The sequence below is a fragment of the Jeotgalibaca sp. PTS2502 genome, from assembly GCF_001975685.1.
In the GTDB taxonomy this organism is placed as follows: Bacteria; Bacillota; Bacilli; order Lactobacillales; family Aerococcaceae; genus Jeotgalibaca; species Jeotgalibaca arthritidis.
Genome location: NZ_CP019433.1, coordinates 173,014 through 230,684 on the forward strand (window position 1 = coordinate 173,014; position 57,671 = coordinate 230,684).

Annotated in this window: 56 protein-coding genes, 1 pseudogene and 1 riboswitch (2 of these 58 only partly in view); of the genes and pseudogenes, 29 read left to right on the plus strand and 28 right to left on the minus strand. The window is 38.0% G+C overall.

All coding sequences use genetic code 11. The annotated features are described in order from the left end of the window. A protein-coding gene (locus tag BW721_RS00805; RefSeq protein ID WP_076765263.1) for an SDR family oxidoreductase crosses the window boundary here: on the plus strand, positions 1-25 show its 3' end. 767 nt of this gene lie to the left of the window's left edge; the window shows 25 of its 792 coding nt (coding positions 768-792); its start codon lies off the left edge, out of view; it ends in the stop codon at positions 23-25. Positions 26-93: 68 nt separating this feature from the next. Further along, positions 94-169: riboswitch (Fluoride riboswitch) on the plus strand. A 57-nt stretch (positions 170-226) separates the two neighbouring features. Continuing rightward, positions 227-1,402 (plus strand): cation:proton antiporter, encoded by a 1,176-nt coding sequence (locus tag BW721_RS00810; protein WP_076765265.1) that lies wholly within the window; start codon positions 227-229, stop codon positions 1,400-1,402. Positions 1,403-1,756: 354 nt separating this feature from the next. On the opposite strand, the gene BW721_RS00815 is transcribed toward BW721_RS00810, so the two are convergent. Together BW721_RS00815 and BW721_RS00820 are read right to left on the minus strand one after the other, a co-directional pair. Continuing rightward, the gene (locus BW721_RS00815; protein ID WP_076765267.1) at positions 1,757-3,382 is read right to left on the minus strand and encodes an ABC-F family ATP-binding cassette domain-containing protein; all 1,626 of its coding nucleotides are present in this window, start codon (positions 3,380-3,382) and stop codon (positions 1,757-1,759) included. A gap of 80 nt (positions 3,383-3,462) precedes the next feature. After that, complete coding sequence (locus BW721_RS00820; protein WP_076765268.1) at positions 3,463-4,437, minus strand: hypothetical protein; 975 nt, start codon at positions 4,435-4,437, stop codon at positions 3,463-3,465. 129 nt (positions 4,438-4,566) lie between these two features. On the opposite strand from BW721_RS00820, the gene brnQ reads away from it, so the two are divergent. Next, positions 4,567-5,907, plus strand: coding sequence for a branched-chain amino acid transport system II carrier protein (gene brnQ / locus BW721_RS00825; protein WP_076765270.1), 1,341 nt, complete (start codon positions 4,567-4,569; stop codon positions 5,905-5,907). A gap of 22 nt (positions 5,908-5,929) precedes the next feature. Here brnQ and BW721_RS00830 read toward each other — a convergent pair whose 3' ends face one another. The 3 genes from BW721_RS00830 to BW721_RS00840 form a co-directional block, all read right to left on the minus strand. After that, entirely contained in the window at positions 5,930-8,224 is a 2,295-nt protein-coding gene (locus BW721_RS00830) for an RNA degradosome polyphosphate kinase (protein ID WP_076765272.1), read from the minus strand. 27 nt (positions 8,225-8,251) lie between these two features. Then, positions 8,252-9,793: a Ppx/GppA family phosphatase gene (locus tag BW721_RS00835; protein ID WP_076765276.1), complete on the minus strand. Its 1,542-nt coding sequence runs from the start codon at positions 9,791-9,793 to the stop codon at positions 8,252-8,254. Between the two features lie 256 nt (positions 9,794-10,049). Continuing rightward, positions 10,050-10,532 carry a nucleoside 2-deoxyribosyltransferase gene (locus BW721_RS00840; protein ID WP_076765278.1) on the minus strand — a complete coding sequence of 161 codons (483 nt, stop codon included), beginning with the start codon at positions 10,530-10,532 and terminating at the stop codon, positions 10,050-10,052. 200 nt (positions 10,533-10,732) lie between these two features. Here BW721_RS00840 and BW721_RS00845 point away from each other — a divergent pair, with 200 nt between their 5' ends. Both BW721_RS00845 and BW721_RS00850 read left to right on the plus strand, forming a co-directional pair. Next, positions 10,733-11,932, plus strand: coding sequence for a 3D domain-containing protein (locus tag BW721_RS00845; RefSeq protein WP_076765280.1), 1,200 nt, complete (start codon positions 10,733-10,735; stop codon positions 11,930-11,932). Positions 11,933-12,188: 256 nt separating this feature from the next. Continuing rightward, entirely contained in the window at positions 12,189-13,877 is a 1,689-nt protein-coding gene (locus BW721_RS00850; RefSeq protein WP_076765282.1) for an IS1182 family transposase, read from the plus strand. Here BW721_RS00850 and BW721_RS00855 read toward each other — a convergent pair whose 3' ends face one another. The 3 genes from BW721_RS00855 to BW721_RS00865 form a co-directional block, all read right to left on the minus strand. Beyond that, the gene (locus BW721_RS00855; RefSeq protein WP_076765284.1) at positions 13,878-14,612 is read right to left on the minus strand and encodes an amino acid ABC transporter ATP-binding protein; all 735 of its coding nucleotides are present in this window, start codon (positions 14,610-14,612) and stop codon (positions 13,878-13,880) included. A 154-nt stretch (positions 14,613-14,766) separates the two neighbouring features. After that, positions 14,767-14,916 (minus strand): YvrJ family protein, encoded by a 150-nt coding sequence (locus tag BW721_RS00860; RefSeq protein WP_076765286.1) that lies wholly within the window; start codon positions 14,914-14,916, stop codon positions 14,767-14,769. A 58-nt stretch (positions 14,917-14,974) separates the two neighbouring features. After that, positions 14,975-15,844, minus strand: a complete 870-nt coding sequence (locus tag BW721_RS00865) for a Cof-type HAD-IIB family hydrolase (RefSeq protein WP_076765287.1) — start codon at positions 15,842-15,844, stop codon at positions 14,975-14,977. Between the two features lie 110 nt (positions 15,845-15,954). On the opposite strand from BW721_RS00865, the gene BW721_RS00870 reads away from it, so the two are divergent. From BW721_RS00870 to BW721_RS00885, 4 genes are all read left to right on the plus strand, one after another. Beyond that, positions 15,955-16,641 carry a uracil-DNA glycosylase gene (locus tag BW721_RS00870; RefSeq protein WP_076765289.1) on the plus strand — a complete coding sequence of 229 codons (687 nt, stop codon included), beginning with the start codon at positions 15,955-15,957 and terminating at the stop codon, positions 16,639-16,641. Next, the gene (locus tag BW721_RS00875; protein WP_076765291.1) at positions 16,634-17,350 is read left to right on the plus strand and encodes an alpha/beta fold hydrolase; all 717 of its coding nucleotides are present in this window, start codon (positions 16,634-16,636) and stop codon (positions 17,348-17,350) included. The genes BW721_RS00870 and BW721_RS00875 overlap by 8 nt, the downstream gene beginning before the upstream one ends. A gap of 323 nt (positions 17,351-17,673) precedes the next feature. After that, positions 17,674-18,516, plus strand: coding sequence for a prephenate dehydratase (locus BW721_RS00880; protein ID WP_083686739.1), 843 nt, complete (start codon positions 17,674-17,676; stop codon positions 18,514-18,516). Between the two features lie 6 nt (positions 18,517-18,522). Further along, positions 18,523-19,404, plus strand: coding sequence for a prephenate dehydrogenase (locus BW721_RS00885; protein WP_076765294.1), 882 nt, complete (start codon positions 18,523-18,525; stop codon positions 19,402-19,404). On the opposite strand, the gene BW721_RS00890 is transcribed toward BW721_RS00885, so the two are convergent. Then, positions 19,360-21,066, minus strand: a complete 1,707-nt coding sequence (locus BW721_RS00890) for an IS1182 family transposase (RefSeq protein WP_076765296.1) — start codon at positions 21,064-21,066, stop codon at positions 19,360-19,362. The genes BW721_RS00885 and BW721_RS00890 overlap by 45 nt on opposite strands. A gap of 456 nt (positions 21,067-21,522) precedes the next feature. On the opposite strand from BW721_RS00890, the gene BW721_RS00895 reads away from it, so the two are divergent. The 6 genes from BW721_RS00895 to BW721_RS00920 all read left to right on the plus strand — a co-directional run bounded on the left by BW721_RS00895 (position 21,523) and on the right by BW721_RS00920 (position 26,071). Further along, the gene (locus BW721_RS00895; protein WP_076765298.1) at positions 21,523-22,533 is read left to right on the plus strand and encodes an LLM class flavin-dependent oxidoreductase; all 1,011 of its coding nucleotides are present in this window, start codon (positions 21,523-21,525) and stop codon (positions 22,531-22,533) included. Between the two features lie 5 nt (positions 22,534-22,538). Continuing rightward, positions 22,539-23,228 carry a hypothetical protein gene (locus tag BW721_RS00900; protein WP_076765300.1) on the plus strand — a complete coding sequence of 230 codons (690 nt, stop codon included), beginning with the start codon at positions 22,539-22,541 and terminating at the stop codon, positions 23,226-23,228. 133 nt (positions 23,229-23,361) lie between these two features. After that, positions 23,362-24,342: a phosphate acetyltransferase gene (gene pta, locus BW721_RS00905; RefSeq protein WP_076765302.1), complete on the plus strand. Its 981-nt coding sequence runs from the start codon at positions 23,362-23,364 to the stop codon at positions 24,340-24,342. A gap of 144 nt (positions 24,343-24,486) precedes the next feature. Next, a complete protein-coding gene (locus BW721_RS00910) occupies positions 24,487-24,930 on the plus strand; it encodes a hypothetical protein (RefSeq protein ID WP_076765304.1) in 444 nt (147 codons plus the stop codon). A gap of 129 nt (positions 24,931-25,059) precedes the next feature. Further along, positions 25,060-25,554 carry a tRNA (adenosine(37)-N6)-threonylcarbamoyltransferase complex ATPase subunit type 1 TsaE gene (gene tsaE, locus BW721_RS00915; RefSeq protein ID WP_076765306.1) on the plus strand — a complete coding sequence of 165 codons (495 nt, stop codon included), beginning with the start codon at positions 25,060-25,062 and terminating at the stop codon, positions 25,552-25,554. Beyond that, positions 25,544-26,071, plus strand: coding sequence for a GNAT family N-acetyltransferase (locus BW721_RS00920; protein WP_076765308.1), 528 nt, complete (start codon positions 25,544-25,546; stop codon positions 26,069-26,071). The genes tsaE and BW721_RS00920 overlap by 11 nt, the downstream gene beginning before the upstream one ends. 51 nt (positions 26,072-26,122) lie before the next feature. Here BW721_RS00920 and BW721_RS00925 read toward each other — a convergent pair whose 3' ends face one another. Continuing rightward, positions 26,123-26,374, minus strand: a complete 252-nt coding sequence (locus BW721_RS00925) for a hypothetical protein (RefSeq protein WP_076765309.1) — start codon at positions 26,372-26,374, stop codon at positions 26,123-26,125. Positions 26,375-26,629: 255 nt separating this feature from the next. Here BW721_RS00925 and murB point away from each other — a divergent pair, with 255 nt between their 5' ends. The 7 genes from murB (at position 26,630) to BW721_RS00960 (ending at position 33,857) form a co-directional block, all read left to right on the plus strand. Next, positions 26,630-27,577: a UDP-N-acetylmuramate dehydrogenase gene (murB, locus tag BW721_RS00930; protein ID WP_076768610.1), complete on the plus strand. Its 948-nt coding sequence runs from the start codon at positions 26,630-26,632 to the stop codon at positions 27,575-27,577. 24 nt (positions 27,578-27,601) lie between these two features. Next, entirely contained in the window at positions 27,602-29,311 is a 1,710-nt protein-coding gene (locus BW721_RS00935; RefSeq protein WP_076765311.1) for an ABC transporter ATP-binding protein, read from the plus strand. Positions 29,312-29,463: 152 nt separating this feature from the next. Next, positions 29,464-30,006 (plus strand): helix-turn-helix domain-containing protein, encoded by a 543-nt coding sequence (locus BW721_RS00940; RefSeq protein WP_076765313.1) that lies wholly within the window; start codon positions 29,464-29,466, stop codon positions 30,004-30,006. A 26-nt stretch (positions 30,007-30,032) separates the two neighbouring features. Continuing rightward, positions 30,033-31,121, plus strand: a complete 1,089-nt coding sequence (locus BW721_RS00945) for an ABC transporter ATP-binding protein (RefSeq protein WP_076765315.1) — start codon at positions 30,033-30,035, stop codon at positions 31,119-31,121. A gap of 12 nt (positions 31,122-31,133) precedes the next feature. Further along, positions 31,134-31,964: an ABC transporter permease gene (locus tag BW721_RS00950; RefSeq protein WP_076765317.1), complete on the plus strand. Its 831-nt coding sequence runs from the start codon at positions 31,134-31,136 to the stop codon at positions 31,962-31,964. Further along, positions 31,948-32,787 (plus strand): ABC transporter permease, encoded by an 840-nt coding sequence (locus tag BW721_RS00955; protein ID WP_076765319.1) that lies wholly within the window; start codon positions 31,948-31,950, stop codon positions 32,785-32,787. Before BW721_RS00950 ends, BW721_RS00955 begins: the two co-directional genes overlap by 17 nt. Continuing rightward, positions 32,787-33,857: an ABC transporter substrate-binding protein gene (locus tag BW721_RS00960; RefSeq protein WP_076765321.1), complete on the plus strand. Its 1,071-nt coding sequence runs from the start codon at positions 32,787-32,789 to the stop codon at positions 33,855-33,857. Before BW721_RS00955 ends, BW721_RS00960 begins: the two co-directional genes overlap by 1 nt. A gap of 240 nt (positions 33,858-34,097) precedes the next feature. On the opposite strand, the gene sdaAA is transcribed toward BW721_RS00960, so the two are convergent. Then, on the minus strand, positions 34,098-34,985 hold the full coding sequence (gene sdaAA, locus BW721_RS00965; RefSeq protein ID WP_076765323.1) for an L-serine ammonia-lyase, iron-sulfur-dependent, subunit alpha: 888 nt from the start codon (positions 34,983-34,985) through the stop codon (positions 34,098-34,100). Between the two features lie 10 nt (positions 34,986-34,995). Then, positions 34,996-35,676, minus strand: coding sequence for a serine dehydratase beta chain (locus BW721_RS00970; RefSeq protein WP_076765325.1), 681 nt, complete (start codon positions 35,674-35,676; stop codon positions 34,996-34,998). 171 nt (positions 35,677-35,847) lie between these two features. Between BW721_RS00970 and rpiA the strand changes: the two genes are divergently transcribed. Together rpiA and BW721_RS00980 are read left to right on the plus strand one after the other, a co-directional pair. Next, positions 35,848-36,525 carry a ribose-5-phosphate isomerase RpiA gene (rpiA, locus tag BW721_RS00975; RefSeq protein ID WP_076765327.1) on the plus strand — a complete coding sequence of 226 codons (678 nt, stop codon included), beginning with the start codon at positions 35,848-35,850 and terminating at the stop codon, positions 36,523-36,525. Between the two features lie 14 nt (positions 36,526-36,539). Then, entirely contained in the window at positions 36,540-37,841 is a 1,302-nt protein-coding gene (locus tag BW721_RS00980) for a pyrimidine-nucleoside phosphorylase (protein ID WP_076765329.1), read from the plus strand. Between the two features lie 197 nt (positions 37,842-38,038). Here BW721_RS00980 and BW721_RS11565 read toward each other — a convergent pair. After that, a protein-coding gene (locus BW721_RS11565) for an IS3 family transposase (protein ID WP_442905233.1) occupies positions 38,039-39,483 on the minus strand; the annotation gives its coding sequence in 2 pieces (ribosomal slippage) (positions 38,039-38,938 and positions 38,941-39,483; 1,443 coding nt in all). Positions 39,484-39,755: 272 nt separating this feature from the next. Further along, positions 39,756-40,457, minus strand: coding sequence for an MgtC/SapB family protein (locus BW721_RS00995; protein WP_076765334.1), 702 nt, complete (start codon positions 40,455-40,457; stop codon positions 39,756-39,758). A gap of 163 nt (positions 40,458-40,620) precedes the next feature. Between BW721_RS00995 and BW721_RS01000 the strand changes: the two genes are divergently transcribed. Further along, positions 40,621-41,328, plus strand: coding sequence for an AzlC family ABC transporter permease (locus BW721_RS01000; protein WP_076765336.1), 708 nt, complete (start codon positions 40,621-40,623; stop codon positions 41,326-41,328). Beyond that, entirely contained in the window at positions 41,318-41,641 is a 324-nt protein-coding gene (locus tag BW721_RS01005; RefSeq protein ID WP_076765338.1) for an AzlD domain-containing protein, read from the plus strand. Before BW721_RS01000 ends, BW721_RS01005 begins: the two co-directional genes overlap by 11 nt. A gap of 149 nt (positions 41,642-41,790) precedes the next feature. Here the strand turns inward: BW721_RS01005 and fni are convergent, their stop codons facing one another. The 4 genes from fni to mvk are packed head-to-tail and all read right to left on the minus strand — an operon-like array spanning position 41,791 to position 45,903. After that, positions 41,791-42,849 carry a type 2 isopentenyl-diphosphate Delta-isomerase gene (fni, locus tag BW721_RS01010; protein WP_076765340.1) on the minus strand — a complete coding sequence of 353 codons (1,059 nt, stop codon included), beginning with the start codon at positions 42,847-42,849 and terminating at the stop codon, positions 41,791-41,793. Positions 42,850-42,863: 14 nt separating this feature from the next. After that, entirely contained in the window at positions 42,864-43,940 is a 1,077-nt protein-coding gene (locus BW721_RS01015; protein WP_076765342.1) for a phosphomevalonate kinase, read from the minus strand. A 14-nt stretch (positions 43,941-43,954) separates the two neighbouring features. Further along, on the minus strand, positions 43,955-44,962 hold the full coding sequence (gene mvaD / locus BW721_RS01020) for a diphosphomevalonate decarboxylase (RefSeq protein ID WP_076765344.1): 1,008 nt from the start codon (positions 44,960-44,962) through the stop codon (positions 43,955-43,957). Continuing rightward, positions 44,959-45,903, minus strand: a complete 945-nt coding sequence (mvk, locus tag BW721_RS01025; RefSeq protein ID WP_198031375.1) for a mevalonate kinase — start codon at positions 45,901-45,903, stop codon at positions 44,959-44,961. The genes mvaD and mvk overlap by 4 nt, the downstream gene beginning before the upstream one ends. A gap of 333 nt (positions 45,904-46,236) precedes the next feature. On the opposite strand from mvk, the gene coaA reads away from it, so the two are divergent. Next, complete coding sequence (coaA, locus tag BW721_RS01030) at positions 46,237-47,160, plus strand: type I pantothenate kinase (RefSeq protein WP_076765348.1); 924 nt, start codon at positions 46,237-46,239, stop codon at positions 47,158-47,160. A 46-nt stretch (positions 47,161-47,206) separates the two neighbouring features. Then, entirely contained in the window at positions 47,207-48,760 is a 1,554-nt protein-coding gene (gene guaA / locus BW721_RS01035; RefSeq protein ID WP_076765350.1) for a glutamine-hydrolyzing GMP synthase, read from the plus strand. 67 nt (positions 48,761-48,827) lie between these two features. Here the strand turns inward: guaA and BW721_RS01040 are convergent, their stop codons facing one another. The 5 genes from BW721_RS01040 to BW721_RS01065 all read right to left on the minus strand — a co-directional run bounded on the left by BW721_RS01040 (position 48,828) and on the right by BW721_RS01065 (position 52,823). Next, positions 48,828-50,021, minus strand: coding sequence for a site-specific integrase (locus BW721_RS01040; protein WP_000237798.1), 1,194 nt, complete (start codon positions 50,019-50,021; stop codon positions 48,828-48,830). A 26-nt stretch (positions 50,022-50,047) separates the two neighbouring features. Continuing rightward, positions 50,048-50,248 carry a DUF3173 domain-containing protein gene (locus tag BW721_RS01045; RefSeq protein WP_000633909.1) on the minus strand — a complete coding sequence of 67 codons (201 nt, stop codon included), beginning with the start codon at positions 50,246-50,248 and terminating at the stop codon, positions 50,048-50,050. Positions 50,249-50,553: 305 nt separating this feature from the next. Beyond that, positions 50,554-51,621: an IS30 family transposase gene (locus BW721_RS01050; RefSeq protein ID WP_076765119.1), complete on the minus strand. Its 1,068-nt coding sequence runs from the start codon at positions 51,619-51,621 to the stop codon at positions 50,554-50,556. A gap of 552 nt (positions 51,622-52,173) precedes the next feature. Beyond that, positions 52,174-52,404, minus strand: a complete 231-nt coding sequence (locus BW721_RS01060; RefSeq protein WP_000845144.1) for a helix-turn-helix domain-containing protein — start codon at positions 52,402-52,404, stop codon at positions 52,174-52,176. Then, on the minus strand, positions 52,401-52,823 hold the full coding sequence (locus BW721_RS01065) for an RNA polymerase sigma factor (protein WP_000804878.1): 423 nt from the start codon (positions 52,821-52,823) through the stop codon (positions 52,401-52,403). Before BW721_RS01065 ends, BW721_RS01060 begins: the two co-directional genes overlap by 4 nt. 531 nt (positions 52,824-53,354) lie before the next feature. On the opposite strand from BW721_RS01065, the gene BW721_RS01070 reads away from it, so the two are divergent. Continuing rightward, complete coding sequence (locus BW721_RS01070; RefSeq protein ID WP_001227349.1) at positions 53,355-53,708, plus strand: helix-turn-helix transcriptional regulator; 354 nt, start codon at positions 53,355-53,357, stop codon at positions 53,706-53,708. Between the two features lie 57 nt (positions 53,709-53,765). Here the strand turns inward: BW721_RS01070 and BW721_RS01075 are convergent, their stop codons facing one another. The 5 genes and pseudogenes from BW721_RS01075 to BW721_RS01095 form a co-directional block, all read right to left on the minus strand. Beyond that, the gene (locus tag BW721_RS01075; protein ID WP_413926387.1) at positions 53,766-53,951 is read right to left on the minus strand and encodes a cysteine-rich KTR domain-containing protein; all 186 of its coding nucleotides are present in this window, start codon (positions 53,949-53,951) and stop codon (positions 53,766-53,768) included. Between the two features lie 100 nt (positions 53,952-54,051). Further along, positions 54,052-55,971 (minus strand): tetracycline resistance ribosomal protection protein Tet(M), encoded by a 1,920-nt coding sequence (tet(M), locus tag BW721_RS01080; protein WP_000691737.1) that lies wholly within the window; start codon positions 55,969-55,971, stop codon positions 54,052-54,054. Between the two features lie 15 nt (positions 55,972-55,986). Then, a pseudogene (locus BW721_RS12295) lies at positions 55,987-56,034 on the minus strand (hypothetical protein); the annotation flags it as partial. 313 nt (positions 56,035-56,347) lie between these two features. Beyond that, positions 56,348-57,277, minus strand: coding sequence for a conjugal transfer protein (locus tag BW721_RS01090; protein WP_076768611.1), 930 nt, complete (start codon positions 57,275-57,277; stop codon positions 56,348-56,350). A 16-nt stretch (positions 57,278-57,293) separates the two neighbouring features. Beyond that, positions 57,294-57,671, minus strand: partial view of a bifunctional lytic transglycosylase/C40 family peptidase gene (locus BW721_RS01095; RefSeq protein ID WP_076765352.1) — the 3' portion only. 645 nt of this gene lie beyond the right edge of the window; the window shows 378 of its 1,023 coding nt (coding positions 646-1,023); the start codon falls outside the window, past its right edge; the stop codon is at positions 57,294-57,296.

Genomic DNA, 57,671 nt, shown 5'->3' on the forward strand with positions numbered 1-57,671 from the left:
CGCAGCTAAGGTCATTGCCTCTTAAAAACGGCTAGTCAGCCATTAAAAATTATGCTATAATTTTTTTAGTAATCACGAACACATTGAAAAGTAAATAAAAGAGGGAATGATCGTCTCCCAAAGTTGAAATAAACTTGAACCGCTTAAAGCTGATGACTTCTACCTGTTTAATAGGAGGAGTGTCGGCTTTTTTTGTTTTTTTTAATGTGATAAAGGGGATAAAGAAATGTTAACGAGTATCGGATTATTATTAGTAGTCGGCTTATTTTTGGGCCGCATCTGTAAACGCATAGGATTGCCGCCTTTAATTGGGATGATGGTGGCAGGTGTTTTATTAGGTCCATTTGGCCTCAACGCCTTTAGCTCCAGCTTACTAGACTTATCAGCAGAGCTACGCCAAGTCGCCTTAATTGTTATTTTAACGAGAGCAGGCCTGTCACTCGATTTAAAGCAATTAAAAAAAGTCGGGGCTTCTGCCTTATTGATGAGTTTTCTGCCGGCGACCTTTGAAATAGTTAGCATTGCTGTGTTAGCTCCATTATTATTAGGAATGGATGTAGTGAGTGCGCTTGTTTTAGGTGCGGTATTAGCAGCAGTTTCACCAGCGGTAGTTGTGCCGCGCATGTTGAAATTGATAGACGAAGGATATGGCAAGGAGGCTGCCGTTCCGCAATTAATTATTTCAGGAGCCTCTTTAGATGATGTCTTTGTCATTGTTCTATTTACTGCTTTTAGTTCCTTATCGTTAAGTCAGGATTTGAAACTAAAGACACTATTATCGATTCCGATATCGATTATAGCTGGAGTTGCGGTCGGTTATGTAATTGGGAAAGCGGTCAGCTGGTTATTTAGATATTATCGGATGAGAGATTCGGTGAAACTAGCCATTATGCTAGCTATTTCTTTTTTATTATTAGAAGTTGAAACACAAATTAGTGAATGGCTACCATTCTCAGCTTTGTTAGCGATTATGGCAATGGGAGCGGCGATTTATGCTAGCTATCCCCGTTTATCAAAACGCCTATCTGTGAAATATGATCAGTTGTGGGTCGTTTCGGAAGTCTTTTTATTTGTATTAGTTGGTGCTAGTTTGAACTTTACTTATGTCTTTAGCATAGGCATCTCAGCTGTTTTATTAATCGGACTAGCGCTAGTTTTTCGAATCCTAGGCGTGTATGTTTCTATTTTACCAACGACACTTAAGGCAAAAGAAAAATATTTTACTATGCTTGCTTATACTCCTAAAGCAACTGTGCAAGCAGCTATTGGGGGAATACCACTGGCGATGGGGTTACCTTATGGCGAAGCTATTTTAGCAATTTCTATTTTGACGATTTTACTAACGGCACCACTTGGCGCATGGTTAATTGACCATACGTATCAGCGATTGCTAACAAAATAGTCGATACAGCTGTTAAAAAGTATCTGTATCTTACATAACTAGCATGAAATGTGCGATACAGCACCCAAAAAGAAGCCTGTATCTTACACTTGAGCTTCAATATGTAAGATACAGCCCAAATTCAAGAGATGTATCGACCATTAGTAAGAAAAGCGGACAATTCCGCCTTGGCCTATGAAAAAATAGGAAATTTGACCCTGAATGAGCAGCGAAGCGCGCAATGGGGCAAATTTATCTTTTTTTCACTAGGAAAGGAATTGGGAGCTAGACATTGATGGCTGAACTTATAATCCCCTAGTCTATAACAAAAAAACCTGTAGGAAGATAATTCTTCCTACAGGTTTTTCAGTTTAACTATTCGTATAATGCGTCAACGCGTTTTTGAACGTCTTTGTCATTTAAGAATTCTTCATAAGTTGTATTCAAGCGGTCAACAACACCATTTGCACTTACTTCAATGATACGATTAGCTGTTGTATTAACAAACTCGTAGTCATGAGAAGAGAATAGCATAGCGCCCTTGAAGGCAATTAATCCGTCGTTCAATGCTGTGATTGATTCCAAGTCCAAGTGGTTTGTTGGATCATCAAGAATGAGTACGTTTGATTTTGATAACATCATCTTAGATAAGATAACACGTACTTTTTCTCCCCCAGAAAGAACAGACAATTTCTTCATTACTTCATCGCCTGAGAATAACATACGGCCTAAGAAACTACGTAGGAAAGTATTGTCATCTTCTTCTTTACCAGCGAATTGACGTAACCAATCTAAGATGTTCATCTCAGGATTAGGGAATTCTGATGAATGGTCTTTTGGCAAGTAGCTACGTGACGTTGTGACACCCCATTTGAATGTACCAGAGTCAGCTTCCATTTCACCCGTTAAAATTTGGAATAGCGTTGAAATCGCAATGTCACGACGACTTGTGAAGGCAACTTTATCTGTACGGCTTAATGTAAAGCTAACGTTATCCAAAACTTTTTCGCCATCGATAGTTTTTGAAATACCATCAACGATTAAAAGGTCATTTCCGATTTCACGTTCTGGTGAGAAACCAACGAATGGGTATTTACGTGAAGAAGGTTGAATGTCATCTAATGTAATCTTATCAAGCATTTTCTTACGAGAAGTTGCTTGTTTAGATTTAGAAGCATTCGCACTAAAGCGCGCAATAAAGTCTTGTAATTCTTTGATTTTTTCTTCTTTTTTAGAGTTTTGGTCAGCTGCTAATTTAGCTGCCAATTGGCTTGATTGTAACCAGAAATCGTAGTTACCAACGTAAAGTTGAATCTTACCAAAGTCAACGTCAGCCATGTGAGTACACACTGTGTTTAAGAAGTGACGGTCATGGGATACAACGATAACAGTATTTGGGAAGTTAATTAAGAATTCTGACAACCATTCGATTGATTGTTTGTCTAAACCGTTTGTCGGCTCGTCCAATAGTAGAACGTCTGGTTGACCAAACAAAGCTTGTGCTAAAAGAACTTTTACTTTTTGTGGCTCAATTAATTCGCTCATTTTTTTGTCGTGAAGGTCTTCTGTAATTCCTAAACCTTGTAGCAAGCTAGCTGCATCAGCTTCAGCTTCCCAACCATTTAATTCAGCAAATTCACCCTCAAGCTCGCCGGCACGAATACCGTCAGCATCAGTAAATTCTTCCTTCATATAAATAGCGTCTTTTTCTTGGCGAACTTCGTATAGGCGTTTGTTACCCATTACAACTGTGTCTAAAACTTGATGGTCCTCAAAACCATAGTGGTCCTGATTTAAAACAGATAAACGTTCGTTTGGATCCATGATCACATCACCTGTTGTCGGTTGAACGTCTCCAGAAAGGATCTTCAAGAATGTAGATTTCCCTGCACCATTTGCTCCGATAACACCATAACAGTTACCCGGTGTGAATTTTATGTTTACATTGTCAAAAAGTTTACGGTCAGAAAACAATAGACTGACGTTTGATACAGTAATCATTTTTGGCATTCCTCAATTCTTTGTTATTTTCCTTTCACATTCTAACACATTCTGTCATAAAAGTAAGCCACTTCCCAGAATTAAGTCCGTTTATGGAAAATCAGTATGGTTAATGTGTCTCGAGTTAGATAATGAAGATAGTGCTTATAGTTACGTGATTTATAAAAGGTTCGGTATTTTTGGTAATCCTGTTGAGCAATAAGATAGGGCTTATCATCGAGTAGGAGATACAGGCCATCTGATTCTTCAATATATAAACTATTTTCGTCAAGGGTTGGTGTTGACAAATAAGGGTGGGGTACGTTCTGAACAACAACAATTTCAAGCAGGCTATCTAAGCTAGCAGTTTCTTCTGATGATAAATATCCAAACAAGTTGCTCGTCTCTTCTTTTCTATGTGATTGTAGCAATGATGTATTGCTATAGAGCTGCTGGGTATAGAGTTGGTCTTTTGACACCTTGCTTAAAAGAATAGGTTCCTTTTTACTGACATGGAAACGCAAAAGCTGTAAGGGCTGCTTAGCGTCATCAAGTTGTAAAATATGATGATTATCCCAAACAATTGAAGCGGTCGGTGTATCGTCCCAATGAATCATTTTTTGTTGTTCAGATCGATATTCATAAACACCCGTCTCATTAGAAACTAAAATCATACGGTTCTTTTCACTTAAGGATAGAAGGTGGAAACTACCTGATTGGATTTTATTTAAGTGAGGCTCTGCCTGATCCGTATCTAAACTGTAGAAGCCATCATCTGTTATCAGATAGAGCGTATGATTGAAAATGACAAAATCGCGCATATGTGGTGAAATAACCACTTCTTTTACTAAGAAGGGAGCTAGATTTGATATGTTTAAAGATAGAAATTGTGTTGAAAGTGCATATTGATAAATGGGTAAGTCTGAAAAAACAACTGACTCCATCCACTTATTCCAACGATAAATGTGTAATGTCTGATCATTTCCCCATAAATAAAGCTTGCCGCTATAAAGAGCCATATCATAAAAACGCCCTTGAATGGTCACCTCGGTCATCAGTAAGTTATCTTTTTCCAAGGAAATACTCCTTTCATAAAAAAGTCTTCAATACCAACATTATAACATTTTTTAGGGCAGGTGGTAGAAGGCTAAAAAAGATGTTAGAATTAATCGGCATGTGATTTTCATTGTGATAGAGGAGTTATTATGGATAAAAAATTAACACTAAAAGAATATTTATTTATTGGATCAATGCTCTTTGGTTTGTTTTTTGGGGCTGGAAATTTAATTTTTCCTATTCAAATGGGACAAATGTCTGGTTCTCAGATGATACAAGCAACACTGGGCTTTATTATTACAGCAGTTGGGTTACCCTTTTTAGGAATTGTGGCAATGGGTCTTTCTCGAAAAGACAGTCTGTATGTCCTAGCGAGCAAAATCAGTCATAAGTATGGTTTGTTTTTTACAATCGCCTTGTACTTAACAATTGGGCCTTTCTTTTCAACACCTCGTACTGCCACAGTATCGTTTGAAGTGGCACTAGCGCCATATTTAGATGCCAATCAACTGGCCTTATTTTTATTTATCTTTTCTTTCTTATTTTTTGGAGCGTCCTTGTGGTTCTCTTTACGACCATCTGGTATTTTAACATGGGTTGGGAAAATCCTTAATCCTATCTTCTTAGGATCATTGGCATTAATGATTATCTTTTCTTTATTGAAACCAATGGGAGACGTTAGCACAGTAGCTGTAGCAGAAGCCTATCAAAGCGGTGCATTCTTCACTGGTTTTTTAGAAGGTTATAACACGATGGATGCTTTAGCATCACTGGCATTTGGGATTATTGTGGTTCGTACCATTCAAAGTTTAGGCGTTACTAAACCATCACACATTGCACGTGATACCGTTATTGCAGGTATGTTTAGTATGCTGTTAATGATTGTCATTTATACCAGCCTTGTTTATATCGGAGCTTCTAGTCAAGGTATTTTCAATGTTAGTGAAAATGGTGGGATGGCATTAGCTGAAATTTCTCATCATTACTTTGGAAGTTTCGGAGCAATTTTCCTAGCGATCATTATTACTGTAGCTTGTTTTAAAACTGCAGTTGGGCTAATTACAGCAATTAGCGAAATGTTCGTTACGTTGTTTCCAAACAAACTAAGTTACAATCAATTTGTGTTTCTGTTTACAGCTATTTCATTTGGAGTTGCCAATCTAGGTTTATCACAAATAATTGCCTATTCAGTTCCAGTTTTGATGTTCCTTTACCCATTAGCGATTACTTTGATTTTAGTGGCATTAGTCAGTCCGCTGTTTAAAGATCATGCGATTGTTTATCAGGTAACGACCGTTTTTACTATGCCGTTTGCGATTGTTGATTTTATTCATGCCTTGCCAGTTGAAGCTAAAACTTTTTTTAGAATTGGTTTTCTTTCTGAGTGGGCACAGGCCTACATTCCTTTATTTAATTATGGCATGGGCTGGCTCATCCCAGCTACCATCGGCTTTGTCATTGGTTTAGTTCTTGCTAAAGTAAAAAAATAATAACCGAAACGCCCGTTCAGATTTAACTGAATGGGCGTTTTTTTAAGCTTATAACAAGAATGGTAACTAAAACAGCAAGAAAGGTTGCGATAATGAGTGGGATTAAATCAATCACTTGGGCTAAAATAACACCCAGTAGAAAGCTTGCTAATATTAGTAATGGTAGAAATGTTTGAACCGGAATAGAAGAGTCAGCTGCTGTTTCCACTAGCGTATCCAATGGTTTTTCTAATGGCTCGATAATAGCCTCTTTTGGTTGGGATAGGAGCATAAAGTAATCTTGAGCGACTATTTGTTCCTGGTCATTTCTAATATAGTCATATTTGCCATCTGCTAGTAGTTCTCTCGCTTTGACATTATCTGCCAAATAATAATCAATAATCGACAAAATTTCATCCTTGATTGCTTCATCTAAAACAGGAAATTCAATTTCAACACGGTCAACCATATTACGCGTCATCATATCAGCGGATGACAAAAAGAGATGCCGTTTGCCATTTTGATGGAAATAGTAAATGCGACTGTGTTCTAAAAAGCGACCAACAATACTTCTCACCCGAATATTCTCACTTACCCCTGGAATGCCGGCTCTTAAGCAACAAATACCTCGAATAATTAGATCAATTTGAACACCAGCTTGGCTAGCTTCATAAAGTTTCATAATAATCTTTTTATCAGTCAATGAATTCATTTTGGCAATAATACGACCGCTTTTATATTTTTTATGAAGGGCAATTTCTTTTTCAATGTAATCGAAAAAGGATAAGCGAATCCGGTCAGGTGAAACGTAGAGATGCTTATAAACGGGTGTTTCTGAATAGCCACTTAAGTAATTAAAAAAGAGTGTGGCATCTTCACCAATTTCTTGGTTAGTTGTCATAATACCCATATCCTCATAAAGTTTAGCGGTTTGGTCATTATAGTTTCCAGTTCCAAGGTGAACATAACGAATCATTTTCCCATTTTTCTTTTTAACGACAAGCGCTATTTTACTATGTGTTTTTAAATCAGACATACCATAAAGAACATTAGCGCCGGATTCTTCTAATTCTTTAGCCCAGTGAAGGTTGTTCTCTTCATCAAAACGAGCCTTCAATTCGACGAGAACAGTCACTTGAACCCCATTTTCAGCAGCTCGCTTAAGTGCACCGACAATAGGTGAATCTTTGGAGACGCGATAGAGTGTTTGTTTAATCGCCCAAGTATCCTTGTCGTCGGCTGCCTCATTAATAAAGGCAACGACTGGGTCAAAGGAATCATAGGGGTGGTGTAGGAAGACATCTTGTTTCTCAATGACCTCGAACAAATCAGAATCCTTTAATTCAGCAGGGATAGTCGGTTGGAAGGGCTGATAAGCTAATTCGGGAAAATCTGACTTTAACATGCTACTAATTTGGAAAATAAAGGTTAAGTCGAGTGGACCATTGATTGAATAATAGTCACGTTGTTTTAATTCTAGTTCGTCCATTAGAAACTGAATACTCTCAGAAACATCTGTTTTAGCATGACGGTGATCAACTTCTAGTCGGACAGCTGATCCATTTTTTCGTTGTTTTAAAAAGTCTTCAATGACTAACAACAAATCTTCTGCGCCATCTTCGTTAATATCTAAATCGGCATTTCGAGTGATACGAAAAACAAAATAATCAACGATTTCGATACCGGGAAAGAGCGTATACAAATAGTTAGCGATAATATCTTCGAGAAAAACAAACTTTCGTTGGTCACCGTTTTGAATCACGTAGTAACGACTAGTCAGTGTCGGTATAGGAATAACGGCATTTTGCCCGTTCTTACCTTGCTTCAACCGTACAAAGAGATGCAGCATCTTATTATTTAAATGCGGGAAGGGGTGGTAAGCATCAATTCTTAGTGGTGTTAAAATAGGCAAGAGCGACTCATAGTAGTAGTGATTCACTTCCGTGTACTCATCTTCAGTTAGGTCCTCAATGGAAACAAATTGAAGCTGATACTGACAGGCTTCTTCTCGCAATGATTCGTAGCTGTCGTATTGAAGGGCGACATTTTTTCGGTTCTTTTCTGAGATGGCATTGAGTTGTTGGTCTGATGTCATCAATGTTTTAGAGTCTGGCTGATCAAAGCCAAATTTCAATTGATCTTGGAGACCAGCAACACGTACCATGAAAAATTCGTCGAGGTTTGAACTGCCAATGGCTAGAAAATTCATCCGTTCTAGGAGGGGATTATGCGAATCACGCGCTTCCAAAATCACCCGGCGATTAAAATCGAGCCAGCTCAATTCTCGATTAAAGTAAAAATCTGGTGAAGCAAGATTAATGAGAGTTTCTTGAGTCATGTGATAAATGCCTCCAATAGAATAAGATTAGGGTAATTCAATAAATGATAGGTTTAAATCTTTTCTCAATAAGCGATCTAAATGTTTTTTTTGTCGAGATGCGCGGTACCGTTCAGCGATAACAGGACCGTTATGGAAGAGTTGTAAGTCGTATCCATCCTTCGTTTTAACTAAGGACATTTTTTTAATCACAGACATATGCGAATCGTTCAAGGCATTAGCAAATTTAATGACACCACCTAAATGGCGGATATGGTCGATGTAGCTGACATTAAACCAATGATGAAATGGCTTAATATATTGATTGAAAAGAGATTTGTTTTTATAGCTAGCTAGCAAACTAATAACGACACGGTCTTGATGAGATACGCCATCTAATTCACTATTGGAAATAATATAAAAGGTATGCTGAGATCCAGCGCTATTTTCAATGTATTCCCCCATATAATATAGGTAGCTGCCATACTGTAAAAGACGTGCGATTTGACCATCTTTTTCAAAAATATTCTGCTTACAAAGTTCCTCATAGAGCGCACTAACTAAAAAACCTCTGTAGTCAGCAACATGATCTTGAGTATGGTAAGCAAGCCCAAGTCTGTAAATACTTTGGTTAGCTACATTTTGAGTAGAAAAGGCCGTTTGATCAGTTTTTTCATTAATATAATCCATAATGATTCCTTCGCGAAGCCCCTTATTGCTAAAGATAAAGACGGGTGCCTTCACCTCTTCAAACAAGCTCTTAAAAACAACGTTGGCTGGAATAATAATATCAGCACGATCTTGGCTGAGCCCGTCTAGATTTTGCAATTCAGGAATGGTTAATGATTTGAAGAGTTCTAAGGTATCATTTAAATCATTAGCTGACATTTGATAACCGTGTACACCACCTAGCGGATAGTCGACAGTTCTCTGATGAACATTGGCAATGCTTCTAGCAGATCCACCTATTGCAGTTATCGGAAGTTGACATTTTTTTAGCCATTTTAAAGATTTGAATTGCTCTTTAACGAACTGAGTCATTTTCTCAATGGCCTTGTCATTGTTGTGGTCTTTGTCGGTAAAAAAGAGTTGCTTCAAGGTCACGACGCCAAAGGGAAAACTATGGTAGTTAATGATTTTTTTATTTTCGAAAAGGGTAATTTCCGTACTTCCCCCTCCAATATCAACGGTCACACTGTTTTTTGTTTGGGTGGTACGGGCCACAGCGTAACTACCATAAAAAGCTTCTTTTTCTTCAGGAATGATCTGTATCTGAATGCCAACTTTCTTTTTGACCTGCTTCAAAATGTCGGCTTGATTAGCGGCTTGACGAATGGCAGCCGTCGCCATTGGCATCAGTTTTGAAACCTTATAACGCTTCGAAACGTCGTAAAAATTATCAAGAACATTGACTAAAACATCAATACCGTCCTGAGACATCACTTTATCCTCGTTGAGGTATTGTGAGAGACGAGCAGGGGTTTTGATATTCTGCAGTTCATATAGACGGTAATCTTCCCCAATTTCAAAGATAACCAAGCGAATCGTATTTGATCCGATATCAATTAAACTAATCATTTCTGAATTCATAAAGCGTCCTCCTAAGTATTCTCTTAAGGTCATTTTATAGAAAGAAAGGCATTTTGTCATGAAATTATCATTTTCAATTCACGAAAAGTGTTAAACTCTTAAAAAGTGTCGAGTGGTTGCTTTATAATCGCTCACTGGACAGCTTTCGTGCTTTTTATGTCGAGTAGGCAGGAAAATGAGCTGCCACTCGACAGTTGTGAGCACTACCCTAAAAAAAACGGCATCAGGAAGTCAATTCTTCCTGATGCCGCTATGTTTAGTTTAGATAACGATGAATTTCTTTGAGTAGGTCTGTTGAGTTGCCGACAACTATACCATTTGTTTTGATAAGACCGATCGTATACAAGTTAGCATATGAAAATTGTGACTCGGCAATCGTTTGTAGCGCTTCTAATTTTTGAGGATTAGTTGCTCCTTGTTGGCGAGAATCCGTGTACAAACCGATAACGGGAATACCAGCTTGATAAGCAACACCAATTTCAGTTGCAACTCCAACATCAATTGTTGCGCCATCTAAAACAGCAATCATGATATCAGAAGCAAGAAGGGCATCTGTATCATATTTTGCAATCATTATTGAATCAGCGTAGGCATTTTTATCGTTGATATCGCCTTGATCTTGAGGGATATAAATATCTAAATCTGAGAATTCTTTTTTTATTAAATCAGTTAAATAACGGTTGTATTGCAGTTCCATTTCTGAAAAAAGAGGGGCCGCATAATAAGCTTTTTTAGACATAGTTAATCTCCTTTTCACTTGTATATTCTTCTATGATAGCAATCTGAGAGTGTGGAAGCAAAGGAATTTCGAACTAAACTATATTACAAACTTGTTACAAAACAGTCGTTTTGACATTGAATCGTAAGAGAAATGAAACCCCCCACTCCATAACAAAGCGTATAATGGATAGGAATCTGAAAAGAAAGAGGCGAGCCCAAGTGAGTAAAAGTCGTAAGCTCGGAAAAGTTCTTCTTGCTAGTTTAGCAGGACAACTGTTGTTAGGAACACCGATTCATGCGTCAACATTAGACCAGTTGAATGCGCAAGAACAAAAGAAAACGGAAGAAATTCAAGCATTACAAGGCGATATTAGCACGATGCTGATGTCGATTAATGAGCGAAAATCTGAACTAGACAGCTTAACTCTTGAAGTAGCAGAGGTAGAAACCCAGCAAGAAAAAACATTAGAAGAAATTGACAAGCAAAAAGAAGGCATAGCAGCTCGGAAAAATCAATTGAAAGAACGATTAGTCGCTTTACAAACAAGCCCATCTTCTGACAACCGTATTTTAATGTTGCTAAAGTCAGATAACTTTTCAGACTTTTTAGCTAAGTTTATTCTAATTGGCCAACTTCAATCAGCTGATAACGAACGAATCGAATTAGCCATAGAAGAAGAAAAGAAAATGATTGCTTTGGAAAATCGTCTCGCTCAAGAAGTTGCAGATGGAAAAGCCAAGGCTGAATTGGCTCGTATCGAAACGGACTCTCTTCATACTGAATTGGAAGAACTTCAGACCGTTTTATCTAATAATGAACTTGTCTTGCAAGAAATTTTAACCGATAAAACAACCGAAGAAAATCGTCTAGCTGAAGTGGCCCGTCAAGAAAAAGAAGCAGCTGAGAAAGCAGAAGCTGATCGCATCGCTGCCGAAGAAGCTGCCAAACAAGCTGAAATTGATGCACAAGAAGAAGCAGAACGCGCTGTATTAGCTGCTCAAGCTGAAGCAGAAGAACGGGCAAGAGCTGAAGAAGCTGCAGCTAAAGAATCGGTAAACAAGACGCCTGTTCAAACAACTAATCCTACTGAAAAAGAGGACACGATTGTAGAAACCCCAACTCCAAGTACAGATGGAAAGACCTTAACAGTTGTCGCAACTGCCTATTCTCGTAATGAGCCATACTTAACCAATTTTACGCGTACAGGTATTGACTTAAGAGTGAATCCAATGGTTATTGCTGTTGACCCAAGTGTTATTCCTCTAGGGTCAATTGTTGAAGTACCAGGATACGGAATTGCTATTGCAGGAGATACCGGATCAGCAATCATTGGAAATAAAATTGACCTTCATATGGAAGACTTACAAGCTTGCTATGACTTTGGTCGTCAAACATTAACAATTAAAATATTGAACTAAAACAAAGCACAACCGTTTAGCGGCTGTGCTTTTCTGTTTGACATTGCGAACGGTAGAGTAAGTAGAAAGCCAAGCAATCTATTCAACTCAAGTTTATCTGCAAAAAAGGGACTGGGAAAAAACTCAGTCCCTGAATAAAGAAAATCCCCAACTCTTTCTAAATTGAAGGAGTTGGGGATTTTATTGTTTTAAAAGACATAGTGAGCCAAATACCTTATAATTTAAGTACGACCAAAAACCAAAGGAGTGACTCACCATGTATCAAAATTATAACACAATGGAGACGGCCTTAGCACTACAATTGGATTTTACAATCCCGAGTGATCACGAAGCACGCCTCATCAGCCGTTTCGTCGATTCGATTCCTTCGGAATTTCTCCTGGAAGAGACGTCTCATACAGGTCGCCCTGCCTTTCATCCCGCGATGCTTTTGAAGATGTGCTTATTTGCCTATAGCCGCACCACATTTTCCGGACGCAAAATGGAACGCATGAATGAAGAATCGATTCCCATGAAGTGGTTGACAGGCGACACTTCTGTTAGCTACAAGACAATCAACAATTTCCGTTCAAGCGAGCATGCATCAAAGCTTATTAAGTATGCCTTCATTCTTTTCACAACACTCTTGAGTGACAACGGCTTGATTCACGAAGATGCGTTATATATCGACGGTACGAAGATACAAGCCGATGCAAATATTTATAGTTTTACTTGGAAGAAAGCAATCGAACGCTATGAAGCAAAACTCAATGATAACGTTTCGAAATTGTATGATGAACTCGTCCAAGCAAAAGTAAACCTCGCTTTATCGGAAGAGACATTGAAAACAGCAGAAGGTATTAAAGAAATAATCGGTTCTCTCGACAAGGAACTTGTGGCCGTCGAAGCTGCGATTACAGAAGAAAAAGTGGTTCCTAAAGGTGGTTCGGAACAGAAGCGACGTCGTCGCATCCTCAAAAAATACCGGAATAAATGTAAAAAAGATTTCTTACCGCGTAAGCAACGCTATGAAGAAGCAAACGCCACATTTGAAGACCGAAACAGTTTCTCTAAAACAGATACGGACGCAACGTTCATGTGCATGAAAGAAGATCCGATGAAGAACCGTGAGTTGAAACCGGGCTATAATCTTCAGGTCGCATCGAGCAATCAGTTTGTCATCGCCTATGATATTTTTTCAAATCCGACGGATACACGCACGTTTATCCCTTTTTTGGAATCCATTCAAACGTTGGATTTATTCACGTATATCGCTGCAGATGCCGGTTATGGCAGCGAAGAAAATTACGAGGCGGTTCTGGATACCTTTGGTAAGGTTCCGCTCATCCCATACGGCATGTATCATAAAGAAAACACTAAAGCCTATCGCTCTAATCCTAAACACCGCTATAACTGGGATTATGACGAGATCGAGGATGCCTATACAGATTTAGACGGTGTACGCTTTAGTTTCTCGCATTACAGTACGCGAAATGATAAGAATGGTTTTCAAAGACAATTTAAAGTATACAAGGCTGATGTGGAACAACAGGACGAGTCGCGCAATCAATTAGCCAAGACACCGAAAGGTGCCCAGCGCCAGACAGCGGTCAACTATAACTGGGAATACTTCAAGCAGCATGTAAAAGAAAGCCTTGAGAGCGATCGTGGAAAAGAAATCTACGCACAACGAAAAATCGACGTAGAAACTGTTTTTGGTCGTATGAAAGGTGTATTTGGCATGCGCAGAACTCATGTCAGAGGCAAGCAAGCCGTTCATAATGACATCGGGATCATGCTTATGAGCATGAATCTTACAAAACTAGCCCTTGAGGCTAGAAGAAAAGCGGAAGCTTTTTACAAAAATCCAGTGAAAAATAAAAATCGCAATGAAACAATCAGAATTATGATTATTTCATTACGCTTTTTTTATTTAAGGCTAGTTATTTCCCAGTCCCTTTTCTAATTATAGCACTTTATTTAAGAAATCTTGAGTACGTGGATGCTGCGGATTTTGGAAGACATCAACTGGTGTACCTTCTTCAACGATATAACCACCATCCATAAAAATCACCCGGTCACCAACTTCGCGGGCAAAGCCCATCTCATGGGTAACGACAACCATTGTCATCCCATCTTTAGCAAGCTGCTTCATAACTTCTAAAACTTCCCCAACCATTTCAGGGTCTAGTGCTGATGTGGGTTCATCAAACAGCATAATATCCGGATTCATAGCAAGAGCACGTGCAATAGCGACACGTTGTTTTTGTCCACCTGATAGTGAATTAGGGAAAACATCTGCTTTTTCAACTAAGCCAACTGTTTGCAATAATTCCAAAGCTTTTTCCTTTGCTTCTTCTTTAGACATTCGTTTTAATTCAACAGGAGCAAGTGTAATATTTTCAGCTACCGTTAAGTGAGGGAAAAGATTAAAATGTTGGAAAACCATACCAATCTCTTCTCGAACTTTATTAATATCTGTTTTAGGATTGGTAATGTCAACATTGTCGACGAGAACTGCTCCACCAGAGATTTCTTCCAAACCATTTAAACAACGGAGAAATGTACTTTTCCCAGAACCAGAAGGACCAATAATACAAACGACTTCACCTTCTGTGATTGTCATATCAATGCCTTTTAATACTTCATTATCTCCGAAACTCTTTTTTAAATCTTGAACCAGAACTTTTGTGTCTGCCATCATGATTCTCCTTTCAGGCAAGCTATTTGCAAGCCCATTTCCATTACTCCTAACTATTCTATCAAAAAAACGAGCATTTAAAAAGAATGCAATGAGAAAAACATGAGAAATAGAAAAGAGGCCTTTTTCAAAACTGAAAAGACCTCTTCTAAATTTAACGCTTATTCGCTGTCGTGTATGACTCGCACAGCTTATCAATCGCATTAACGAGAGAATCCAATTTTTTCTCCATTCTACTTAATAAGTAGAGAGAAACAACAATTGGAAAGCCCGTATTGCTAATTAATTCCATGTATTGGTCCATTTTTAACAACTCCCTTCTATCTTTAAAGACGAAGAAGGGGAGCAATGTGTTACCTTAATTATAATTTTTCGTTAATTGCTCTGAAAATAGCATCAGCTACGCCATTCTCATTATTAGTTGTTGTCACATATTTGGCAATCGCCTTAACGCCTTCTTCAGCATTTCCCATCGCAAAGCTGACACCTGCATTTTTAAGCATAGATGCATCGTTAAAGTTATCACCAATTGTCATCACATTTTCCATTGAAATACCCATTTCTTTAGCGAAGCGTTCAACCGCAATTCCTTTTTGTGCTTCAACATGGTTAATTTCAATATTGTTAAAGAAAGAAGAGGTAATAATCAGTTCCTCATCTGTTTCAAATTCTTCTCGAATGACTTGCAATTCGGGTTGTCCGATATTACTAAAGACTAACACTTTTAATATTTGAGAACTATCGTCATCTAAAACCTCATCAAAATGATTCACGTAATGAATATTCAATAATTCCAGACGACTTAGAGCCAAGACAAGTGCCATTTTAAAGGTTGTATCAGGATTAGTTGTTTTTAATAAGGTTGTCATCGTTTCGATACGACCCACCTTATCATCTGAAAAGACACCTTTTGTCGTAACGATTTCGGCATATAATCCTTTTGATCTCACAAAATCAAGGATACGGCGAATCCGTGCTTTATCAATCCCAATATTAGCAATCAAGTTACCCGCTTCATCGAAGAGTTGGCCGCCATTAACGGTAATCATAGGACAAGAAATACCTGCTTCTTGTAAGGCAGGAACGGCTTCTGTATACCCACGTCCAGTTGCAACCATAAATTTAATGCCCTTACGTTCTGCATATTCAATCGCTTCACGATTAGTGTCAGAAACAGCTAATTTATTATTTAATAAGGTACCATCCATATCTGAAACAATTAATTCAATCACGAAAAAACCTCCCATTATAGTGCTCTGATACTAGTTTATCATTAAATAGAAGAAAATGGACAATCTGAAGTGTGTTAAAATAAAACAAATAAGGACGAGAGGTGCTAAAAATGAAACAAATCATTCATAATGATTGGCAAAATCTCCTAGAAGAGGAATTTCAGTCCGCCTACTACCAACAGTTGCGGAATTTTTTAAAAGAAGAGTATCAAACGCAAACCATCTATCCGGAGATGAACCACATTTGGGAAGCTTTTGAACGGACCCCTTACCAAGCAGTAAAAGTAGTCATTTTAGGTCAGGATCCTTATCATGGACCTAACCAAGCTCATGGGCTAAGCTTCTCTGTTCAAAAAGGAGTCGCTATACCACCATCATTGAGAAATATTTATAAGGAATTAGCATCTGATTTAGGAATCGAAGCTGCCAACCATGGCGACTTAAGGAAATGGGCAGACCAAGGTGTCTTCCTACTCAATACCGTTCTCACTGTTCGGCAAGGGCAAGCTTATTCTCACCGCGGTAAAGGTTGGGAGATGCTGACGGATGCGGTTATTCGTGCACTTAACAAGCGGCAAGAACCGGTTATTTTTGTCTTATGGGGAAATGCCTCGATTGCTAAGACAGCCTTAATTGATAGTGAAAAACACATTATTTTAACGGCACCCCATCCGAGTCCTTTGTCTGCTCATCGTGGGTTTTTTGGAACAAAACCTTTCTCAAGAATCAATGAAGAATTAATAAAACGAGGAAAGACCCCAATCGATTGGGAGCTTGAGGATAATCTAGATGAATGAACACTACCTTGAAACAAAGCGAGGTAAATTACGTTACCTACAAGCTGGCGAAGGGGAGGCCATCCTCTTTCTACATGGTAACAATGAGAATGCTGATATTTTTTCAGGTATTTTTGACGCCTTTACCGAGAATTACGCGGTTTATGCGCTCGACACAAGAGGTCATGGCAAATCAGACTTTGCTGTTGAGTTGTTGACTTTTCAACAAATTGCAGAAGATATTGTCTGTTTAATGGATGCTAATCAGTTGAAATCCGTTCATATCATTGGATTTAGCGATGGTGGTAATATTGGCCTTTATTTAGCAGCCCATTATCCAAAGCGTGTAACGTCACTAACCATTATGGGAGCTAACTATGATCAAACCGCATTAGTTGAACCTTTATACAGTGAATTGTTGGAAGAGTTAAAGCAGTTAAGACAGCTAGCGCCATCTGAAGAGCAAAAAAGAAAAGAGAGCATCTTGCGATTAATGTTAGACCAGTTAGCGCTAGAAGAGGCAGATTTAAAAGCGATTCGTTGTCCTGTTTTAGTGATGGCAGGGGAGTTAGATGTTATTCCGCTCAGCCATACTGAACAGATTGCAAGACTGATACCAAATGCTGATTTGGCAATTGTTCCCAATGGTCAGCATGACTTTTTTATTGCACAGCCGAGTGCTCTAATTGATTCAGTAATAAAATTCTACAGTCAAATGAGAAGTAAATGAGAAAATATCTTGTTTTTTAGCTAAAACTCATGTAGGATGGAAGCATAAATGAAAAGAGGTTATATCATGTCCATTAAACTTGCTAGTCAATCAATCACATATTTTAGCTACTTTAGATAGCGTTCATGCCAACCTGTGGTATGAGCGAATGATTTTTTCATCATATCTAAGGTGGCTTATCTGTGTTTGATTGCCGCTTGAACTAACAAAGTGGCTGAACGGCAAGGCAATTCCTGATATGTTGTAACAACGGGAGAAAACCTTATGTACTCTACTTAGATTATTTCTGGGTAGAGTTTTTTATTGAAAAAGGGGGAATTATAATGAAAATTGGTTATCAGGGTGTTCCGGGATCTTATAGTGAAACGGCCTTACAAGAATACAAGCACGCACATAAACTACAAGACGTGACAGCAATTGGTTATTCATCATTTAAAGCATTGATCGATGAGATAGAAGACGGCCATCTTGATTTAATCGTCATTCCAGTCGAAAATTCGACAACAGGCCTTATCGCTCGAACGGTTGATTTGTTACGTTATCGGTCTCTAGTAGCCATTGACGAAAATTATCAATCCATCCAGCACTATTTATGGGGGCTAGAGAAGAGCGAGATTAACACCATCACAGAAGCTTATTCGCATCCAGAAGCCCTATCTCAGTGCGATACCTTTTTCGCTAATCATCCGCATATCACAGCTAAAGCTTATGAAGATACTGCTAAATCTGCCCAGTTTATAGCGGAAGAAGGTAGTATTCACCAAGCAGCCTTAGCAAGTAAACGAGCGGGTGAACTCTATGGCTTAAAGCAACTCGCTGCTAGTGTTCAAACAGAATCCATGAATACCACTCGTTTTTATATTATGGCTCCGAATGAAAAAGTTACCCTAAAAGGAGACATTCTATCGCTATACATTGAGACCAAACACGAATCGGGTGCATTAGCTAAGCTACTCCAAGTCTTCACCTTATTTGACTGTAATATGGAATCACTTAACGCGCGTCCAATTGCTGGTAAACCATTTACTTACGGGTTCTTTATGGAAGTGGATGTTTCAAAATCTACTGTCCCATTCGAATTATTATGGCAAACCTTAGAACAGGTTTCTGAACACCTTCAAGTATTAGGAAGGTTTGATTCCGCATTAACCAATAAGAAGGGATAGAAAGAGATGACAACTATTGCAATTGTAGGTTTAGGTGTCGTTGGCGGTTCCTTCGCCAAGGCATTAAAAAAATACCATCAAGATGGTGAACGTGTTTTAGCAATTGATCCAGATGAAGAAACACTACAAACGGCTCTAAGTGAAGGAATGATTGACTACGGGGAGACTGCTAACGAAACGATTTTACAACAAGCAGATTTAGTCATGATCTGTCTTTACCCTAGAGCATTAAAGGATTTTATAAAAAAACACCGTAATGACTTTAAAAAAGGTGCAATTTTAACAGATGTAGCTGGTGTTAAAGGGGTGCTAGTCGAGCAGTTAAAGGCTGAAATTCCTGAACATGTTGATTTTATTTATGGACATCCCATGGCAGGTCGCGAGAACAGAGGTTATGCTTATTCAGATGCAGATGTTTTTGAAGGTGCCAACTATCTACTCACACCAACAACTGATAATCAGCCCGAGAATATCGAGTGGCTAGAACAACTGATTAAACGAATTGGTTTCAAACGGGTGACCATTGTTCAGCCACAAAAGCATGATGAAATGATTGCCTTTACAAGTCAACTTTGCCATGTTATTGCTGTGTCTTTAATTAATAGCGATGATTCAAATCGTGATACGGTAAAGTTTATTGGTGACAGCTACCGTGATTTAACACGGATTGCTAAAATCAATGATAGCTTGTGGTCAGAACTATTTATTGAAAATAAAGCCCAACTATTGGCTGCAGTTGAAGGCTTCGAGAAACAATTTCAACTGATGAAGCAAGCTATTCAAGAAGATAATGTTGACGAATTGGCAAATATGTTTAAGGAGTCAACTAAAAGACGCACACAATTAGAGCAAGCAGATCGTAAACAAAAGGGACTGGGAAATAACTAGCCTTAAATAAAAAAAGCGTAATGAAATAATCATAATTCTGATTGTTTCATTGCGATTTTTATTTTTCACTGGATTTTTGTAAAAAGCTTCCGCTTTTCTTCTAGCCTCAAGGGCTAGTTTTGTAAGATTCATGCTCATAAGCATGATCCCGATGTCATTATGAACGGCTTGCTTGCCTCTGACATGAGTTCTGCGCATGCCAAATACACCTTTCATACGACCAAAAACAGTTTCTACGTCGATTTTTCGTTGTGCGTAGATTTCTTTTCCACGATCGCTCTCAAGGCTTTCTTTTACATGCTGCTTGAAGTATTCCCAGTTATAGTTGACCGCTGTCTGGCGCTGGGCACCTTTCGGTGTCTTGGCTAATTGATTGCGCGACTCGTCCTGTTGTTCCACATCAGCCTTGTATACTTTAAATTGTCTTTGAAAACCATTCTTATCATTTCGCGTACTGTAATGCGAGAAACTAAAGCGTACACCGTCTAAATCTGTATAGGCATCCTCGATCTCGTCATAATCCCAGTTATAGCGGTGTTTAGGATTAGAGCGATAGGCTTTAGTGTTTTCTTTATGATACATGCCGTATGGGATGAGCGGAACCTTACCAAAGGTATCCAGAACCGCCTCGTAATTTTCTTCGCTGCCATAACCGGCATCTGCAGCGATATACGTGAATAAATCCAACGTTTGAATGGATTCCAAAAAAGGGATAAACGTGCGTGTATCCGTCGGATTTGAAAAAATATCATAGGCGATGACAAACTGATTGCTCGATGCGACCTGAAGATTATAGCCCGGTTTCAACTCACGGTTCTTCATCGGATCTTCTTTCATGCACATGAACGTTGCGTCCGTATCTGTTTTAGAGAAACTGTTTCGGTCTTCAAATGTGGCGTTTGCTTCTTCATAGCGTTGCTTACGCGGTAAGAAATCTTTTTTACATTTATTCCGGTATTTTTTGAGGATGCGACGACGTCGCTTCTGTTCCGAACCACCTTTAGGAACCACTTTTTCTTCTGTAATCGCAGCTTCGACGGCCACAAGTTCCTTGTCGAGAGAACCGATTATTTCTTTAATACCTTCTGCTGTTTTCAATGTCTCTTCCGATAAAGCGAGGTTTACTTTTGCTTGGACGAGTTCATCATACAATTTCGAAACGTTATCATTGAGTTTTGCTTCATAGCGTTCGATTGCTTTCTTCCAAGTAAAACTATAAATATTTGCATCGGCTTGTATCTTCGTACCGTCGATATATAACGCATCTTCGTGAATCAAGCCGTTGTCACTCAAGAGTGTTGTGAAAAGAATGAAGGCATACTTAATAAGCTTTGATGCATGCTCGCTTGAACGGAAATTGTTGATTGTCTTGTAGCTAACAGAAGTGTCGCCTGTCAACCACTTCATGGGAATCGATTCTTCATTCATGCGTTCCATTTTGCGTCCGGAAAATGTGGTGCGGCTATAGGCAAATAAGCACATCTTCAAAAGCATCGCGGGATGAAAGGCAGGGCGACCTGTATGAGACGTCTCTTCCAGGAGAAATTCCGAAGGAATCGAATCGACGAAACGGCTGATGAGGCGTGCTTCGTGATCACTCGGGATTGTAAAATCCAATTGTAGTGCTAAGGCCGTCTCCATTGTGTTATAATTTTGATACATGGTGAGTCACTCCTTTGGTTTTTGGTCGTACTTAAATTATAAGGTATTTGGCTCACTATGTCTTTTAAAACAATAAAATCCCCAACTCCTTCAATTTAGAAAGAGTTGGGGATTTTCTTTATTCAGGGACTGAGTTTTTTCCCAGTCCCCTCCTTTTGAGCGAGTAGAAACGAGAAATTGCCCTTCTATTCACTCAAACAGGGACTGGGAAATAACTCCAGTCCCTTTTTTATATACGAATAATTGTTGCGCAAACGTGCTCAAAAAGGCAGCCCCGACATGCGTTTCCCGAATAATACTCGGATGGTCTACGACCACCCTGCGTTTTTTCGGTCCAACGATTCGGGGCTAAACGCCTTTTTTCCCACTCTCTTTTTTTCAATGTCTCAAGTGTCATATTTTGCTTAAAATGTGTTACCCTTAAGATAGAAAAAGAAGATGAAATGAGGAATATGCATGGATTTAAGTATTTTGGATCAAATTCCAATTTTTAAAAATGAATCAGCCAAACAAGCGCTCGACAATGCCGTGTCTCTTGCCCAACAAGGTGAAAAATATGGCTACAAACGAGTTTGGTACGCGGAGCATCATGGTGGTGAATCGCTCGCTTCTTCGGCACCCGAAATTGTGATTGGTCAAGTTGCGGCTAAGACAAACCATATTAGTGTTGGTTCTGGTGGCATTATGATGATGCACTATTCACCGTTGAAAATCGCAGAAGTCTTTAAAACATTAGTAGCTTTTTATCCCAGACGGATTGATCTTGGATTAGGACGGGCACCGGGTGGAGATCGTCATGCTATCTTCGCCTTGTCGGAAGGTCGAGCGCCACAGTTGGACAATTTATACAATAAAATAGATACGATTCATTCATTGCTGAAGAATGAATTACCTGAAAACGAGCTTTACCAACATACAGCGGCTACACCTGCTCTTGACACTTACCCATCAAGTTGGTTATTGGGTTCAAGTGGCGACAGTGCTTTACAGGCTGCAGTGAGAGGAATGGGTTATTCCTATGCACAATTTTTCCACGGTCAAATGAATCAAGAGGCTTTTGAAATTTATAACAGTCGTTTTCAACCATCAGACTTTATGCCAGAGAAAAAGTTGAGTGTTGCTTTCTTTGCTTTGGCCTGTGAAACAGAAGAGGAAGCGCGTTATTATGAACGACCATATGCTATTTTTAAGATGAAATTAGCTAAAGGGGAACGACTAGAGAAATTTCTAAGTCCTGAAGAAGCGGCAGACTATCCGTTAAGTGATTTAGATAAGGTATTGCTTGGAAAGATAAGTGAAAGTCATTTGGTAGGAACAGCAGACAAAATTGTCGAACAACTCCTTGAACAACAACGACTTTATCAGTTTGATGAAGCAATGATTATTACGATTACCCAACCGCATGAGGTTCGCCTCAATTCTTACCGCTTGATTGCAGAAGCAATGAAACGAACCAACAAGGAGTAGACAGAATGTCATTAAGTTTTGATTATTGGCTTAGTGCTGAAAGATGGTATGAAGGCTATGCAGGTGTCGTTTTTGGTATTGGTATCTTTATTATTTTTGCGATGTGCTTTGTCATTCCAAAACGAAAGACCCTATTGGAGAAGCGATTTTTATCGATTTCCGCTGTAGTAGTTGCTGCGTTAGGTGGGGTTCTCTTAATTAATAATCACCGCTATAAAGCTTATCTAGAACCAGCAAGTCATGTCACACCAGCCATTCGAACCAGTGAATACACATTATTTTCCGGTTACCAACCTAAATCACGGACACAAACGGATTTTTATAATCGATTCCATGATCCAGAAGGAGTAGAGGCAACAGGCCTCTATGAAAAAGAAAAGGTAATCGAAGAATTGATTTATTTGGGGAAAGAAGGTCGTCATCATTATTTTGAGCATGATGGTCAAGTCTTTCGCCAATATGAAGCGAGTGTCTATTTTGATGAATCGGCAGATCAGACAGTCTTAGTGGGGTACCTGTACTACCTAAAAGATGATCGCTTTAAAACAATTGGATTTCAAGATACAAACTATGTTTTTTATGACCGAATTGTTATCAATGATAGTGAAGAAGGAAAGAGCTACCAAGTCGAAGATAAGAGCCTTGCTGTTAACACAAAAGAGACATTTTATGATTGGACATTCCCTTATTATTAAAAAATTTGAAGAATGTGGTGAAAGTGTAAAAAATATAACAGTTTTTTATGCTGTTTCAATGAAAACTAGTGAAATATACTTGAGAATGTTGTATGATAAGAGTGTAAATAAAATCCTTTAGGAGGGTATTATCGTGGAAATGTTTGAAAGTTTAACAGCAAAAATCGTAGGGAAAAACATCAAAATTGTATTCCCAGAAGGAACTGAAACTCGTATTTTAGGAGCAGTCGTACGTTTAAAATCTGAAAATTTAGTTGAACCTATTTTAATTGGGAACCAAGAGGCTGTTACATTAGCTGCTAAAGAACGTGGATTCAATATTGATGGTGTTCAAATTTATGATCCAGAAAACTACGATCAAATGGATGAAATGATTGCATCTTTCGTAGAACGTCGGAAGGGCAAAGCAACTGAAGAGCAAGCAAGAAACATCCTTAAAGAAGAGAACTACTTCGGAACAATGCTCATTCATATGGGACTAGCAGATGGTTTAGTAAGTGGTGCTGTTCACTCAACGGGTGACACAGTTCGTCCGGCTCTACAAATTATTAAAACAAAACCAGGTGTTAGCCGTACAAGTGGTGCTTTCATCATGTTACGTGGACGTGGACAAGAGAAATACTTGTTTGCTGACTGCGCCATCAACATCAACCCTAACGCACAAGAATTAGCAGAAATTGCCGTTGAATCAGCTAAAACAGCAGAAATGTTTGGCATCGAACCAAACATTGCCCTATTAAGCTTCTCAACAAAAGGATCTGCATCTTCACCAGAACAAGAGAAAGTTGCTGAAGCAACTAAGATTGCTCAAGAACTAGCTCCTCAATACAACATTGATGGTGAATTACAGTTTGACGCTGCCTTTGTTCCAGCTGTAGCTAGCCAAAAAGCACCTGACTCAAAAGTTGCTGGAAAAGCTACTGTATTCGTATTCCCAGAAATTCAATCAGGTAACATTGGTTACAAGATCGCGCAACGTTTTGGTGCGTTTGAAGCAGTAGGACCAATCTTACAAGGGTTGAACAAACCAATCTCTGACTTGTCACGTGGTTGTGTGGAAGAAGACGTTTATAAGACAGCGATTATTACAGCAAACCAAACATTAATCGGTTAATAATAGTGAAACGCCCATTCAGAAGTTCTGAAATGGGCGTTTTTTTTGTGCATAATTATATTCCTTTAAGTTAAATAGTATAAATATTAATGTAGTTTTTTGCTAAGAATGTTATAATATAGAAAAATATATAGGAGAAATTAAATGAAAAAATTATTAGTTGTTTTTGCTAGTTTGTTTTTTTTAAGTGCTTGTTCTAGTACCAAATCAATGGCAGTTTTCACTTTTGATGCAAGAACTCAGGATGTTGCCTTGGAAGACGTTGTATTGGTGGCTGCTGACGATGAGGTTTATTTGCAACCAACCTTCCAGCTGTTTGCTATTGAAAAGCTAGACGGTGGACCAGAAGAGCCGATTAAGGGAGCTGTGATTAACCTTTACGATGAAGATAAAGAGTGGCTTTATTCCTTTAACATCGGTGAAAATCAGGAGGGTGTTCTCGATACTCGAACGACGCCACTTGATGGTGACTTAGTTGGTAAGGTTTTAAAGAGTAAGAATATCAAAGCGGGAAAGAAGCTAGTTATTGAATTTATTTATGAAAAAGACTTAGTGGAAATAAAAGAAGAAGTTGTGGTGGAACTGTAACCATTATCCTATCAAGCTGATTAGATTTTCTGATGCTTAGAAAATCTAATCAGCTTTTTTGCTTGCTCATACACACTCCTGTTAAAATACGTTATAATAATAAAAAAGTAAAAGTGAGGTGCCCAATCGATGGCATTCAGTATAGATATAAGAAATGAAGAAGAGACGCTGCGACTGGGAGAACTGTTAGGTGAACTAGTGACCGCAAAAACAGTCGTTCTTTTAGAGGGCGACCTTGGAGCAGGTAAAACAACGTTCACCAAAGGACTAGCTAAAGGAATGGGAATTGAGCAAGTTATTAAAAGTCCAACCTATACCATTATTAGAGAGTATGGTAAGGGACGATTGCCGCTTTACCACCTCGACGTTTACCGTTTGGAAGAAGGCGGTGGCGAAGAGTTAGGACTAGAAGAATACTTTTATGGTGATGGAGTCAGTGTGATTGAATGGTCGACCTTTATTGAAGAGGAACTCCCTTCAGATTGGTTGAAGATAGCGATTACGCGTATCGGCGATTACTCACATGAACGCCACTTTGATATTAGTGCTAAAGGAACAACATATGAACAGCTATTGCTTCAATGGGAGCAAAGCTGGAAAGAGGGTCAAACCATTGGGAACTGAAAAATTAGAAATTACCATTCGTGAAGCAATTCCCAGCGATGCTGGTGAAATTATTGCCTTTAGTAAAAAAACAGGAAGCGAAACAGACTTCTTAACACACGGATCAGAAGGTTTGGAACTATCAGAAGCGTTTGAAGAAATGTATCTTGAAGGATTACTAGAGAAGGATAATGCTATTATGTTAGTTGCGACCATCAATGACCATGAAATTATTGGAATGGCATCGGTCGGATCAAATGATAAACCAAAAACACAACACGTTGGTGAAGTTGGTATTACGGTTGAAAAAGAGTTCTGGGGCTTTGGAATAGGTAGTACGTTAATGGAAGAAATTGAGATTTGGGCGCAAGAAAGTGGCGTTATCCGCCGTTTGGAGCTAACCGTTCATGCTGGTAATGAGCGAGCAATCGCACTTTATGAAAAAATGGGTTACCAAGTAGAAGGTAGGTTAGCGCGTGTGATGCAAATTAACGATGAATTTGTCGATGGCATCATGATGAGCTTACTGATTGATTAAAAAAACCGTTAGGAAGAATCACTTCTTAACGGTTTTATCTTTTTAGACCAATTAAAATAAAATAGTCAGTGCGTAATTTGAAAAGATAGACAGAACAAGGATATTGATCATCACAAATGCCCATTTAAAACGGTTGTCTTCGACGTTTAACCCAAAAATAACACCAACAACTGGGAAAAATAAGGCAAGCACAAGTGAAATGGTTGCAATACTGTCAGGATCTTTTGTTGAGAATAAATAAACAGGGTATAGAATGCTGAGTAAGGTAAATACGGTTGCGTTTTTTAATTTTTTATTAGACAAAGAAGCTCCTCCTTTACTATACCGAACTATTCTAGCATATTTTACAGTAAAATTCTGCTGGGAATAGAAATTTGTTGGTAAGGCTCTCTAAATAACTGGACAGTGGGCTAAATAATAGCTTATTATACAATTAATATATGTTACAATAAAAAGACATCAGTAGTTATTCTAAGAAATGATGTTAGTATTACTAAATATGTATGATGAAGAAATTTAATGTGAAGATTTAGTGAGGGGAAAAGATTGCAAGAAAAAATGACGTTGGCACAGAAGCTTAAACAGGAGTTTCCTACTGTCATCATTAAAGAGAACGAGCGTTTAGATGCTTATACCTATACAAAAACGGGAGGTCCAGTGGATGCGCTTGTTTTTCCAGTCTCTAAAGAGGATGTTCAAGCTGTTGTAACATGGACGAATACAAATCAAATACCACTGACTATTTTAGGGAATTCCAGCAATGTCATTATTCGTGATGGTGGCATTCGTGGCGTAGTCATGATTCTGACCGAATTAAATGGTATGCAAGTGAAAAAGAATCGCTTGATTGTCCAAAGTGGGGCAAGATTAATCGATGCTTCTAATCGTGCTCTTTACGAACAGCTATCTGGACTAGAATTTGCTTGTGGTATTCCAGGAAGCGTTGGTGGTGCGGTCTATATGAACGCAGGTGCATATGGTGGTGAAGTGAAAACTGTTATTGAAACCGTCGAAGTGATTACGCCAAGGGGCGAGATTAAAACATACAAAAATGAAGAACTAGATTTTAGCTACCGTCACAGTAAATTACAAGAAAGTGGCGAAATTGTTATTGAAACTATTTTTACTTTAGAAAAAGGTAACAAAGAAAAAATTGCTGAAAAAATGGCTGAATTAACAGAGTTGAGAACCTCTAAGCAACCTTTAGAATACCCATCCTGCGGGAGTGTCTTTAAGCGCCCAACTGGTTATTTCACTGGTAAACTGATTCAAGATGCTGGTTTACAAGGTAAAACATGGGGAGGCGCACAAATCTCAACGAAGCATGCAGGCTTTATTGTTAATGTTAACCATGCTTCTGCAACAGATTATATTGAATTAATTGCTCATATCCAAGAGGTTATTTGGAATGTTTATCATGTAAAATTAGAAACAGAAGTAAGAATAATTGGTGAAGACCCTGTTCCTGATTCAATTGATCATGCATCAGAAAGAATGTCTTCCTAAATACAGCAAAAGGAGGTGGCTTCGATGAAAAAACCACTTATTACGCTTCAAGATTTTACATTTACCTATTCCGATCAATCTGTACCGATTCTTAAAGAAATTAATGTCACGATATACGAAGGGGAAAAAATTCTTGTTATCGGACCAAGTGGTTCAGGGAAGTCCACCTTTGCACGATGTATTTCAGGTATTTTACCAAGTAAGGACCATGATGATTATACAGGTACTATTAGCTATGGCGATCAAATTGAGAATAAGCATATTTCTAATTTTTTGCCCAATGAACTAGCGATTAATATGGAAGATAGTAGTGAAGCAGTAAGAGAGAAAGAAAAAGAAATCTCTTCAGGCGTTTCATCTGCTAGCCAGCCGTTTCAAACCTATCTGCAGCAGAAAAAATTAGCAGGCATGAAGTGGTTCCTAAGTAAATCACCTTCTGTCCAGCAAAGCTTTAATCAGCTGACAGACAATCAATTTGAACAAATGAAGACAGCAGGGCTATTTATCGAAGATAAACCGCTGCTTATTTTTGACGAGCCATTAGCTAATCTTGACCCTAAATCGGGTGAAGCGACAATGGCATTTATTGATACGCTAGAGCAAGAGACGGATTCAACGGTTATGATTATTGAGCATCGCTTAGAAGATGCACTAGCTTATCCGATTGACCGCCTAATTCTTTTTTCAGAAGGGCGTATCATTGCCGATGGGAATCCATCGGATGTTTTAAAAACCGATATCTTAAGTGATATTGGTATTCGCGAACCCCTTTATATTACAGCTATGCGATATGCAGGCGTGAATTTGGAACATACGCATCATTTGGACAATGTTCATCAAGTGAATGGTCCGAATCTAAAAGAAGATATGGAACGCTGGCTATCTTATTTGCCTCAATTCCACTATCCCCCTAATGAGGATGTTCTTCTTGAAGTAGAAGATGTGAGTTTTAAGTATCCATGGAATAAACAAAATATTGTCGACCACATTAGTTTTAAAATTATGGAAGGTGAAATACTCAGTCTAATAGGCCCGAATGGGTCGGGTAAAACAACCTTAGTGAAGCTACTTTCAGGCCAAGAGCGGATTGCTTCTGGTAAATTAATTTGGAAGGGAGAGGAAATCACTGATTTGAACGCTGATAAGATGAAACATCTTGTCGGCTACGTCCCTCAAAACCCACTTGAAACAATTACTCAAGATAATATTGATGATGAATTATCATTTAGATTGCGTGATCAACAGTATTCAGAAGATGAAATTTACCGCCGTGTGGAAAAAGTGATTGAAGTATGTAGCTTACAATATATTCGTCAGTTACCGATGAGAGCCTTAAGTTTTGGGCAACTTAGACGTGTAGCGATTGCATCGGTCTTAGCACTCAGTCCTAAGATGATTATTGTGGATGAACCCACAGCTGGTCAGGACTTTATGCGCTATACAGAAATTTTAAACTTCTTGCAATCCATTCATTTACAAGGTGTTACCGTATTATTAGTAACTCATGATATTCATTTGATGTTGGAATATACTAAACGTGCATTAGTTATATCCGAAGGGAAGGTTTTAGCTGATGCCAGTCCGGTTTATATTTTGGCAAGCCCAGAGATTATTGAAAACTCCTCACTGAAAGAAACGAGTTTATATACATTCTCTAAACACATTGGTATGAATGACCCTTATGTGTTTACAGAAAAATTCATTCACTACGACCGAGTTGCTCGGTTATTCTAATCAAATCAAGCAAACCAAAACAAGTTGATACTCGTTTTGGTTTTTTTTGTTGTTAAGGCTTGTATTCTTTGAAAATACGATTATAATTTTACTCGTGCCTAAACTTAAAGATTAGTATTAGTAAACTAATAAACGGGAAAAGAGGGTTTACCTTGGAAATCGGTAAGAAGTTAAAACAGTTACGACTTCAAAAAAATCTAACACAAGAAGAATTAGGTGAGCGTACTGATCTAACGAAAGGGTATATTTCTCAATTAGAAAATAATTTAAGCTCCCCATCAATGGAAACATTTTTCGATGTGTTGGAAGTACTAGGAACGACGCCGAAAGAATTCTTTGATTCTGATAAGGAAGGTCAGTCAGTGGTTTATAGTAAGAATGATGTGACCGTTTTTGAAGATGATGAGAAGGGCTATGCGATGACATGGTTAATTTCTGATTCAAATGATAAAGAAATGGAGCCGGTTATGATAACATTAAAGGAGAAAGGTGAATTTAAACAATTTCCACCGTCTCTATCAGAGACCTTTGGCTATGTTTTGGCTGGAACAGTTGAATTAGTTATCGGTGATCAGCATTATCAAGTGAAAAAGGGGCAGTCTTTTTATTATGAGGCAACAGAGTCTCACCATATTTGTAACGCATCTAAACAGACAACTAAAGTTCTTTTAGTTGTAACAGATTCATATTTATAAACTTTTAGAAAGCGCAGGTGTAGTAAATGACAAATAATATCAACATCGTCTTTGAAGGTGTTAATAAATCATATGATGACGACGTCGTCTTACACGACATTGATTTTGAAATTGAAAAAGGGAAGTTTTATACCCTATTAGGGCCATCTGGCTGTGGTAAAACAACCATTTTACGTTTAATTGCAGGTTTTACTGAAGCAACAAATGGGACAATTAAGATTAATGGTGAGCGTGTGAATGACGTACCGCCTAATAAACGTAAGGTCAATACAGTATTTCAAGATTATGCTCTTTTCCCGCATATGAATGTATTTGACAACATTGCTTTTGGTTTATCTTTGAAAAAATTATCAAAAGCAGATATTCAACAAAAAGTAAAAGATGCTTTGAAAATGGTTCAATTGTCAGGTTATGAAAATCGTGAAATTCGTGAAATGTCTGGTGGACAGCAGCAGCGTGTTGCCATTGCGCGTGCGATTGTTAACGAGCCTGAAGTGTTATTATTAGACGAACCATTGTCAGCACTTGACCTGAAATTACGAACTGATATGCAATACGAATTACGTGAACTCCAACGTCGTTTGGGCATTACCTTTATTTTCGTTACGCACGATCAGGAAGAAGCATTGGCGATGAGTGATTGGATTTTTGTTATGGATAAAGGGAAAATTGTCCAAAGTGGAACGCCAGTAGATATTTACGATGAGCCAATTAACCGCTTTGTTGCAGACTTTATTGGTGAAAGTAACATTGTTGCTGGAACAATGGTAGAAGACTACAAAGTTAAGATTGTCGGTAAAGAATTTGAATGTGCGGATGCAGGGATTACTGCTGGAGAGCGTATTGAAATCGTTATTCGTCCAGAAGATTTGGAACTGACATCGGTAGAAAAAGGTAAAATTGTTATCAATGTTGATAGTCAACTCTTTAGAGGGGTTCACTATGAAATCGTTGGTTATGATAAAGATGGTAATGAATGGATGGTTCATTCCACTAAGAAAGCTCAAATCGGACAAGATGTCGGTCTTTACTTTGAGCCGCAAGACATTCACGTTATGCGCTTAGGTGAAACAGAAGAAGAGTTTGATGCTCGACTTGAAAGCTACGAAGCATAGGGGGGAGCATAGATGACAAAAACTTCAAAAGGATGGTTCTCCGTACCTTATATTGTATGGCTAGTGCTGTTCGTTATTGCACCAATGTTATTGATTTTATACCAATCATTTTTTGATATTTCAGGGCAGTTTACACTGGACAATTATGCCACCTATTTTCAATCAGGCAACTATTTGGCAATGACATTAAATTCATTTTTCTATGCTTTTTTAATTACGCTGATTACGTTTTTAATTAGTTATCCAACGGCTTTATTTTTAAGTCGTACGAAACATAAACAAATATGGTTATCCTTAATCATTTTACCAACATGGATTAACCTATTACTAAAAGCTTATGCGTTTATTGGGATTTTCAGCCAAAGTGGTACGGTTAATAATTTCCTTGGCTTTATGGGAATCGGACCTTACCAAATTTTATTTACGGACTTTAGCTTCCTATTTGTAGCAGCTTATATTGAATTACCATTTATGATTTTACCTATTTTCAACTCTATCCAAGAGATTAATCCATCACTCGAAATGGCGAGTTATGACTTAGGAGCGACACGTTGGGAAACGATTAAACGCGTGATTTTTCCATTAAGCTTAAGAGGAGTTAGAAGTGGGGTACAAGCAGTCTTTATTCCATCACTATCACTCTTCATGTTGACTCGTTTAATCGGTGGTAACCGAGTGATTACACTAGGAACAGCAGTTGAACAACATTTCTTAGTGACTCAAAACTGGGGGATGGGATCAACTATTGGTGTCATCTTAATTATTTCCATGTTTATCATTATGCGATTAACAGGTGAAAAGAATAGAAAGCGAGGCGTAAAACAAAGTGAAAGTATTAAGTAACTCAAAATGGAATAACTTATTTTTAGTAGCCGTATTCCTTGTTTTATACTTGCCCATTTTCTATTTAATTTTCTACTCTTTTAATGAGGGTGGAACAATGAATGAATTTACAGGTTTTACTTGGGAACACTACCAAGCTGTATTTGAAGACAAACGATTAATTGGGATTGTTTTAAACACCTTATTAGTTGCGTTATTGTCATCTTTATTAGCGACTATTATCGGGACATTTGGTGCCATTTATATTTACTACACTAAAAAGAGACAGACAAGACAAGCTTTATTGAGCTTAAATAATATTTTGATGGTATCTCCAGACGTCATTATTGGTGCCAGCTTATTGATTTTATTTACAATTGTTGGCTTTTCACTCGGTTTTACGTCTGTTCTATTGGCTCATGTTGCCTTTTCTATTCCGATTGTTGTTTTAATGGTATTGCCAAAACTCTATGAGATGAAAGATTCAATGATTAGCGCAGCCCAAGATTTAGGTGCCAATTCATGGCAAGTGCTTACCCGCATTTTGTTACCGTCAATTACACCAGGTATTTTAAGTGGCTTCTTTATGGCCTTTACATACTCGTTAGATGACTTTGCGGTAACGTTCTTTGTAACAGGGAATGGCTTTAGTACGTTAGCTGTTGAGATTTACTCAAGAGCTCGTCGAGGCGTTAGTTTAGAAATTAATGCCCTGAGTGCGTTGATGTTTATCTTTACCTTATTACTTGTATTAGGCTATAACGTTATCCAACTTTCTGGACAAAAGAAAAAAGAAAAAGAAATAAAAGCAATGACTTTTAGCCAAAGCGAGGTGATCAATTAATGAAGCGATTGGTTATTAGCATGGGGACGATTTTACTGGTTTGTTTAGGCCTAGCTTTTGGGATTGATTACTTAAACCGATCACAAGGCTTTACAGGTGATAACACGCTAACAATCTACAACTGGGGCGATTATATTGAACCAGAACTCATTAGTCAGTTTGAAGAAGAAACAGGCTATAAAGTGTCTTATGAGACCTTTGATTCGAATGAGGCCATGTATACGAAGATTAACCAAGGTGGAACATCGTATGATATTGCGGTACCATCTGAGTATATGATTGATAAGATGATTGAAGAAGACATGTTGTTGGAACTTGATCACGCTAAAATCGATGGGCTAGAGAACATTGGTGACCGTTTCTTAGATTTAAGTTTTGATGAGGGGAACCGTTACTCTATTCCTTATTTCTGGGGGACATTAGGCATTGTTTATAATGACAAATTTATTGATCAAGCACCTGAATCGTGGAACGATTTATGGAATGAAGAATACCGTCATAAATTAATGCTCATTGATGGCGCCCGTGAAATCATGGGTCTAGGTTTACAAAATCAGGGCTATTCGTTGAACGAGAAGGACCCTGAAATTTTAGAAAGTATTGCTGAATACTTAAAAGAATTGACACCTAATGTGAAGGCGATTGTAGCTGACGAAATCAAAATGTATATGATTCAAGAAGAAGCAGCAATTGCGGTAACCTTTTCTGGTGAGGCAAGTGAAATGCTATGGGAAAATGAAAACCTTCATTATGTGATTCCAGAAGAAGGAACAAACTTGTGGTTTGATAACATTGTTATTCCAAAAACAGCACGTAACATTGAAGGTGCATATGCCTTCATCAACTTTATGCTCGATCCAGAAAATGCTGCAGTTAATGCTGACTATGTTGGCTATTCAACACCAAACGAGGCAGCTTTGTCATTAATGGATCCAGAAGTTGTTGAAGACGAAAACTTTTATCCCTCAGATGAAGATGTCGCTCATATGGAAGTTTACGAAAACTTAGGCGCTGAGTTATTAGGTATTTACAATGACTTGTTCCTAGAAGTGAAAATGTTTAGAAATTAAAAAAATGAGTGTGAAAAAAATAGGAGCCCGGAAAAATTCCGGCTCCTATTTTTATTATGCTTTTTCAACTGCGTCTGCTTTTGTATGGATGGCAAACAAAATTTGTCTCGCGATCGGTTGAAGTGAACTGTGTCCTAGTCTAATCCATGATCCATTATACGCAATAATTTAATGCGAAAATTATCCTATCACATAAATAAAACGATTAATAACAATGTCGCTAATTATTTTCAAAAACACTTAAATCTTAATTTCAGTTCCAAAAATCTGCATTTTCAGTTTCATACCTTCTCGAGTAGCAGCTAATCCACCTAGACCAGTTTCTCTTAATGATGGTGGAAGGCTTTTGCCAACTCGTCTCATGGCATCAATAACATCATCCGCAGGGATTTTATTGGTTAAACCAGCCAGTCCCATATCAGCACATAATAAAGCGTTAGCAGCACCGATAGCATTGCGTTTCACACAAGGAATTTCTACAAGACCAGCAACGGGATCGCAAACAAGACCGAGTAAGTTGCTAATAGCCATCGCAAAGGCTTCCGAAGCTTCGTTCGGGCTACCACCAGCAATTTCTACAGCAGCAGCTGCAGCCATTCCTGAGGCACTCCCAACTTCTGCTTGGCAACCGCCAGCAGCCCCTGAAATCATCGCTTGGTTAGCAACTACCATCCCGAATCCACTCGCACAAAATAACATCTGTACCATTTGATCTTCGCTTAATTCTAGCTTATCTTTTATTCCAAACATGACACCGGGTAGAGTACCTGATGAACCAGCTGTTGGGGTGGCGCAAATGATACCTAGAGAGGCATTCACTTCGTTTGTCGCAATGGCATTTTCAACGGCTAAGAGCAGGTCATTGCCAGAAAGTGTCTTGCCTTTTTGGCGGTAACGTTGGAGTTTCACTGCCTCGCCACCAGTTAGACCAGTTGGTGAAAACACACCGTCTCCTGTTAGTCCTTTTTCAACTGCATCTTTCATGACACGATAGTTACGGCGCATTTGCTCCCAAATTTCTTCTCGAGAGCGATGCGATGTAGCCATCTCTTGTTGAACCATTAATTCAGAAATAGGCAGCTGTTTGAGTTGTGCATCTGCGACTAAGGCTTCAATAGATTGATACATGCTTGTTCTCCTAACTTATTAAAATGGCTTCCTCTACAAAAACAAGGTCGTTAATGTTTGTCATCATCTGACTTGATGGAGCGGTCTCCATATACAGAACAACCCATTCAACCTCATTTTCTTGAAAAATACGAATGTCTGATAGCGTGTAATTATAATGGTCGAAGAAGGCGTACCAGTCATCCATTGTATACAAATCATTATGGAGATTATTTTGTTTAATAAAATATAAGGGCAAATAGCCATCAATGGTCATGTTAATCTGATCAAGCTCCACTTCATTCAATTGGATTGAGCCACCACCTATGGAACAACCCGTAGCTGAAATTCGTCTGTCTTCTCGTTCTAAAATCATGGTCGCTGTATTAGGATGACCAACTGGAGAAGGTCCTTTCTCTTCAATAAACTGGACATCAATGTATTGCGACTCTGCCATCTTTAATGAGTGCGGGAGCATAGGATCTTCTGTTGATAGACCGAGAATCCCACCTAATATTGCAAAATCCGTCCCATGTCCTAAGTGTGTTTCAGCAAAGGATTCATAGTAGTGTATGGTTACTTTTTTAGCTCGTAATTGAAATAATTGAGACGCTGCTTTACCGAGCGTCAATGCTCCGGCTGTGTGTGAGCTTGAAGGACCTACCATGATTGGTCCGATAATATCAAAAATACTGCGAAATGTATCCGCCATGAGGTCACCTCTTTCTGCATAAGACACAGTCATTATAGCAGAAAAAAAAGTGGATTTAATGAATCTATTATCATGGATAAACTCATCAATCTCTCATGTTGTTTAACTCTAAAAAGAATGATGGCTATGCTATAATAAAATCAATAATAATCATGGAGGAATAGGTGGCATATGGAACTCAAAAAAGCAGTTGGTATTAAAGCAGCAGACTATATAGAAAGCGGTATGATTGTTGGTTTGGGAACAGGCTCAACAGCTTACTATTTTGTTGAAGAAATTGGTAGACGAATGAAGGAAGAAGGACTTGATATTGTAGCTGTAACAACTTCCATTCGAACAAAAGAACAGGCTGAAGGTTTGGGTATTCCATTGAAGAGCGTTGATGAAGTAGCATCAATTGATGTAACCGTTGATGGCGCAGATGAAATCAGTGATGATTTCCAAGGAATTAAAGGTGGCGGTGCCGCTCATCTGTATGAAAAAATTGTTGCCAACCACTCTAAAAAAGTGATTTGGATTGTGGATGACAGTAAAATGGTTGAAAAATTAGGTCAATTCCCACTTCCCATTGAAGTTGTAAAATACGGCTCACAACAAGTATTCAATCGTTTTGAAACGAAAGGTTACAAGCCAACATTTCGTAAACATGATGATGGCAGCCTTTATTTAACGGATGAAGAAAACTATATTATTGATCTTCACCTTGGACAAATTGAAAATCCTGCTACCTTAGCGATCGAATTAGACGGTATGACAGGTGTTGTCGAACACGGCCTCTTTATTGATTGTGTAAATACAGTTTTAATTGGTTCGGTAGATGGTGTCACCGTTAAAGAAGCAAATCGATAGGAGGAATAGCAGATATGAGAATGGTTGATTTAATTATTAAAAAGCAAGAAGGAAAAGAACTAACAAAGGAAGAAATTCGCTTTTTAATTGAAGGTTATACAGATGGTTCTGTTCCCGATTATCAAATGAGTGCATTCGCAATGGCTGTTTATTTTCAAGATATGACGGACCGCGAGCGTGTGGAATTCACAATGGCAATCGCTGAATCAGGTGACCAAATTGACTTATCAGAAATCAATGGCATTAAAGTTGATAAACACTCAACCGGTGGTGTTGGCGATACAACAACCCTTGTCTTAGCGCCGTTAGTCGCAAGTTTAGGCGTACCAGTTGCTAAAATGAGTGGACGTGGTTTAGGTCATACTGGTGGAACGCTTGATAAATTAGAATCTATTCCAGGATTTAAAATTGAAATTTCTGAAGAAAATTTTATCGAACTTGTTAATAAAAATAAAGTGGCTGTTATTGGTCAATCTGGCGATCTGTGTCCAGCTGATAAAAAACTGTATGCCTTGCGTGATGTAACAGGAACGGTTAATTCATTACCATTAATCGCAGGATCAATCATGAGTAAGAAAATTGCAGCTGGTGCTGATGCCATTGTTCTCGACGTTAAAGTTGGGGCAGGTGCCTTTATGAAAACCATTGAAGATGCTGAAGAATTAGCCCATGCAATGGTAGCAATTGGAAACCTAGCAGGTCGTAATACGATGGCAATTATTTCAGATATGAGCCAACCATTAGGCTATGCTGTAGGAAACACCCTTGAAATCGAAGAGGCTATTGAAACATTAAAAGGCCAAGGCCCTGCTGATTTGGAGGAGCTATGTTTAGAATTAGGTGCTCAAATGGTTTATTTGGGTGAAAAAGCGAATAGCTTGGAAGAGGCACGAGCGTTGCTAAAAGAAAAACTTCATAATGGCGAAGCACTTGAGAAGTTTAAGGAATTTATTGCTGCTCAGCATGGTAACGCAGAAGTCGTTAACGACTACAGCTTGATGCCGCAGGCGAAAGATAAAAAAGAGGTTTACGCCGAAGAAAGTGGTTACGTCGCTGAAATTAATGCCGATGCGATTGGTGTTGCAGCTATGTCACTAGGTGCTGGCCGCGCAACTAAGGAATCTGAAATTGATTTGTCAGCAGGCTTAATGCTGCATAAAAAAGTAGGCGAAAAAGTTGCTAAAGGTGATCTTCTAGTGACACTATATGCTAACGATAAAGACTTCTCAGAAGCAGAATCGCTAGTTCATCAAGCCTACAAATTTTCATCAACATCAGTTGAACCAACATTGATTCATGAAACAATCACAGAATAATTAGTCGGAAAAGTCGGAACGTTTATAGTGGACCCAAAAAGTTAGACTAAATTTTATGAGAGTTGACCGATTGGTCAGCTCTTTTTTAATACATGCAATTTGGCTTAATTCCTGTTGTCGACAATACTTCTCATAAATTTCAATCTATCAAGAGTAGTAGCGGAGCGACTCTTGATAGATTGAAACTTTATGTGAAACTATGAAAAGACAATGGAATTAGTATATTGGCTGCGATACTGGACGGGGCTTAGCCATCCTAGTTTCTCTTTAATTCGTTCTTCATTATAATAGTTAATATAGGTGGTAATTGATTCAGCCAATTCTTCAAAACTATGATAAGTTTGACCATAATACATTTCTTGTTTGAGTATACTAAAGAAATTTTCCATTGGTGAATTGTCATAACAATTCCCTTTTCTAGACATACTTTGGAAGATATCATTATCTTTTAAAGTTTTTGAATACCGTTTCATTTGATAAGCCCAGCCTTGGTCTGAATGAAACGTTCTTCTGAATATGCAATCATTTGTACGTTCTATAGCTGCCTTCAAAGCTTCCATCATACTTTCACCGTTTGGCCGTTTTGTTATTTGAAAACTGATGATTTCGCTATTGAATAAATCCATATAAGGATCTAAATAAAGTCTGCCTGTCTGAGTGTTGCCTAACTGGTCCATATAATAGTATTTGAATTCAGTTGTATCAGTCGTAATTTTTTGATGTGGAACTGATGTGTTAAAACGTCGTTTTAAACGATTTGATGCTACTTTCCCTACAGTCCCCTTATAAGACTTATACTTTCTGCTTTTGTGTGAGAAGGCAGTTACAAGAATGCCTAATTCACGCATTAAGCGTAATACTTTCTTCCGATTTATGTGATAACCTAATTTTTTTAACTCGGGAGTCAGTCTTTTATACCCATAATCTTTATTTTTCTCTCTTAGTTTTAGTAAAGCATCTTTGTAAACTTTATCCTTGTCTGGGCGTTTAGATTGCTTCCTAATATAGTGATAAGTTGCCTTTGGAAAGCCAGTTACTCTCAAAATATCAACTAATTTGAATTTATTAATATTATGGAGATTGTAGATTGCTTGAACTATTTGTTTCTTTGTTGCTGTTTCTCTGCTTCCTGCAATCTCCCTAATTCCTTTAAAAATTCATTCTCGATTCTCAAATCACGATTTTCGTTTTCAAGTTGTCTCAGACGCTCAACGTTTACATCTTCTCTAGTTATATTCTTTGGATCCTGAAATACTTTCTTATCAGCTTTCTTCCGTCTACCCATTTTCGGTGGCCTACCTCTCTGTTCTGATAAGCCATCGACGCCTTTCTTGAGGATAGTAGTGCGCCAATTACAAATTAAACTAGGGTTATTCATCCCTAATGAATTGGCTACTTCTCGATAACTCATCTCTGTTGTTTCATATAATTTTACAGCACTAAGCTTAAAATCAACAGAGTAATGAGTTTGATTCTTACTACGTTTCAGTCCTTCGATTCCAAATTGTTGATAGCTATTAACCCATCTTCTTACAATAGATTCTTGTATATTATATTTCTTTGCTACCGCTAGGTAGCCACCATAGTTCCCCAGATAATGTTTTACAATTTCCAATTTAAATTCTAGTGAATATTTTGCCATAAAAATAAACCCCCAAAAGTTAGATTTTTGGTCTAACTTTTGGGGGCCTCTACAGTTTAATCGTTCCGGCTTTTTTTGTTATAGAGTGTAAGATACAACACTCATAAATGAGCTGTATCTTACATTTTTACCTTCTAATGTAACTTACAAGACCGAATAGCTGAGCTGTATCTTACATTTTCACTTTAAACTGTAAGATACAGCGAATTTTTAATGGTTGTAACGACCATTTGAGCCCAAACAAAAAACGATCACTCAAACGTGCAATCGTTTTAGTCTTGAAATGAAATTTCGATAATGCTGTCACTCAGTTTTAAAAAGGATTCAATCATATCATTATGATTAACAGTATAGGGGATATAAATTTTATAATTGAGATGGAAAATAACGCCGTCTGTTGTCTTAAGCATTTTTAAATCTTCATCGGTTGTTTTTAAGTTATGGTCTTTGAAAAACTGATTGAATTTTTCAATGGCAGATCGGTCAGTAACCTTTATATCAAGTTGGAATAGTTCTCCAATTTTTACAATGCGTTTTAAAACATATAAGACAATTAATATAATAAGGCAGGTAACAATCGCTAAATAGTATAAGCCCATACCAACTGCAATACCTAGACCTGCAACGCCCCAAATCGTCGCTGCCGTCGTCAAACCTGAAATGGTGTCCGAGCGCGTTGTTAAAATAGCACCGGCGCCAAGAAAACCAATACCACTAACAATTTGAGCAGTCAATCGTGTAAAGTCAGTTGACAAAACGGATTGTAAATCAGGATTCTCAATGCTCATTCGAATGACCATATAAGAGGTTTCTTTTTGGATAATGGTTAGCAAACAAGCAGAAACGCAAACGACAATATTCGTTCGTAGTCCAGCAGATTGGTGGTTTTTCTCGCGTTCCATACCAATGGCTGCTCCAATCATAATAGCAATGATTAAACGAATGGTTACTTCAACATAATTTAAATCATACATCAGCGATGCTCCCTTCTTTCTATTTATTCTAATCTATTTTCTAGTAGATAGAAAGTTTAAGTTAAGAAAAAGGTTTCATTATAAAAAGATCATTCTAAACGATTGAATGTTAAAAAACTATGATAGAATACAATTACTTATCACCAACATAAGGAGGTTTAACGTGAAAAAAGAAGAATGGCGTAACGGTTTTAAAGCGATGATACCCGTCTGCATTAGTTATTTTCCAATTGGACTTGCTTGTGGTGTTTTACTTCAACAAGCAGGCTTTAATAGTATAGCAGTATTATTGATGAGTTTACTGGTCTATGGTGGGGCATCTCAATTTATGATTGCATCTATGACCATCAGTGGTGTTGGATTTATTGAAATTGTCCTAATGGTCTTTTTCATCAACTTAAGACACCTGTTAATGAGCTCTACGATAGCTGCTCACCTAAAAAACAAATCCAATCTCTTCAATCTGGCATTCGCTCAGTCGATAACTGACGAATCTTATGCAGTAAACATGATGAAATTTAAAATCGACCCGTCGTGGACAGCGAACAAAGCAATGACGGCTGGTGCAGCCACATATGTGACTTGGGCAAGTAGTACAACGATTGGTGCTTTACTCGGTAGTAGTGTTTCTATTTCAACCGTTGTGATGAACTATATGCTGACAGCTATGTTCATTTACTTACTGGTTTCTCAAATTGAAAACTGGGTATTATTTTGGACAACAATTTTTTCTATGGTGAGCGCTGTTATCCTGAAAGTCGTTTTAAAAAATGGGATTGCTATTTTAATTGCCTCTATTATTGCTTCTTTAGTTGGCTTAGGACTAGCTAACTTAAAGGCACGTAAGGAGGAAGTTGTTCATGAATCGTAGTTTGCTCTTATTAATTATTTTCGCTGCAGTGGCGACTTATATCCCTCGGTTTTTACCGATTTATTTATTGCGAAATGCTAATTTACCGATGTGGTTCAGAAAATGGATGGGCTATATCCCGATATCAATTTTCGCAGCTTTGATTGCAACCGATGTATTTTTCTATGAAGACGCGGTTGAGCTGAATGTTTTAACAAATCCAAAATTACTACCATCATTGATGACCATTTTAGTAGCTTACAAAACAAAGAATATGATTTATTCGATACTGGCCGGAGTAGTAGCCATTAGTATCATGGTATGGATGCAATAAATAAGTTCATCATGTCGAGTGAGTACAAAATAATGGCCCACTCGACCTAAAAACGAAGAAACATGTCGACTAGGCAGCTAGATAGTGATGGCTGAACTTATAATCCCCTAGTCTACAAAAAAACTTGGACGCTGAAGCGGCCAAGTTTTTTATGATCGTTTTCCGTATGCCTTATAGTCAATACAACGCATATCGCACCAGTCAATTAAGTCACGGTGGAATATTAAATCAGTTTTTTGCAAATCAGCGACAGATTTGGCTCCCAACAGTGTCATAATGGCAGTGATTTTTTCTTTCCAGCTTTCGATGGTTGCCACTGTTTTTTCAGGACCATTTTCTAAAACCATATGAAGGAATTGACCTGATAGACCAACTGCTTCTGCGCCTAAACTCAAGGCTTTAACCATGTCATAAGGCGTTTTAATCCCACCAGATGCTAAAATGTGAGCATCATTTTTAAGATCAGCTGCTTCTAATAGAGATACGACAGTTGATTGTCCCCAATTTTCTAGATCATCATAAGAGAAGGTGCTACGGCGTGCATTCTCAATAGCAGCAAAGTTTGTTCCGCCACGACCGGATACATCAATCCACTCCACACCAACATCAGTTAGTTGCTTAATGGTTTCACGGCTCATTCCAAAACCGACTTCCTTAACCATAACCGGAACGCCAACACCTTTAACGATGGCTTCGATTTGACTTAACCAAATTGAAAAATCACGATCGCCTTCTGGCATAACTAGTTCTTGAGGTGCATTAATATGAATTTGCATACCGTTAGCCTGTAAAATATCAACGGCACGCTTCGCATTTTCAACCGTATGGTGAGCGCCTAAGTTAGCAAGCACAATCCCATCTGGGTTAACCTCACGGATCACTTTAAAACTATCAGAGAGTTCTGGATGTTTAATCGCCGCACTAACTGAACCTGATGCCATCACAAGACCGCTTGCTTTAGCCACTTCAGCTAGTTGCTGGTTAATTACTTTGGTCTTATCACTGCCACCTGTCATCCCATTAATATAAAAGGGAAGGGGCATATCATAACCGAGTAAATGTGATGCCAGAGAGACATCAGTTGTTGCCATTTGTGGCAATGAGTGATGAATAAAACGAATTTTTTGAAAGTCAGATTGACTAGCTGCTTGATATTGTTTTTCAGCTAATTCAACGTGCTCATCTTTACGAATTGAATCAATAGTCATAATAACGGGCTCCTTTAATTCTTTTGTTCATAAAAGACTTCTAATGGCAGTGGCTGAATACCAGAATTACGCCAATCAGAAAGTAATAATGAAATATTTTTATCTTCTTCTACTAGAACGATTCCGCAGTCGCCACCACCAGCACCAGATGATTTTCCAGCACCTTCAAATGTTTCGGCAATTTCAATCAGTTTCGCTAGCAATTCTGTTTCAATTTTAACACCTGTTTTAGAAGCGAGACGTTGTAACAACTCACGATTTCGCTTAATCCCAATCTTAATAGCATCCACGTCACCTGTTTCAAAGGCATCAATCAGAGCACTTACACAAGTCTTACTCTTTCTTAGGAAAATAGGGAAAAAGTCTTCTAGTTTGCTACGTTTTAAATTGACCTTATCAACTAAATGAGCTGTTGAAGCAGGTGAACCGGTCCAGCCTATTAACAATTTCAATTTCTCAGGCACTTGTAATTGCTTCACCATCATGTCAGGCCAGTCACTTTGGACTAATTCTGTAATAGATAGGTGTTGTTCTTGTTCTAGAACCCACTTACGGTCAAAACAAGCATAGGCAATCCAACCCGTATAGCTGCTGGCTGCAATATCACCAAATGAGCCATTCGAATTAACAGACAGGTGAGCTAGTGAAGCGAGTTTATAGACTAGTTCAGCAGTTACCTCTAAATCATAAAATTTTAGCAAAGCTTTAATAGTCGCAACGGTCACAGCTCCGCTAGAGCCTAAGCCGTATTTTTTTCCTTTAGCATTATCAAGTTCACTTTCAACTGATAAGTGGAAAAAGTGAAGCTCTTTTCCAGCTTCTAAAATGTATTGTTCCGTATATTTGACTGCTTGAGTAATATAGAAGAAGGGATTTTCACGTTCATCAATATAAAGTTTGCCATCCAGTCTTGTCCAAGGAATTGGTAATCCGCCATTTAGAGCGGAGTGGATGGTTCCTTCTTCTTCTGCCTGTTCGACAGTAACTGTGATGAATTGATTCACGGCAACTAAGATGGCTGGGTGTGCGCTTGTCACAACGGCATATTCACCTGCAATAAATAGTTTTCCTGGTGCACTCGCTTGTACCAATGTTCTCTTCCTCTCTAGTTCAATGACCAGTTATTGGCGCGACATTCTTCATTTGTTAGTTGACGAATACCTTGGCCTGGTCCTGTAATCATTAATTGTTCTTCAGAAAAATGTTCTTTAAAAGCATTTTTTATTTGTTCAGCTTGTGAGAGGCGGCAGAGCACCTTCACATTTGGTCCAGCATCCATTGTAACATAACACGGAATGCCTTGGTCACGCAGTTGGTGAGCGATTTGGATAGCTTTCATACTAGCTGGTTCGAAGTAAATAATAGGGGGTTGTGCTGCTAACATAGAGGCATGCATTTTCATCGCACTATGTTCGGCAATTTCACCCATTCGTTCAAAGTTGCGTTCTTTAATGGCTTCTTTAATGGCTTGAATATCTGTTTCAGCTGTTTCAACCCAAGACGGATAATAAGGAGAGGTTTCAATGGTTTGTTTCATGCCAACCCGACTAGAAATCTTCTTCTCAGAACGGTTAACGGCCACAACTAGCATCCCAATATCCCAATCTGCATCATCAACAGGAATCGCACATGAATCGTCAGAAGAGGTTCCTTTGTTCCATTCAACAAAACCACCGTAAATACTTCTCGTTGCACTACCACTACCTTGCCTTGCATAGGTTGATAATGTCTTTAAATCTAAGTTTAATCCACTAGCAATATTAGCAGCACCCGCTAGTGCAGCAAAAGCAGAAGCAGAAGAGGCTAGACCAGCTGCTGTTGGAACATGATTAATACTCTCAACATGAGCAAAGGTTGTTATACCAGCTACTTTTCTAAAACGATCTAAGAAACGGCTAATTTTTTGTGTTTCTTTCTCGGCTTGGGGCTGACCATTCAAAATAAAATGGTCTTGGCTTAAGCTGTCATCAAAGCGAACCAATGTATCAGTATAAAGCTTTTCGAGCGTTAACGACAAACTACTGTTAGTCGGCAAGAAGAGCGCTTCGTCTCTTTTCCCCCAATATTTAATTAATGCAATATTTGTATGAGCCCTTACAGCTGCTTGTGTCATAGACCTTCCTCCTGATTTAATGATGTCATCCAAGTTGTTACCGCACCAGCATTTAATAGAGCAAGACGGATTTTTTCAGCCTCACTTTGATTGTTAGCTAAAGCAATCATACAGCCACCACGGCCACCACCAGTCAGCTTTGCGCCCAGAGCACCAGCTGCCCTCGCTGCTGAAACCAGATTATCCAACTCTTTATTGGAAACACCGAGTTCAGCTAATAAAAGATGGGCTTGATTCATGGCTTCGCCTAGCTCTTTAGCTTCATTTCGTTCGAGGAACCCCTTAGCATGGTTAGCTAGTTTACCCAACAATGCAATTTTCTCTCGACTAATCGGCTGAGCTTCTTTTTCAATAAGATCGGCAATACTTTGCACCGCCTCTTTGGTTTGACCAGTTACACCAGTATCACCTACAACAAGATAAGCATCCATTTTTAGTGAAAAAGGAATAATGTCGGCGCCTTTACGATAGTAAACGGGCGACAAACTACTGGTTGTGATGGCATCTAACCCACTTGGATTACCATGAGCAATTTTTTCAGAAATATTAACCATGTGCATCAAGCGACCATGATCTAAATCAGCATTAAAATAATTATAAATGGCTCGTGTGACAGCAACAGCAACAGCAGCACTTGATCCCATCCCTCTTTCAGGTGGAATGGCACTTTCAATGTTAATAGCTAAGTTCTCATAAGGTTGCCCCAAGGACTCAAGAGCCAGTTCAATGGCTTTTTTAAGACTTTGTAAAACTTCCGGCATATCATCGGCGATGCCGTGGTAATACGAACAGTCTAGTCGCACTGGACCTTCATAGGCTGAAACACTTGCTATCATTTCAACAGCGGGAAAGGGGAGGGCAATGGAGGGTTCGCCATATACAACCGCATGCTCTCCCATCAGGATAATTTTTCCGTGAGCTTTTCCTATATTTGTCGTCATTATATACATCTTCCTTTGCTACGATATCATCATCAAACAGAGTGGATAAAATCGTCAAATCAAACTCATTTATCATACCTTAAATCATCAGATTAAAACAGCATTTTGAACTGTTTTAAAAGTGGTCGTAAACTCTTATTCTCCTTAATTTTATCGGAGGATGTCAATAAAGTAAATTAAACAAGGATTAATTTATAAAAACTTAATTGCCTAATAGTAACTAATTAACTGTTAAACGAATAATCATCATTTAAATCGTAACTTTCTGTAGTAAAAAGCAAAATAAATGTGTTACAATAGCTGAAAATGTTCATGAAATGAAAGGACGTTAGCATGTATACGACTAGTAACTACTATCAAATCGATAGGAGCAAATGGAAAACCTTCCACGAAGAGTCCATTCCACTAATATCTGAACAAAAAATAGAAAGTCTGACATCCTTAAACGATAAGCTTTCTGTGGAAGATGTTCGGGATATTTATGTCCCTCTCGTTGAGATGATAGACCTTTATCAAAAAAATTATCGAAAACTAAGGAAAATGAAAAGTAATTTTTTAGGTTACCCTTATGAACCAGCACCACTGATGATAGGGATAACCGGAAGTGTGGCAGTTGGGAAAAGTACAACAGCGCGTGTTCTCCAAAACTTATTGCAAAAATTCTATCCAGATAAAAATATCGCAATGATGACAACCGATGGCTTTTTATATCCAAATGCTCATTTAATCGAAAATGGCATCCTTGGCAGAAAAGGATTCCCTGAAAGCTATGATATGGAGCGTCTGATTGAATTCCTATTAGATGTGAAAACTGGTAAGCGCCATGTGAAGTCACCTGTTTATTCGCATCATATTTATGATATTGTGCCGAATGAGTTTGATGTTGTCGATCGTCCTGATATACTGATAGTTGAAGGGATTAATGTGTTACAATTACCATCCAACCAGCAAATCTATGTGAGTGACTTTTTCGATTTTTCAATTTACGTGGATGCGGATATTGAGAATGTCGAAAAGTGGTATTTAGAACGATTCGAAATGCTGATGGATCGGGCTAAAGACCATCCCGATAACTACTACTACAACTATGCCATAGGAGATCGGCAAGATGCGATTAACATGGCTAAGGCAGTTTGGCGGTCTGTCAACTTAAAAAACCTCGAAGAATATATTGCACCGACAATGACGCGTGCTGATCTGATTATTCATAAATCTGATAATCACTTTATCGACTATCTTCAGATCAAAAAATATTAATTATGGTAATAACATTTAAAAAAGAAGCATGGAGGGACCATTTCAAATGACTACAGATTTATCATCAATGGAAAAAATTATCGTTTTGGATTTTGGGAGTCAATATAACCAATTATTGACTCGTCGAATTCGTGAATTCGGTGTGTTCTCAGAATTACTATCACACCGCACAACAGCAGAAGATATTAAGAAAATGGATCACGTAAAAGGAATTGTATTTTCAGGTGGACCAAATAGCGTGTATGAAGAAGGTTCATTTACAGTGGATCCAGCCATTTATGATTTAGGGATTCCCGTCTTAGGCGTTTGCTACGGCATGCAATTAATGACTGCACAATTCGGAGGAACAGTAGAAGCTGCTGGGCAACGCGAGTATGGCCAATCAGCAATTGAAATTTTAGATGTGGAAAGTGGTATTTTCAAAGGATTAGACCGCTCTGAAACGGTATTAATGAGCCATGGTGACCTAATTAAAGATGTTCCAGTAGGCTTTAAAGTAACAGCAACAAACGCACAATGCCCAGTTGCCGCATTTGCAAACGAAGAAAAAAACCTATACGGTGTTCAATTCCATCCAGAAGTACGTGCTTCTGAACATGGTAATGATATGTTACGCAGCTTTGCCTTCGACATCTGTGGCTGTAAAGCTGACTGGTCAATCGCAAACTTCATTGACGTTGAAATTGAAAAAATTCGTGAAACAGTAGGGGACAAAAAAGTCTTACTAGGCCTTTCAGGGGGCGTTGACTCATCAGTAGTTGGTGTGTTACTTCAAAAAGCAATCGGTGACCAATTGACCTGTATTTTTGTTGACCATGGGTTACTACGTAAAGGCGAAGCAGATCAAGTAATGGAAAGCCTATCTGGTAAATTTGGCTTAAATATTATTTTAGTTGATGCTAAAGAACGCTTCTTGTCTAAACTAGCTGGCGTTAGCGATCCAGAACAAAAACGCAAAATTATTGGTAACGAATTTATCTACGTATTCGATGACGAAGCAACTAAATTGAACGGGATTGAATTCTTAGCACAAGGAACACTTTATACAGACGTTATTGAAAGTGGAACAGAAACTGCTCAAACAATCAAATCTCACCACAACGTTGGTGGACTACCAGAAGACATGCAATTTAAATTAATCGAACCATTGAATACCTTATTCAAAGATGAAGTTCGTGAATTAGGAACAGAATTAGGTATGCCTGATAGCATTGTTTGGCGCCAACCATTCCCAGGACCAGGACTAGGTATCCGCGTACTAGGTGAAATTACAGAAGAAAAACTTGAAATCGTTCGTGAGTCAGACGCAATTCTTCGTGAAGAAATTGCAAACGCTGGTTTAGAACGTGATGTATGGCAATACTTTACCGTTTTACCAGGCATTAGAAGTGTTGGTGTTATGGGAGACGGACGGACTTATGATTATACAGTTGGTATCCGTGCCGTAACATCTATCGATGGTATGACATCAGAGTGGGCACGTATTCCTTACGAAGTCCTTGAAACTATTTCAAAACGAATCGTTAATGAAGTTGCACACGTTAACCGTATCGTGTATGACATTACGAGCAAGCCACCAGCGACTATCGAGTGGGAGTAGTTGTAGGAGAGCCAGAAATCCTTGTTTATCAAGGGTTTCTGGCTCTTCTTATTTTTTTACTGCACTTTTATTGCACTTTTTTCATTTCTTTGTTTCGCAAGTAGTCTACAGTAAATTGATTCTTTGGTGAAGTATCATAATTTTGTTTTGCTTCTTTAAAGGAAATGGCTCCATTTAATTTGTTAGCTACCTCAAAATTACTGTTAGGATAAAGATGTCCATACGTTCCTAAAGTCGTCTCAATATCTTCATGTCCTAAACGGTCTTTAATGATGAGTGGGTTTTCTCCCATACTGATTAACAAGGAAGCATGCGAATGCCGTAAACCATGAATTCTGATTCGATGAATACTAGCCAGCTTAGCATAGCGTTCAATAGCATGTGCTAGCGTATGTTTTTGGGTAGGAATACCGTTATAGCTCATTACAAAGTCTGTCTGAATTAGATTTTGTTGTGCTTTCTTCCATTCGGATAGATAATTTAGAGTACATTCATCTAATACAATATGACGAACACTCGCCTTTGTTTTTGGTTCAACAAATCTATAATCCGATTGATTCTTGTAATAAAGTGTTTTGTTGATGGTTAGTACTCCAGAGTCAAAATCAATATCTTCCCATTGAATGGCAGTAGCTTCACCAATTCGCATTCCAGTCATAAATAAAAACCACAGAGAGATAAATAAAAAGTGTTGATAGTAATCTTCTTTATAAATTAGAGAGATTACTTTTTCAAATTCTTCTTTTGTCCAAAATTCAATTTTAGACTTTTGCTTTTTCACATTGCCAATAATCTTAGATGGATTTGTGGTGGTTATCCCAAGGACAATTGCTCGATCCATAGCAACTGAAAATAGTCCTTGAACAGCTCTCACATAAGAAGACTTACATTTCTTTGATAATTTTAGTTGCCAATTTTGCACATCAATAGGCTCAATATCGGAAACAGCCATTTTATCAAAATAAGAGAAATGTTTCTTAATAGTTGGTAAGCGATTTTCATATGTTCTGAGCTTTACCTGTGTCTTATACCATGGAAGAAAAATTTCAAAGATATAATGATTAAACGTCATTTTATCCTTATTCTCACTTAATTCTTCTGGTTTCATCAGTAGTAGTTTTGAATATTCTTCTCTTGCTTCTTTTTTAGTAGTGAATCCACTACGATATTTTTGAATTTTTTTTCCTTTAGAATCATAACCTAGATTTGCACGAAAATAATAGGTTCCATTCTTTGCTTTTTTTATTGGGTCTTTAACCATAGTTTTTACTCCTTACTGTGCAAAAACTACTCAGACCTGTTTTCATTTGAAAACCGAATTCCTAGAATTTCTTCAACAGCTTCACGAGGGACTCTATCTAACTTTCGAGATTGATAGTAGGTATGCCCTTTTGTAATCATCAATTCTTTTGCTTTTTTTATGATGTCTGCTGAAAAAGAAGTTCCATATCCTAGCTCAACTAAATCTTTTTTTGTGACCGTTATCATTATTACTCCTTTCCCATTATAGGCTAGGAAAACTCCAATATTCACCTATAATTATAGCTTAATTGCAATATCAAATGCATAAAAAATTTTAAAAACCTTTATAGACAGCGAATTACTCAATAATCCAGTATTACCAATGGTTTGAAGCCTTTGTTGGCAGTGTGTATTTCGTCCCTTACCATTTTTCAGGTGAGTTGTTGGTGGTTCTGACCCAAGAGAATAGGTTGGCTGAGTCAAGAGAAGGAGCGAAGCGGCTCTTGACTCAGCTAAGCTGTTCTCTTATCCTATAAAACCAACAAAATACCTTAAGCTGCTTGTAACTTAGCTAACTCTTCCTGCAGGCGTTCTGCAGGTGTTGCATAGCCCATTATTTTTCTCGGTCTGTCGTTGATCGTATTAGTTACTGCCAGTAAATGTGCATAAGACAATGGACGCAGAGTGACTCCCTTTGGGATAAATTCTCGGAGCATGCGGTTGTGCCTCTCGTTCGTTCCTTTCTCCCAAGAAGCATACGCATGAGTAAAGAAAACCTGAACATCTTCAGTAATGCCTTCGATAAGCGACAGACTTGAAAACTCAGATCCGTTATCAGTTGTTAGGGTCTTAAACTGTTCCAGTCCCTGTTTTCTCATCAAATCAAGAACACCTTTTTGAACCACTATGGCACCTTTTCCCCAAACTTTCTTCGTTAGACAGTAGCGGGTTTTCCGTTCAACCATAGTGATGATGACAGGCTCATTTTTTATTTTCTTGCCTAATACTAAATCGACTTCCCAATGCCCAAAATCTTCTCTAGAGAGTATTTCTGGATCGCGTTCTTCGATACTGCGACCTAAGTGCTTAGCGTTATGACCTTTCGGTTCCGAAACGTTTTTCTTGCGTGGCCGCATCCGGGTCTTCATAGGTAAATCGATATTACGGATTGGGAGTACGGCAGCATTGATCAAGGCGTAAACTGTTTTCGTGCATGGTACGTGTTCGTCAGGGTGCGATTTTCTGTAAGAGTGTACAAAAGTATCCACACTATGAATCCGTAACCCCTTCATGGGTGCTAGATTTTCAGGTAAGGCAGCAAGGAAAGCTGCAGAATATTTATGATGATTCCGCGCATGCGAGTTCTCACGATTTTCTTTGTAAACCCGAGCGCCTGAGGCGGCAATATACTGCTCGTAATAATTGTGTTGATAGTCAAGTTGGCGCGTTCTGCCGCGTTTCAACTCACGAGAAACAGTCGATTGGCTGACTCCTAATTCACGCGCCATCTCCGCTTGTTTATAGGTACCGATTTTAGCCATCTGTTCCAGCTTTCCCCGTTGAATATCAGTAAGGTGTGTGAAGGTGCGGTTTTCTATGATACAATTATTATTAGTCATGTAGATACCCCTTATACTTTTGGTTTGGTCGCTTATAAGTATATCGTATCTACATGATTTTTTCGTTTATTTCCTTATGCATTTCATTTTACAATTTACCACCTATAATTATATCAAATATTTTTATGATAATACATTGACAAGAGAAGAATATCCCAGCAATCGAACAGCTCTAGCAAAGCTCACGGGCATTTCACCCCTGCATGATTTTCATGTAGCCGTACCCATTGTCTGCGACGCTACTAACGCTCGGACTGTGGCTATACGGGAGTATCATTATCACGATAAGAAAGTCATGGCAACAATCCTGCTAAAGATTGTTTACGAAGTTTTAACATGAATCGCTCGCTATCTTCATAGATCATGGCGTGTTAGTTCGTTGGCTCTTTTCTTATCGAAACGTATTCGATTGGCTTTATTCAATTGTCAAAGAACGTTTGGCTTGTTAGCCTATCAAAACATACTGAACATACAGTAGGCTTTGATGGAATAACAAACCTCCCAAATCGGGAAGCGTGGAACGGTTCAACACGCTTCCACGAAAAAATGAGATTATTTAATTTCGAACGCTAAAATCTTGGTGATGAGTTTTGTTTCCATTCTGCCACGTAGGGTTTCATCAATAACCATATGAGAATTGCCATATTCGTCTGTCATGCGACGCAAAGAACGTTTTGAGGTATACCCTCGATAATGTTTAACAATCTGATTAATTGCTTCCACGTCGCCATCTGTCGCCTTTACAATGAGGGGGAAGGGAACCCTTGGATAGGCTGTTTTCATTCTTTACACTCCTTCATGAATTCTTTAATCATGGCTAGTCCACTTATTCGATGACGATAAACTGTTGAACGATTTACATTTAGTAATTCTGCAATTTCCACATCACTCATATCCATAAAATAATGAAGTAAAATGATGTTCCGCTTGTTCTCTGGAAGGTGGCGTAAGGCTTCGCTTAACAAATCACTTTCAACATTGATTCTTAATCCATACAATGTGAATAGTTGAAAATCAGTGACATACGTATCAACCGTAGAAAAAGAGGTGACAAGGTAGTTATCTATTTCAGAAAATGAAACTTCTTTTTTGGACAGTCTGCTTAGATGTTTGAAATAATCTTTCCGTTCATCTTCAATGGCTTGTTTGCAGATATAGTCAAACTGATTTTCTATGGTTTCTTGAAAAGAAGATGGTTTCATGTTTTTCACCCCCTTTCTGTCGTGAAAGGGAGTGGCATGTACTTCTTTATCTCCCTTCATACTAAGTCCCGACACGAAAGGGGGATTTGTTGCATAAGTGAAGAAAAATCTTAAAAGATATTCACGAAGTAGCCAAAAAAACACATAAACAGATTGTTTTCTCTGTTCATGTGCTTCAATTGTTCTGTCTATACGATTTGTAAAACCACATTGATGGTCATATTTATCTAGTGTAGGTGGGTAAGTTTTTTTGATAAGAACCTAATTAAGAGAATTAGATAGTGACGTATCTTTTTCATGGCGACTGTGACCTCCATTCAGTCGCCAATTTTATCTACTTTTTAGCAGCATAACTAAATTTTATATAGTTGTATGGGTAAATAAAATCAGCGACCTTTCTATTTGAGATTGGATTTATCACATTCATAAGCATAATAGCGCTCTTAAAAGAACTCACAAACTACATAACACGTTTTTCTATACCTGTTTCCACTTGGATAGGAACAGTAAAATGTATAGAGGTGGTTTATTATGCGTAAAAAAGAAGATAAATACGATTTTAGAGCCGTTGGTCTAGCGATTAAAGAGGCTCGAATAAAACGTGGTCTCACCCGTGAACAAGTAGGAACAATCATTGAAATTGACCCACGTTATTTAACAAATATAGAAAATAAAGGGCAACACCCAAGTACACAGGTGCTTTATGATCTTGTATCATTACTCCATGTGTCTATTGATGAATTTTTCTTACCTACAGATAATTTGATAAAAAGCACTCGAAGGCTACAGATAGAAAAATACATGGATAGCTTTACAGACAAAGAACTATCCTTAATGGAAGCACTAGCAAAAGGTATCAATGAAGCAAGAAATATTGAAGGCTAGTCAGTAAAATTCAGATAAACAAAAAGAGCCGATAAGATGAGAGTTTCATTTCTCAAATTATCGGCTCTGCGTCTTGGCGTCTGGCTCTTTGATTGTTATTATATTCATTTTTTGAACATTAATTAAAGTTTCGTTCTTACATTTGGGGCAGTATAAAGGGAAATTTTTAAGTATAGTATCCACTCGTATTCGTAGTCTTGTTTTATTTCCACAAATAGGACACAATATCCACTTGTAGTTTATAATAACAATCTCCTCCTTTCCACTTTAATTCAAATCTATATTAAAGAATATTTCATCTTATTTAATAAGAAACCATATTTATATAACAACATAAAACGCACTAAGTTATTTTATTGAACATATATCTTACTTTATCTATCCGACTATTTAGACGACGGGTCTGGCAAACAGGTTCGCCAGTGGTAACCTGATATCCTTTTAGCTCTGCTAAACAAACACTAAGCCCATTTGTAAAAAAAGTTAAATCATTGCGATAATCTTGAATACATCGAGCAGGAATTTCTCCAATAATAATGACCTCATTATTTTTCAGTTGAGTATTTACGATATTTGCACAATATTTGGGAGCATCGTTATATGCCCGTGAAAGATATTCCTGTGGTGCATAAACTTTAAAACTAAGATATGGCTCTAACAATTCTGTTCCAGCTTTTCTAAAGGCTTGCTCCAGTACAATAGGAGTAAGCATCCGAAAATCTGCTGGAGTACTAACAGGGCTATAGTATAAACCGTACTTAAAACAGATTTTACAATCCGTCACATTCCAACCATATAATCCTTGTTCGCAACCATAGCGTATCCCTTCCATAACTGCATTTTGAAATGATTGATTTAAGTATCCAAGAGAAACCGAGCTCTCATACTGCATTCCACTTCCCAACGGAAGCGGTGATACAGATAAACCAATGGAAGCCCAGAAAGGATTTGGCGGCACTTCGATGTGAATGGTATATTCTGCATTTTTTAACGGTCTCTCCATATAAATGACTGTAGGCTCTTTTAGTTCTATCTCCACATGATACTTTTCTTGCAACAGTGCACTAATCACTTCCATTTGTACTTTCCCTAAGAAAGAAAGTATAATTTCATGTGTCGTAGAATCCACGTAATATCGTAGAAGCGGATCACTATCTGAGATTTCCAAAAGGGCATCAAGCAACATTTCTCTCTGTTCAGGTTTACTCGGTTCAACAGTTGTTTGTAGTAGAGGGTGCGGATTTTCAATCTTTTTTCTCTGTGGCAATAGTTTTGTATCTCCAAGAACACTATTTAACTTCAAAAACTCATTTTGCAAAATAACAATTTCTCCAGAATAAGCTCTATCAATCTTACATAATTCACCATTTATTGAAGTATACATTTCTGTAACTTTTATTTTTTCTTTTTCTGATACTCTAACCGAATCTCGTAAATGTAGTACTCCACTATAAAGGCGTATATATGCAAGACGTTGTCTTTTTTTTGTATATTCAATTTTGAAAACATTTCCGCAAAGTTCAGACGGACCTCGATGTGTTGATGAATAAAATTTATTAGTAATAACTTCTATAAGGTTATCAATCCCTATATTACTTTTTGCACTTCCATGATAAAGAGGGAACAGAGAACAATTCTGAAATCTTATGCTTTCCTCTTGTTCGAGTTCCAATGCTTCTAATGATTTACCGGACATATATTTCTCTAAAAGGTCATCGTTTCCCTCTATTACCGTATCCCATTGTTCAGATTCGGTAAAGTTCGTCACACACATATTAGGATACAGTTCTACCTTCTGTTTGATTACAATTTCGGCAGAAAGTTTCTCTTTAATATCCTGATAAACCGTTGATAAATCAATTCCATTTTGGTCAATCTTATTGATAAAAAAGATTGTGGGAATCCCCATTTTCCTAAGTGCATGAAATAATATACGAGTTTGTGCTTGTACGCCATCTTTTGCAGAAATCAGTAGAATTGCCCCATCTAAAACTGATAATGAACGATATACTTCTGCTAAGAAATCCATATGTCCTGGCGTGTCTATGATGTTCACCTTCGTATTTTCCCACTGAAAAGAGGTTATTCCTGTCTGAATTGTAATTCCTCTCTGACGTTCTAAAAGCGTATTATCCGTCCTCGTTGTACCTTTGTCCACGCTTCCTAATTCTGTAATCGCTCCACTGTTATATAATAAGCTTTCTGTTAAGGTAGTTTTTCCTGCATCAACATGAGCTAAAACTCCAATATTAATAATTTTCATGTGATTTTCCTCCATTCAAAAACCCAAAAGGGCATAAAAATCCCAGTGATAAATACTTTTATCACTGGGATTTTTATGCATAACCATAGGTATACAAAGCATACAGATATTCTCTGGATACTTTAGAATCACATGATAAAGGTATTCTTAAACTGGGTACAAAAAACTAAGCCCTCCTAAAAAAGGACATCTAATTATTTGTTCCCGCTATCAAATTGACAGTTTATTTAAGAATACCTTGCCGCATATTTATTAACTCCTTTTAAATAGTCACTTAAATAATAGCACGTAAGAGCATATTTGTAAAGGAATCTCCAATTTTTTATCAAAAAGAGTACATGATTACAAAGTATCTGTAATCATGTACCAATATTTGTTATTTTACAATCTTCCAATTATCTTGTTTTTCTAATATCAACTCAAATTGCGAGATTTGGGTTGCCTTTGTTTCTTGATCTAAATATTTCACAGCCACATTCACGATTACTTGGTTATCCTTTTTGGTATAGATAGGATCCACCAATTCCTCGAAAATATATTCCTTGTTAATCATAGGTAACGCATAATCACTTACATAGTAAGTTAATTCTTTTTCTGTGGCAGTAGGATAGAGCTGGAAGAACGTTTCTAAAAAACTATTGATTTCGTCCGTTGTTTCTGTATCTACTGTCTGATCACTTTCTAGCTGCTTAGGTTGGTAGTCCGACTTTTGAGGTTTCTTACTCATTGTCGGATTTTTGACAATAACCATATTATCTAATTCATCTACATGGACAACCACATGAAAACTAGAAGAGATTGTTTCCTTGTCTTTGTCTTCGGTAATGACTTGTTCAATAGAAAACAGTACCTCAAAGTTGTTCTCATTCACTTGAGAAACCTGCCACACCTGTATATCATTCACACTAGAACTGGTAGGAATATCCTTACGAATCATTTCTTCATTTAATACCTGCAATTCTTCCGTCAAATACTGGGTCAATTTTTCATTTCGTTTATCAATGGCTTCTTGGGATTGTTGCCACGAAAAGTAGTCTTTCGCAAAGGATTTCACAAAACTTTCTACTTGGTTGGTATCGACAATCTGCTGTTCAATGATTTCTGTTTCATGGACAGTATGAGTGTCAATGGCAGTAAAATTTTTACAGATTCCAAACCCGACACTACCAATCAATAAAACCCATAAAACAAAGGTTAATTTCTTATGCGTGCCAACTTTAATCATAGGAATCTTTTTTTGTTTGCTCGTTTTTTTAGATTTCTTTGGTTTCTTTGTTTTTTCTTTTCGTTCGATTTTAATAATCATTTGATTCATTCCTTTCTTAGTCATGAATAACCCGTCTAGCCCCAATAAGATGTTCTTGCCAATAGTTGTTATTAAGGTCTGTATAACTAATTGGGTCACCTGCATGGAACATTTTATTATCCCCCACATAAATGCCAACATGGGTCACATACGTACCTGCATTATAGGTCGAGTGAAAGAAGATAAGGTCGCCTGCTTGGGCTTCTTCCATAGAAATTTCTTGGGTAGCGTCATACTGATCTTGAGCGACACGTGGGAGAGTAATGCCTGCTTTGTCATACACCCATTGTGTTAAGCCACTACAATCAAAAGAGGTAGTAGGTGAAGCCCCTCCAAAGACATATGGAAAGCCTTCGTATTTCAAGGCTTCGTCCATAATCACTTGAACGGTTTC

What these genes read in the sequence shown, in the direction of transcription:
- BW721_RS01045 (WP_000633909.1), bottom strand. Translation starts at nt 50,248, where the DNA reads ATGATAACGGTCACAAAAAAAGATTTAGTTGAGCTAGGATATGGAACT.
- BW721_RS00855 (WP_076765284.1), bottom strand. Translation starts at nt 14,612, where the DNA reads ATGGCAGACACAAAAGTTCTGGTTCAAGATTTAAAAAAGAGTTTCGGA.
- BW721_RS00860 (WP_076765286.1), bottom strand. Translation starts at nt 14,916, where the DNA reads ATGGACCAATACATGGAATTAATTAGCAATACGGGCTTTCCAATTGTT.
- BW721_RS01060 (WP_000845144.1), bottom strand. Translation starts at nt 52,404, where the DNA reads ATGAAAACAGCCTATCCAAGGGTTCCCTTCCCCCTCATTGTAAAGGCG.
- BW721_RS01005 (WP_076765338.1), top strand. Translation starts at nt 41,318, where the DNA reads ATGAATCGTAGTTTGCTCTTATTAATTATTTTCGCTGCAGTGGCGACT.
- mvaD (WP_076765344.1), bottom strand. Translation starts at nt 44,962, where the DNA reads ATGACACAAGCAGCTGTAAGGGCTCATACAAATATTGCATTAATTAAA.
- murB (WP_076768610.1), top strand. Translation starts at nt 26,630, where the DNA reads ATGACGTTGGCACAGAAGCTTAAACAGGAGTTTCCTACTGTCATCATT.
- BW721_RS00810 (WP_076765265.1), top strand. Translation starts at nt 227, where the DNA reads ATGTTAACGAGTATCGGATTATTATTAGTAGTCGGCTTATTTTTGGGC.
- BW721_RS00885 (WP_076765294.1), top strand. Translation starts at nt 18,523, where the DNA reads ATGACAACTATTGCAATTGTAGGTTTAGGTGTCGTTGGCGGTTCCTTC.
- BW721_RS00995 (WP_076765334.1), bottom strand. Translation starts at nt 40,457, where the DNA reads ATGTATGATTTAAATTATGTTGAAGTAACCATTCGTTTAATCATTGCT.
- coaA (WP_076765348.1), top strand. Translation starts at nt 46,237, where the DNA reads ATGTATACGACTAGTAACTACTATCAAATCGATAGGAGCAAATGGAAA.
- BW721_RS00835 (WP_076765276.1), bottom strand. Translation starts at nt 9,793, where the DNA reads ATGAATTCAGAAATGATTAGTTTAATTGATATCGGATCAAATACGATT.
- BW721_RS00890 (WP_076765296.1), bottom strand. Translation starts at nt 21,066, where the DNA reads ATGTATCAAAATTATAACACAATGGAGACGGCCTTAGCACTACAATTG.
- BW721_RS01090 (WP_076768611.1), bottom strand. Translation starts at nt 57,277, where the DNA reads ATGATTATTAAAATCGAACGAAAAGAAAAAACAAAGAAACCAAAGAAA.
- fni (WP_076765340.1), bottom strand. Translation starts at nt 42,849, where the DNA reads ATGACTATTGATTCAATTCGTAAAGATGAGCACGTTGAATTAGCTGAA.
- BW721_RS00935 (WP_076765311.1), top strand. Translation starts at nt 27,602, where the DNA reads ATGAAAAAACCACTTATTACGCTTCAAGATTTTACATTTACCTATTCC.
- BW721_RS00960 (WP_076765321.1), top strand. Translation starts at nt 32,787, where the DNA reads ATGAAGCGATTGGTTATTAGCATGGGGACGATTTTACTGGTTTGTTTA.
- BW721_RS01040 (WP_000237798.1), bottom strand. Translation starts at nt 50,021, where the DNA reads ATGGTTAAAGACCCAATAAAAAAAGCAAAGAATGGAACCTATTATTTT.
- BW721_RS00895 (WP_076765298.1), top strand. Translation starts at nt 21,523, where the DNA reads ATGGATTTAAGTATTTTGGATCAAATTCCAATTTTTAAAAATGAATCA.
- mvk (WP_198031375.1), bottom strand. Translation starts at nt 45,903, where the DNA reads ATGACGACAAATATAGGAAAAGCTCACGGAAAAATTATCCTGATGGGA.
- BW721_RS00830 (WP_076765272.1), bottom strand. Translation starts at nt 8,224, where the DNA reads ATGACTCAAGAAACTCTCATTAATCTTGCTTCACCAGATTTTTACTTT.
- BW721_RS00870 (WP_076765289.1), top strand. Translation starts at nt 15,955, where the DNA reads ATGAAACAAATCATTCATAATGATTGGCAAAATCTCCTAGAAGAGGAA.
- BW721_RS00970 (WP_076765325.1), bottom strand. Translation starts at nt 35,676, where the DNA reads ATGGCGGATACATTTCGCAGTATTTTTGATATTATCGGACCAATCATG.
- guaA (WP_076765350.1), top strand. Translation starts at nt 47,207, where the DNA reads ATGACTACAGATTTATCATCAATGGAAAAAATTATCGTTTTGGATTTT.
- BW721_RS00950 (WP_076765317.1), top strand. Translation starts at nt 31,134, where the DNA reads ATGACAAAAACTTCAAAAGGATGGTTCTCCGTACCTTATATTGTATGG.
- BW721_RS01050 (WP_076765119.1), bottom strand. Translation starts at nt 51,621, where the DNA reads ATGACTAATAATAATTGTATCATAGAAAACCGCACCTTCACACACCTT.
- BW721_RS00900 (WP_076765300.1), top strand. Translation starts at nt 22,539, where the DNA reads ATGTCATTAAGTTTTGATTATTGGCTTAGTGCTGAAAGATGGTATGAA.
- BW721_RS00880 (WP_083686739.1), top strand. Translation starts at nt 17,674, where the DNA reads ATGAAAATTGGTTATCAGGGTGTTCCGGGATCTTATAGTGAAACGGCC.
- tsaE (WP_076765306.1), top strand. Translation starts at nt 25,060, where the DNA reads ATGGCATTCAGTATAGATATAAGAAATGAAGAAGAGACGCTGCGACTG.
- BW721_RS00815 (WP_076765267.1), bottom strand. Translation starts at nt 3,382, where the DNA reads ATGATTACTGTATCAAACGTCAGTCTATTGTTTTCTGACCGTAAACTT.
- BW721_RS01070 (WP_001227349.1), top strand. Translation starts at nt 53,355, where the DNA reads ATGCGTAAAAAAGAAGATAAATACGATTTTAGAGCCGTTGGTCTAGCG.
- sdaAA (WP_076765323.1), bottom strand. Translation starts at nt 34,985, where the DNA reads ATGTATCAATCTATTGAAGCCTTAGTCGCAGATGCACAACTCAAACAG.
- rpiA (WP_076765327.1), top strand. Translation starts at nt 35,848, where the DNA reads ATGGAACTCAAAAAAGCAGTTGGTATTAAAGCAGCAGACTATATAGAA.
- BW721_RS00875 (WP_076765291.1), top strand. Translation starts at nt 16,634, where the DNA reads ATGAATGAACACTACCTTGAAACAAAGCGAGGTAAATTACGTTACCTA.
- BW721_RS00840 (WP_076765278.1), bottom strand. Translation starts at nt 10,532, where the DNA reads ATGTCTAAAAAAGCTTATTATGCGGCCCCTCTTTTTTCAGAAATGGAA.
- brnQ (WP_076765270.1), top strand. Translation starts at nt 4,567, where the DNA reads ATGGATAAAAAATTAACACTAAAAGAATATTTATTTATTGGATCAATG.
- BW721_RS00945 (WP_076765315.1), top strand. Translation starts at nt 30,033, where the DNA reads ATGACAAATAATATCAACATCGTCTTTGAAGGTGTTAATAAATCATAT.
- BW721_RS00980 (WP_076765329.1), top strand. Translation starts at nt 36,540, where the DNA reads ATGAGAATGGTTGATTTAATTATTAAAAAGCAAGAAGGAAAAGAACTA.
- BW721_RS01065 (WP_000804878.1), bottom strand. Translation starts at nt 52,823, where the DNA reads ATGAAACCATCTTCTTTTCAAGAAACCATAGAAAATCAGTTTGACTAT.
- BW721_RS00910 (WP_076765304.1), top strand. Translation starts at nt 24,487, where the DNA reads ATGAAAAAATTATTAGTTGTTTTTGCTAGTTTGTTTTTTTTAAGTGCT.
- BW721_RS00850 (WP_076765282.1), top strand. Translation starts at nt 12,189, where the DNA reads ATGTATCAAAATTATAACACAATGGAGACGGCCTTAGCACTACAATTG.